At 71.5% G+C, this 56134-nt stretch carries 54 protein-coding genes, 3 tRNA genes and 1 pseudogene (2 of these 58 only partly in view); 23 read left to right on the forward strand and 35 right to left on the reverse strand.

What is annotated here, in order from left to right; all coding sequences use genetic code 11:
- The 6 genes from gyrB to ACGFIR_RS01115 all read left to right on the forward strand — a co-directional run.
- Nucleotides 1-1321: the 3' portion of a DNA topoisomerase (ATP-hydrolyzing) subunit B gene (gyrB, locus tag ACGFIR_RS01090; protein ID WP_393142536.1), read on the forward strand. It extends 626 nt beyond the left edge of the window; 1321 of the gene's 1947 nt are visible here — the last part of the coding sequence; its start codon lies off the left edge, out of view; its stop codon occupies nucleotides 1319-1321.
- A gap of 131 nt (nucleotides 1322-1452) precedes the next feature.
- The gene (gene gyrA, locus ACGFIR_RS01095; protein ID WP_393142538.1) at nucleotides 1453-3972 is read left to right on the forward strand and encodes a DNA gyrase subunit A; all 2520 of its coding nucleotides are present in this window, start codon (nucleotides 1453-1455) and stop codon (nucleotides 3970-3972) included.
- 4 nt (nucleotides 3973-3976) lie between these two features.
- On the forward strand, nucleotides 3977-4891 hold the full coding sequence (locus ACGFIR_RS01100; RefSeq protein WP_393005144.1) for a DUF3566 domain-containing protein: 915 nt from the start codon (nucleotides 3977-3979) through the stop codon (nucleotides 4889-4891).
- Nucleotides 4892-5111: 220 nt separating this feature from the next.
- A tRNA-Ile gene (locus tag ACGFIR_RS01105) sits at nucleotides 5112-5185 on the forward strand.
- Between the two features lie 43 nt (nucleotides 5186-5228).
- Nucleotides 5229-5357, forward strand: a complete 129-nt coding sequence (locus tag ACGFIR_RS01110) for a DLW-39 family protein (protein WP_393005142.1) — start codon at nucleotides 5229-5231, stop codon at nucleotides 5355-5357.
- A 40-nt stretch (nucleotides 5358-5397) separates the two neighbouring features.
- Nucleotides 5398-5473, forward strand: a tRNA-Ala gene (locus tag ACGFIR_RS01115).
- 61 nt (nucleotides 5474-5534) lie between these two features.
- On the opposite strand, the gene ACGFIR_RS01120 is transcribed toward ACGFIR_RS01115, so the two are convergent.
- The 13 genes and pseudogenes from ACGFIR_RS01120 to ACGFIR_RS01180 form a co-directional block, all read right to left on the reverse strand.
- On the reverse strand, nucleotides 5535-6779 hold the full coding sequence (locus ACGFIR_RS01120) for a tyrosine-type recombinase/integrase (RefSeq protein ID WP_393142540.1): 1245 nt from the start codon (nucleotides 6777-6779) through the stop codon (nucleotides 5535-5537).
- A gap of 1 nt (nucleotide 6780) precedes the next feature.
- Nucleotides 6781-6966 (reverse strand): helix-turn-helix transcriptional regulator, encoded by a 186-nt coding sequence (locus ACGFIR_RS01125; protein ID WP_393142542.1) that lies wholly within the window; start codon nucleotides 6964-6966, stop codon nucleotides 6781-6783.
- Nucleotides 6963-8258: a replication initiator gene (locus ACGFIR_RS01130; RefSeq protein ID WP_393143692.1), complete on the reverse strand. Its 1296-nt coding sequence runs from the start codon at nucleotides 8256-8258 to the stop codon at nucleotides 6963-6965. Before ACGFIR_RS01130 ends, ACGFIR_RS01125 begins: the two co-directional genes overlap by 4 nt.
- Nucleotides 8259-8396: 138 nt before the next feature.
- Nucleotides 8397-9092 (reverse strand): GGDEF domain-containing protein, encoded by a 696-nt coding sequence (locus ACGFIR_RS01135; protein WP_393143694.1) that lies wholly within the window; start codon nucleotides 9090-9092, stop codon nucleotides 8397-8399.
- A 104-nt stretch (nucleotides 9093-9196) separates the two neighbouring features.
- Entirely contained in the window at nucleotides 9197-10144 is a 948-nt protein-coding gene (locus tag ACGFIR_RS01140) for a hypothetical protein (RefSeq protein ID WP_393142544.1), read from the reverse strand.
- The gene (locus tag ACGFIR_RS01145) at nucleotides 10141-11226 is read right to left on the reverse strand and encodes an FtsK/SpoIIIE domain-containing protein (protein WP_393143696.1); all 1086 of its coding nucleotides are present in this window, start codon (nucleotides 11224-11226) and stop codon (nucleotides 10141-10143) included. The genes ACGFIR_RS01140 and ACGFIR_RS01145 overlap by 4 nt, the downstream gene beginning before the upstream one ends.
- Before the next feature lie 383 nt (nucleotides 11227-11609).
- Nucleotides 11610-11849 (reverse strand): hypothetical protein, encoded by a 240-nt coding sequence (locus ACGFIR_RS01150; protein WP_393142546.1) that lies wholly within the window; start codon nucleotides 11847-11849, stop codon nucleotides 11610-11612.
- 3 nt (nucleotides 11850-11852) lie between these two features.
- A complete protein-coding gene (locus ACGFIR_RS01155; RefSeq protein ID WP_393142548.1) occupies nucleotides 11853-12128 on the reverse strand; it encodes a hypothetical protein in 276 nt (91 codons plus the stop codon).
- Nucleotides 12129-12541: 413 nt separating this feature from the next.
- Entirely contained in the window at nucleotides 12542-12865 is a 324-nt protein-coding gene (locus ACGFIR_RS01160; RefSeq protein ID WP_358167587.1) for a hypothetical protein, read from the reverse strand.
- A 176-nt stretch (nucleotides 12866-13041) separates the two neighbouring features.
- Complete coding sequence (locus ACGFIR_RS01165) at nucleotides 13042-14289, reverse strand: MFS transporter (RefSeq protein ID WP_393142550.1); 1248 nt, start codon at nucleotides 14287-14289, stop codon at nucleotides 13042-13044.
- 10 nt (nucleotides 14290-14299) lie between these two features.
- The gene (locus ACGFIR_RS01170; protein ID WP_393142552.1) at nucleotides 14300-14500 is read right to left on the reverse strand and encodes a DUF397 domain-containing protein; all 201 of its coding nucleotides are present in this window, start codon (nucleotides 14498-14500) and stop codon (nucleotides 14300-14302) included.
- A 20-nt stretch (nucleotides 14501-14520) separates the two neighbouring features.
- The gene (locus tag ACGFIR_RS01175; RefSeq protein ID WP_393142554.1) at nucleotides 14521-15378 is read right to left on the reverse strand and encodes a helix-turn-helix domain-containing protein; all 858 of its coding nucleotides are present in this window, start codon (nucleotides 15376-15378) and stop codon (nucleotides 14521-14523) included.
- Nucleotides 15379-15972: 594 nt separating this feature from the next.
- Nucleotides 15973-16254, reverse strand: a pseudogene (locus ACGFIR_RS01180) (hypothetical protein); the annotation flags it as partial.
- 202 nt (nucleotides 16255-16456) lie between these two features.
- On the opposite strand from ACGFIR_RS01180, the gene ACGFIR_RS01185 reads away from it, so the two are divergent.
- Nucleotides 16457-16687, forward strand: coding sequence for a GntR family transcriptional regulator (locus ACGFIR_RS01185; protein WP_393142556.1), 231 nt, complete (start codon nucleotides 16457-16459; stop codon nucleotides 16685-16687).
- A gap of 28 nt (nucleotides 16688-16715) precedes the next feature.
- Here the strand turns inward: ACGFIR_RS01185 and ACGFIR_RS01190 are convergent, their stop codons facing one another.
- The gene (locus ACGFIR_RS01190) at nucleotides 16716-17225 is read right to left on the reverse strand and encodes a hypothetical protein (protein WP_393142558.1); all 510 of its coding nucleotides are present in this window, start codon (nucleotides 17223-17225) and stop codon (nucleotides 16716-16718) included.
- A 195-nt stretch (nucleotides 17226-17420) separates the two neighbouring features.
- A complete protein-coding gene (locus ACGFIR_RS01195; protein ID WP_393142560.1) occupies nucleotides 17421-17888 on the reverse strand; it encodes a hypothetical protein in 468 nt (155 codons plus the stop codon).
- Between the two features lie 1116 nt (nucleotides 17889-19004).
- Here ACGFIR_RS01195 and ACGFIR_RS01200 point away from each other — a divergent pair.
- Nucleotides 19005-19082, forward strand: a tRNA-OTHER gene (locus ACGFIR_RS01200).
- Between the two features lie 64 nt (nucleotides 19083-19146).
- Here the strand turns inward: ACGFIR_RS01200 and ACGFIR_RS01205 are convergent.
- Together ACGFIR_RS01205 and ACGFIR_RS01210 are read right to left on the reverse strand one after the other, a co-directional pair.
- Nucleotides 19147-19755: a hypothetical protein gene (locus tag ACGFIR_RS01205; RefSeq protein ID WP_393142562.1), complete on the reverse strand. Its 609-nt coding sequence runs from the start codon at nucleotides 19753-19755 to the stop codon at nucleotides 19147-19149.
- Nucleotides 19756-20260: 505 nt separating this feature from the next.
- Complete coding sequence (locus ACGFIR_RS01210) at nucleotides 20261-20770, reverse strand: O-acetyl-ADP-ribose deacetylase (RefSeq protein ID WP_393005591.1); 510 nt, start codon at nucleotides 20768-20770, stop codon at nucleotides 20261-20263.
- A gap of 144 nt (nucleotides 20771-20914) precedes the next feature.
- Between ACGFIR_RS01210 and ACGFIR_RS01215 the strand changes: the two genes are divergently transcribed.
- Nucleotides 20915-21784, forward strand: a complete 870-nt coding sequence (locus ACGFIR_RS01215) for a GyrI-like domain-containing protein (RefSeq protein ID WP_393142564.1) — start codon at nucleotides 20915-20917, stop codon at nucleotides 21782-21784.
- 140 nt (nucleotides 21785-21924) lie between these two features.
- Here ACGFIR_RS01215 and ACGFIR_RS01220 read toward each other — a convergent pair whose 3' ends face one another.
- The 3 genes from ACGFIR_RS01220 to ACGFIR_RS01230 all read right to left on the reverse strand — a co-directional run bounded on the left by ACGFIR_RS01220 (nucleotide 21925) and on the right by ACGFIR_RS01230 (nucleotide 25027).
- Complete coding sequence (locus ACGFIR_RS01220) at nucleotides 21925-22689, reverse strand: HAD family hydrolase (RefSeq protein ID WP_393142566.1); 765 nt, start codon at nucleotides 22687-22689, stop codon at nucleotides 21925-21927.
- Nucleotides 22690-22784: 95 nt separating this feature from the next.
- Nucleotides 22785-23990 (reverse strand): NAD(P)/FAD-dependent oxidoreductase, encoded by a 1206-nt coding sequence (locus ACGFIR_RS01225; RefSeq protein WP_393142568.1) that lies wholly within the window; start codon nucleotides 23988-23990, stop codon nucleotides 22785-22787.
- 92 nt (nucleotides 23991-24082) lie between these two features.
- Nucleotides 24083-25027, reverse strand: coding sequence for an RNA polymerase sigma-70 factor (locus tag ACGFIR_RS01230; protein WP_393005132.1), 945 nt, complete (start codon nucleotides 25025-25027; stop codon nucleotides 24083-24085).
- Between the two features lie 93 nt (nucleotides 25028-25120).
- Between ACGFIR_RS01230 and ACGFIR_RS01235 the strand changes: the two genes are divergently transcribed.
- Nucleotides 25121-26107, forward strand: a complete 987-nt coding sequence (locus tag ACGFIR_RS01235; protein ID WP_393005130.1) for an L-threonylcarbamoyladenylate synthase — start codon at nucleotides 25121-25123, stop codon at nucleotides 26105-26107.
- 45 nt (nucleotides 26108-26152) lie between these two features.
- On the opposite strand, the gene ACGFIR_RS01240 is transcribed toward ACGFIR_RS01235, so the two are convergent.
- On the reverse strand, nucleotides 26153-26956 hold the full coding sequence (locus ACGFIR_RS01240) for an MBL fold metallo-hydrolase (RefSeq protein WP_393005128.1): 804 nt from the start codon (nucleotides 26954-26956) through the stop codon (nucleotides 26153-26155).
- 21 nt (nucleotides 26957-26977) lie between these two features.
- A complete protein-coding gene (locus ACGFIR_RS01245) occupies nucleotides 26978-31498 on the reverse strand; it encodes an HAD-IC family P-type ATPase (protein ID WP_393142570.1) in 4521 nt (1506 codons plus the stop codon).
- Nucleotides 31499-31824: 326 nt separating this feature from the next.
- Here ACGFIR_RS01245 and ACGFIR_RS01250 point away from each other — a divergent pair, with 326 nt between their 5' ends.
- From ACGFIR_RS01250 to ACGFIR_RS01265, 4 genes are all read left to right on the forward strand, one after another.
- Nucleotides 31825-33267: an MFS transporter gene (locus tag ACGFIR_RS01250; protein ID WP_393142572.1), complete on the forward strand. Its 1443-nt coding sequence runs from the start codon at nucleotides 31825-31827 to the stop codon at nucleotides 33265-33267.
- Between the two features lie 134 nt (nucleotides 33268-33401).
- On the forward strand, nucleotides 33402-34040 hold the full coding sequence (locus tag ACGFIR_RS01255; protein WP_393142574.1) for a GAP family protein: 639 nt from the start codon (nucleotides 33402-33404) through the stop codon (nucleotides 34038-34040).
- 119 nt (nucleotides 34041-34159) lie between these two features.
- A complete protein-coding gene (locus ACGFIR_RS01260) occupies nucleotides 34160-34354 on the forward strand; it encodes a hypothetical protein (RefSeq protein ID WP_393005120.1) in 195 nt (64 codons plus the stop codon).
- A gap of 49 nt (nucleotides 34355-34403) precedes the next feature.
- The gene (locus tag ACGFIR_RS01265) at nucleotides 34404-34952 is read left to right on the forward strand and encodes a YbaK/EbsC family protein (protein WP_393143698.1); all 549 of its coding nucleotides are present in this window, start codon (nucleotides 34404-34406) and stop codon (nucleotides 34950-34952) included.
- A gap of 95 nt (nucleotides 34953-35047) precedes the next feature.
- Here ACGFIR_RS01265 and ACGFIR_RS01270 read toward each other — a convergent pair whose 3' ends face one another.
- The 6 genes from ACGFIR_RS01270 to ACGFIR_RS01295 form a co-directional block, all read right to left on the reverse strand.
- A complete protein-coding gene (locus tag ACGFIR_RS01270; RefSeq protein ID WP_393005118.1) occupies nucleotides 35048-35683 on the reverse strand; it encodes a DsbA family protein in 636 nt (211 codons plus the stop codon).
- 20 nt (nucleotides 35684-35703) lie between these two features.
- On the reverse strand, nucleotides 35704-36132 hold the full coding sequence (locus ACGFIR_RS01275) for a SufE family protein (protein ID WP_393005116.1): 429 nt from the start codon (nucleotides 36130-36132) through the stop codon (nucleotides 35704-35706).
- Between the two features lie 74 nt (nucleotides 36133-36206).
- Nucleotides 36207-36632 (reverse strand): CBS domain-containing protein, encoded by a 426-nt coding sequence (locus tag ACGFIR_RS01280; RefSeq protein WP_393005114.1) that lies wholly within the window; start codon nucleotides 36630-36632, stop codon nucleotides 36207-36209.
- Nucleotides 36633-36688: 56 nt separating this feature from the next.
- Nucleotides 36689-38455, reverse strand: coding sequence for a proline--tRNA ligase (locus tag ACGFIR_RS01285; RefSeq protein WP_393142576.1), 1767 nt, complete (start codon nucleotides 38453-38455; stop codon nucleotides 36689-36691).
- 222 nt (nucleotides 38456-38677) lie between these two features.
- A complete protein-coding gene (locus ACGFIR_RS01290) occupies nucleotides 38678-39181 on the reverse strand; it encodes a roadblock/LC7 domain-containing protein (protein WP_393005110.1) in 504 nt (167 codons plus the stop codon).
- Entirely contained in the window at nucleotides 39178-39549 is a 372-nt protein-coding gene (locus tag ACGFIR_RS01295) for a hypothetical protein (protein ID WP_393005108.1), read from the reverse strand. The genes ACGFIR_RS01290 and ACGFIR_RS01295 overlap by 4 nt, the downstream gene beginning before the upstream one ends.
- A gap of 468 nt (nucleotides 39550-40017) precedes the next feature.
- Between ACGFIR_RS01295 and ACGFIR_RS01300 the strand changes: the two genes are divergently transcribed.
- Both ACGFIR_RS01300 and ACGFIR_RS01305 read left to right on the forward strand, forming a co-directional pair.
- Nucleotides 40018-40785: an SGNH/GDSL hydrolase family protein gene (locus ACGFIR_RS01300; RefSeq protein WP_393005106.1), complete on the forward strand. Its 768-nt coding sequence runs from the start codon at nucleotides 40018-40020 to the stop codon at nucleotides 40783-40785.
- A gap of 3 nt (nucleotides 40786-40788) precedes the next feature.
- Complete coding sequence (locus tag ACGFIR_RS01305) at nucleotides 40789-41235, forward strand: hypothetical protein (protein ID WP_393142578.1); 447 nt, start codon at nucleotides 40789-40791, stop codon at nucleotides 41233-41235.
- 62 nt (nucleotides 41236-41297) lie between these two features.
- Here the strand turns inward: ACGFIR_RS01305 and ACGFIR_RS01310 are convergent, their stop codons facing one another.
- Nucleotides 41298-42560 (reverse strand): hypothetical protein, encoded by a 1263-nt coding sequence (locus tag ACGFIR_RS01310; protein WP_393142580.1) that lies wholly within the window; start codon nucleotides 42558-42560, stop codon nucleotides 41298-41300.
- Entirely contained in the window at nucleotides 42553-43080 is a 528-nt protein-coding gene (locus ACGFIR_RS01315; protein WP_393142582.1) for a SigE family RNA polymerase sigma factor, read from the reverse strand. The genes ACGFIR_RS01310 and ACGFIR_RS01315 overlap by 8 nt, the downstream gene beginning before the upstream one ends.
- A gap of 114 nt (nucleotides 43081-43194) precedes the next feature.
- On the opposite strand from ACGFIR_RS01315, the gene ACGFIR_RS01320 reads away from it, so the two are divergent.
- Complete coding sequence (locus ACGFIR_RS01320) at nucleotides 43195-44097, forward strand: sulfurtransferase (protein WP_393142584.1); 903 nt, start codon at nucleotides 43195-43197, stop codon at nucleotides 44095-44097.
- 81 nt (nucleotides 44098-44178) lie between these two features.
- Here ACGFIR_RS01320 and ACGFIR_RS01325 read toward each other — a convergent pair whose 3' ends face one another.
- Together ACGFIR_RS01325 and ACGFIR_RS01330 are read right to left on the reverse strand one after the other, a co-directional pair.
- Nucleotides 44179-45357: a hypothetical protein gene (locus tag ACGFIR_RS01325; protein WP_393142586.1), complete on the reverse strand. Its 1179-nt coding sequence runs from the start codon at nucleotides 45355-45357 to the stop codon at nucleotides 44179-44181.
- Nucleotides 45354-45899, reverse strand: coding sequence for a SigE family RNA polymerase sigma factor (locus ACGFIR_RS01330; RefSeq protein WP_393142588.1), 546 nt, complete (start codon nucleotides 45897-45899; stop codon nucleotides 45354-45356). The genes ACGFIR_RS01325 and ACGFIR_RS01330 overlap by 4 nt, the downstream gene beginning before the upstream one ends.
- Before the next feature lie 174 nt (nucleotides 45900-46073).
- Here ACGFIR_RS01330 and ACGFIR_RS01335 point away from each other — a divergent pair, with 174 nt between their 5' ends.
- A complete protein-coding gene (locus ACGFIR_RS01335; RefSeq protein ID WP_393142590.1) occupies nucleotides 46074-47258 on the forward strand; it encodes an FAD-dependent oxidoreductase in 1185 nt (394 codons plus the stop codon).
- Here ACGFIR_RS01335 and ACGFIR_RS01340 read toward each other — a convergent pair.
- On the reverse strand, nucleotides 47255-48568 hold the full coding sequence (locus tag ACGFIR_RS01340; protein WP_393142592.1) for an MFS transporter: 1314 nt from the start codon (nucleotides 48566-48568) through the stop codon (nucleotides 47255-47257). The two genes, ACGFIR_RS01335 and ACGFIR_RS01340, sit on opposite strands and share 4 nt — an antisense overlap.
- Before the next feature lie 132 nt (nucleotides 48569-48700).
- On the opposite strand from ACGFIR_RS01340, the gene ACGFIR_RS01345 reads away from it, so the two are divergent.
- Together ACGFIR_RS01345 and ACGFIR_RS01350 are read left to right on the forward strand one after the other, a co-directional pair.
- Nucleotides 48701-49327, forward strand: a complete 627-nt coding sequence (locus tag ACGFIR_RS01345; RefSeq protein WP_393005090.1) for a TetR/AcrR family transcriptional regulator — start codon at nucleotides 48701-48703, stop codon at nucleotides 49325-49327.
- A 138-nt stretch (nucleotides 49328-49465) separates the two neighbouring features.
- On the forward strand, nucleotides 49466-50833 hold the full coding sequence (locus tag ACGFIR_RS01350; protein ID WP_393142594.1) for an acetyl/propionyl/methylcrotonyl-CoA carboxylase subunit alpha: 1368 nt from the start codon (nucleotides 49466-49468) through the stop codon (nucleotides 50831-50833).
- 121 nt (nucleotides 50834-50954) lie between these two features.
- Here the strand turns inward: ACGFIR_RS01350 and ACGFIR_RS01355 are convergent, their stop codons facing one another.
- Complete coding sequence (locus tag ACGFIR_RS01355; RefSeq protein WP_393142596.1) at nucleotides 50955-51479, reverse strand: hypothetical protein; 525 nt, start codon at nucleotides 51477-51479, stop codon at nucleotides 50955-50957.
- A 226-nt stretch (nucleotides 51480-51705) separates the two neighbouring features.
- Here ACGFIR_RS01355 and ACGFIR_RS01360 point away from each other — a divergent pair, with 226 nt between their 5' ends.
- Nucleotides 51706-52617, forward strand: coding sequence for a hydroxymethylglutaryl-CoA lyase (locus tag ACGFIR_RS01360; RefSeq protein WP_393005084.1), 912 nt, complete (start codon nucleotides 51706-51708; stop codon nucleotides 52615-52617).
- A 52-nt stretch (nucleotides 52618-52669) separates the two neighbouring features.
- On the opposite strand, the gene ACGFIR_RS01365 is transcribed toward ACGFIR_RS01360, so the two are convergent.
- Entirely contained in the window at nucleotides 52670-53230 is a 561-nt protein-coding gene (locus ACGFIR_RS01365) for a snapalysin family zinc-dependent metalloprotease (RefSeq protein WP_393142598.1), read from the reverse strand.
- Between the two features lie 240 nt (nucleotides 53231-53470).
- On the opposite strand from ACGFIR_RS01365, the gene ACGFIR_RS01370 reads away from it, so the two are divergent.
- Nucleotides 53471-55003 carry an acyl-CoA carboxylase subunit beta gene (locus ACGFIR_RS01370; RefSeq protein WP_393142600.1) on the forward strand — a complete coding sequence of 511 codons (1533 nt, stop codon included), beginning with the start codon at nucleotides 53471-53473 and terminating at the stop codon, nucleotides 55001-55003.
- 100 nt (nucleotides 55004-55103) lie between these two features.
- Nucleotides 55104-56134: the 5' portion of an acyl-CoA dehydrogenase family protein gene (locus ACGFIR_RS01375; RefSeq protein ID WP_393142602.1), read on the forward strand. It continues 124 nt past the right edge of the window; 1031 of the gene's 1155 nt are visible here — the first part of the coding sequence; it begins with the start codon at nucleotides 55104-55106; the stop codon falls past the right edge of the window.

Genomic DNA, 56134 nt, shown 5'->3' on the forward strand with positions numbered 1-56134 from the left:
GCGGGTCCCGGAGGGCGAGGAGGGCAAGCCGCGCGAGGTCACCTTCTGCTACAAGGGCGGTATCGCCGACTTCGTCCGGCACCTCAACGCCTCGAAGAACCCGATCCACAAGACCGTGGTCGAGTTCGGCTCCGAGGAGGAGGGCATGTCGGTCGAGATCGCCATGCAGTGGAACGAGTCGTACGGCGAGTCGGTCTACACCTTCGCCAACACGATCAACACCCACGAGGGCGGCACCCACGAGGAGGGCTTCCGGGCCGCGCTGACCAGCGTCGTCAACCGCTACGGCACCGACAAGAAGCTGCTCAAGGGCGACGAGAAGCTCTCCGGCGAGGACATCCGCGAGGGCCTGGCCGCGATCATCTCGGTCAAGCTGGCCAACCCGCAGTTCGAGGGCCAGACCAAGACCAAGCTGGGCAACACCCCGGTGAAGAGCTTCGTGCAGCGGGTCTGCAACGAGTGGCTGGTCGACTGGTTCGACCGCAACCCGGCCGAGGCGAAGATCATCATCCAGAAGGCGTCCCAGGCCGCCCGGGCCCGGATCGCCGCGCAGCAGGCGCGCAAGCTGGCCCGGCGCAAGTCGCTGCTCGAGTCCGGTTCGATGCCGGGCAAGTTGGCCGACTGCCAGTCCACCGACCCGCGCGAGTCCGAGGTCTTCATCGTCGAGGGCGACTCGGCCGGCGGCTCGGCCAAGCAGGGCCGCGACCCGCGGGTGCAGGCGATCCTGCCGATCCGGGGCAAGATCCTCAACGTGGAGAAGGCCCGGATCGACCGGGTGCTCAAAAACAACGAGGTCCAGGCCCTGATCACGGCCCTCGGCACCGGGATCCACGACGACTTCGACATCGAGAAGCTGCGCTACCACAAGATCGTGCTGATGGCCGACGCCGACGTCGACGGCCAGCACATCCAGACGCTGCTGCTCACGCTGCTCTTCCGCTTCATGCGCCCGCTGGTCGAGCTGGGGCACGTCTACCTGGCCGCCCCGCCGCTCTACAAGATCAAGTGGAACAAGAAGGGCGACGACGCGCAGTACGCGTACTCGGACCGCGAGCGCGACGGCCTGATCGCGCTGCGCCAGCAGAAGAAGCCGAACGCGAAGCCGGACGACATCCAGCGCTTCAAGGGCCTCGGCGAGATGAACTACCCCGAACTGTGGGAGACCACGATGAACCCGGCGACGCGTACGCTGCGTCAGGTCACGCTCGACGACGCGGCCACCGCCGACGAGTTGTTCAGCGTGCTGATGGGTGAGGACGTCGAGGCGCGCCGCTCGTTCATCCAGCGCAACGCCAAGGACGTCCGGTTCCTGGACATCTGACGGGTCACGGCGGGCCGGCCGGTCGTCCACCGGCCGGCCCGCCGATCCACAGAGTTATCCACAGCGCGGCCGGTATCCACAGCCGTTATCCACAGCACAAAAACGACTCTGAGTCTGATAAGGGTTAACAAGTGACCGATATCCCCGAGTCCACACCCAACGAGCCCGAGGTCCCGGAGACCGTCGCCGCCGTCGTCGCGCACGACCGCATCGAACCGGTCGGGCTCGAGGTGGAGATGCAGCGCTCCTACCTCGACTACGCGATGAGCGTCATCGTCGGGCGGGCGCTGCCGGACGTCCGGGACGGGCTCAAGCCGGTCCACCGCAAGATCCTCTACGCCATGTTCGACTCCGGCTACCGGCCGGACCGGGGCTACGTGAAGTGCTCCCGCGTGGTCGGCGACGTGATGGGTCAGTTCCACCCGCACGGCGACTCGGCGATCTACGACGCGCTGGTCCGCATGGCGCAGCCCTGGTCGCTGCGCTACCCGCTGGTCGACGGCAACGGCAACTTCGGCTCGCCGGGCAACGATCCCGCGGCCGCCATGCGCTACACCGAATGCAAGCTCGACCCGCTGGCCATGGAGATGCTGCGGGACATCGACGAGGACACCGTCGACCTCCAGGACAACTACGACGGCCGGGCCAAGGAGCCCACCATCCTGCCGTCGCGGATCCCGAACCTGCTCGTCAACGGCTCCGAGGGCATCGCGGTCGGCATGGCCACCAAGATCCCGCCGCACAACCTGCGCGAGATCGGCGCGGCCGTGCAGTGGTGCCTGGAGCACCCGGAGGAGGACGAGGCCACCACCCTCGACGCGCTGCTGGAGATCGTCAAGGGGCCGGACTTCCCCACCCACGGTCTGATCGTCGGCACGCAGGCGATCCAGGACGCGTACCGCACCGGGCGCGGGTCGATCCGGATGCGGGCCGTGGTGGAGGTCGAGGAGGACAAGCGGGGTCGCCCCTGCCTGGTCGTCAGCGAGCTGCCCTACCAGGTCAACCCGGACAATCTGGCCGAGCGCATCGCCGAGCTGATCAAGGAGGGCAAGCTCGCCGGCATCGCCGACATCCGCGACGAGTCCTCCGGGCGTACCGGCATGCGGATCGTGCTCGTGCTGAAGCGCGACGCGGTCGCCAAGGTGGTGCTGAACAACCTCTACAAGCACACCCAGCTCCAGGAGACCTTCGGCGCCAACATGCTGGCGCTGGTCGACGGGGTGCCGCGCACGCTCAACCTGGCGCAGTTCATCCGTTACTACGTCGAGCACCAGGTCGAGGTGATCCGCCGGCGTACGGCGTTCCGGCTGCGCAAGGCCGAGGAGCGGGCGCACATCCTGCGCGGTCTGGCCAAGGCGTTGGACGCCCTCGACGAGGTGATCGCCCTGATCCGGCGCTCGCCCACCGTCGAGGACGCCCGGCAGGGCCTGATCCGGCTGCTGGAGATCGACGAGATCCAGGCGACCGCGATCCTCGACATGCAGCTGCGCCGGCTCGCCGCGTTGGAGCGGCAGCGGATCCTCGACGACCTGGCCAAACTGGAGCTGGAGATCGCCGACCTCAAGGACATCCTCGCCAAGCCCGAGCGGCAGCGCAGGATCGTCTCGGAGGAACTGGGCGAGATCATCGCCAAGTGGGGTGACGAGCGGCGTACCAAGATCGTGCCGTTCGAGGGCGAGGTCTCCATGGAGGACCTGATCGCCCGTGAGGACGTGGTGGTCACGATCACCCGTACGGGCTACGCGAAGCGGACCAAGGTCGATCTCTACCGTTCGCAGCGGCGCGGCGGCAAGGGTGTCAGCGGGGCGACCCTCCGACAGGACGACATCGTCAGCCACTTCTTCGTATGCTCGACCCACGACTGGATGCTCTTCTTCACCAACAAGGGGCGCGTCTACCGGGCGAAGGCATACGAACTGCCGGAGGCCAGTAGGGTGGCCAAGGGCCAGCACGTGGCCAACCTGCTCGCCTTCCAGCCCGACGAGCAGATCGCGCAGATCATCGAGATTCCGAACTACCAGGTGGCCCCCTACCTGGTACTTGCCACGAAGAACGGCCTGGTGAAGAAGACTCGACTCGAGGAGTTCGACTCCCCTCGGTCCGGCGGAATCATCGCGATCAACCTGCGCGACGAGGACGAGCTGGTCGGGGCGGCGCTCGTCGCCCCCGAGGAGGATCTGCTGCTGGTCTCGAAGAACGCGCAGGCGATCCGGTTCAACGCGAGCGACGAGGCGCTGCGTCCGATGGGACGGGCCACCTCGGGCGTCATCGGCATGCGCTTCAGCGAGGACGACGTCCTGCTGGCCATGGAGGTGGTCCGCGAAGGGCTGGACGTGCTGGTGGCCACGAACGGGGGATATGCGAAACGCACCCCGATCGAGGAATACCCCGTGCAGGGCCGGGGAGGTAAGGGCGTGCTGACTGCGAAGATCACTGAGCGGCGCGGTGGTCTGGTCGGCGCGGTGGTGATCGACCCGGACGACGAGCTGTTCGCGATCACCAGCAACGGTGGTGTCATCCGGACTCCGGTGAAGCCTGTACGCCGTACGCGTGACCGGAACACAATGGGGGTCAAGCTGATGGACCTTCCGGATGGCGTGACTATCGTGGCGATTGCTCGCAATGCCGACGAGCCTGACGAACAGGACTAGTTGAATGACGGAGACACAGGCGAAGTCGGGGAACACGGGGACCTCGGCCACCCCGGTCGACGAGGAGGCCGCGAAGAGCGGCACACAGGCGACCGGCCGCGCGGCCGTGGGTCGGGCCACCGTCCCCGCCGACGCGCCTGCCCCGAAATTCACCCGGGCTCCCGGAATGACACCGCCTCCGGACAAGCCCTCCGACGACGGGGACGCGGCGGACCGGACCGAAGCGGTGGCGGGCGACAAGCCGGCCGCCACCGCCAAGCCGGCGCCCGCCGCCGCACCGACGACGACACAGCCGTTGAAGCTCGGTGCCGCCCAGTCGGCGGGCACGACCGGGACACAGCCGCGGATCACGGGCGCCACCGGCACCCAGCCCCGCGTCACAGGCACCGCGAAGCCGCAGCCGGACGGCGCCCGCCCGACCGGCGTCGGTCGCCCCGCGAACGGGGGCGGCCTGCCGCCGGGGGTCGGCGGCGCAGCGGCCGTCGGGGCGGCGCGCGTGGGTGATGCGGTACGCGCCGCGCGTACGTCGGTCAGCTCGGCCGCGTCGCGCGGGCCGCGCCGGGCCCGGCTGAACCTCAAGCGGATCGACCCCTGGTCCGTCATGAAGTTCGCGTTCGCGGTCTCGGTGGTGCTCTTCATCGTCGTGGTGGTGGCCACCTCGGTGCTCTACCTGGCCCTCGACGCGATGGGCGTGTTCACCAGCGTCAACGACAGCCTGACCGACCTGGTCAGCGCCGGCGGCGGCCAGAGCACCAGCGGCTTCCAGATCACCGCCAAGGGCGTGATCCTCAGCTCGGCGCTGATCGGCCTGGTCAACGTCGTGCTGTTCACGGCGCTCGCCACTCTGGGGGCGTTCGTCTACAACGTCTGCGCGGACCTGGTCGGCGGCATCGAGCTGACCCTCGCCGAGCGCGACTGAACCACACCGGAAGCCGGGGCACCGCCGAGCGCGGCGCCCCGGCTTCCGCGTATTTCGAGGCACGTCACCGGCTTCGGCGGGGCCGCGCCGGGCAGCGTAATCGGCTGGGCCGGGCGGGACGCCTCCGGTAGGTTCGGAGGCGACGGGTTCGCCCGGCCGGCGCGCAGGCCCCGATTTGGGGCCGGACGGACGGATGGGTTAACCTTGCTCGTCGCCATGCGGGGCTATAGCTCAGTCGGTTAGAGCGCAGAGCTGATAACTCTGAGGTCGCTGGTTCGATTCCAGCTAGCCCCACCGCACATCGTCCGACGACAGTCGAGCACGAGGGGTAGGCCCCATGTTCAAGAAGCTTCTGATCCTGGCCGGCGTCATCGGTGTGGCAGCCGTGGTGGCCAGGAAGGTCAAGGCTTCCAACGACGAGCGCGCCCTGTGGCACGAGGCGACCACCGCGCCCGACCTGCGCTGACCCGCTGGCATCGCCAGCACCGGCGGCACCGCCCGCCGTGGGGGCCCTAGCTCAACTGGCAGAGCACTGCCTTTGCAAGGCAGGGGTTAGGGGTTCGAGTCCCCTGGGCTCCACCAACATCGCCTCTGACCAGGCGATCCCTTCTCGCAAGATCAACGGGCACAAGCCGGGCACATGTCAGTCATGATCTTGCGGCCGAGCGGTCGCCTTGTTGGCACGCTCCGCCGCTGAACTCAGAACCGAGCCGACGACGCCGCTGGGCCGGTCTCGCTTCGGCATCCAGTGCACGTACGTCTCCAACGTGATGCGCAGCGTCCTGTGCCGAAGTAGACGCTGCACCTCCTGTGGCTCGACGTGGTTGGTGATCAGCGTCGTGGCGAAGAAGTGCCGCAGTGCGTGAAACCCGCCGTGCTTCTTGGGCCAACCAGCGGCATCACGCCATCCGGCCCACTCTCGGGACCACGTGCGATCAGTGAAGGCGTTGCCCCGGGTGGTGGTGAACAGCAACGGCACGGTTCGCCGCACGGGCTCACCGGAGGTGATGTCGACCATCTCCACCGGCTCGGGCGGAAAGTCCCGGACGTGATCGGCCAGCACTTGACCCACGAACGGGTCGAGATCGATGGTTCCCGACGATCCGGACTTCGGTTCGCACAGGTAGACGCCGCCGTACTCCTGCGGTGCATAGCGCAACTGCTGAATGACGTGCAGCTCCCCGCGCCCCCGGTCGACACACCGGGTGCCCGCCTCCATCCCCAACATCTCACCGAACCGGCAACCCTGGCCGGCACCCAGCCATACGGCCGCTCGGTACCGCGCCGGCACAGCTTCCAACAGCGCAAGCACTTCGCCCTCAGTCGGAACCCACTTCGGGACCCGAGACATGCCCCGCAGCACCTGAGAAAGCCGCACCCCATCGCACGGATTGTCAGCAATGATCTTGTCGGTGACAGCGGCGTTGAGCACCGCATCCAGCAGCTCGAAGTACAGCTTCAGCGACGACTTCGGCGTGCCGTCATCCAGCCGCCGAGTCAACCACTCCAGCACGCCGGTTAGCCGAATCAACCGAAGCGGACGGTCACCAAACACCGGATACAGGTGACGGCTCAGGTTCGACTTGACCCGGTCTCGGGTCTCCAAGGCCCAGCCGATCTCACGCGAGAGCCGCCACCGCTCGCCATACTCACGGAAGGTGACCTGTCGTTCCGCCTGATCGATCTTGACTTCATCCGCGACGCCGACACGGGCCTTCAGGTCGAAGGCTTCCGCGTCGGTCTTGCGCTCGAACAGCTTCTCTCGGGGGTCACCAGCGGCGTCGGCGTAGCGCACTCGCCACCGCTTGCCCCTGCCGTGCCGCTTGGAGGGGAGCCGCTTCTTGTCTGGCCCGCGCTTGGTCAGGTACCAGAGGTCATCGATGGGCATGTCAGGCCGCCTTGTCGTTGAACCAGGCCCGCACGTCGGCGGGGTCGTATCGGAGGTGGCGGCCGACGCGGGACGCGCGGGGGCCGATTCGGCGGTGGCGCCATTGGTAGAGGGTGCCGACGGGGATGCCGAGGAACGTCGACACGTCGGTGACGCTCCACAGGCGTTCGGTGGTGGGGGTGGTCATCGGGGTTCCTTTCTGGCTTGCTGTCGTGCCGTTCGGATGCGGTCACCGATCGCGGTGGCGAGTTCGAGTTGTTCGGGCGAGTCGTAGCCGATGCCGAGGATCTGCCAGTCGTTGACGACCAGGACGTCAGTGTTTTCGGGCAGGCCGGCTTCGGTGAGCGCGGTGTGGATCTGGTGGGTTCGGCGTTCCGCGCGAAGGTTCTTGAAGGTCGTGGAGTAGATCCGCGACTTGGTGAGGAAGTGACCTCGGAAGCCGAGCATGTGCGCCCAGTGACGCAGTTTGAGATCGGCGTACTGGTCGAGTCCGCCGAGGTCCCACGCGGTTTGGATCATCGCCCTGTGGTGGGCGGACACCCGAAGCCGGTCGATGTGCGCCTGTGAGCGGATACGACGGTCGCCGGTCTCTGTGGCGCCGGTGCCCTTGGTGGCGTACTTGGCGATGTAGCCGGCAAGTCGGGTGTCGGCCACGGCCTGGTCCCCGTCGTCGTCTGCGTCGTCGATGTCGACATCGGTGGCGGTGATGTCCTTGACGTCGACCTGTGCGCCCCACCCGAGGGGCAGCGCGGTCCCGTCCGGTCGGGCGGTGTCCAGCTCGACGGAGGAAGCCGCGGAACGCACCGCGTCAGCCAGGACGTCGGCGGTGAGCCACGCCGGGGGCGACGAGTCCGGCCCGGAGGGGCCATCGGCGCGGATGACGGCGTGGAAGTGGACCAGGCCGCGCCGCTGGTATTCGGCGACCTTGGCGTAGGAGATCCGCAGGTGTGCCCCGGATGCGCGGACGGTGAGGCCACCAGCGGCAGCGACCGCGCGGCGTAGGGCGATGGTGAAGCGGTGCCAGAGTTGGCCGCTGTGTGCCTGCCACAGCACGGCCCCGGCGTAGTCGTACGTTGCCGGGTCGACCGGGCTACCCAGGAGCGGATGACCCTCGGGGTGCCAGCGTCCGCAGGAGCAGGGCCGCTTGCCGGGCCGGTTGTGCACCGCACCGAACGACGGGGCGGTCAGGGTGACGAACAACCGCGTCGACCGGGCCACGGTGTCGGGGACGCCCTTGCCGCCGGACATGCCCGAGTGGATCAGGTGCCAGGCGTCAGCGGCGTATCGGTCGGCGCAGGACGGGCATACGGCCGATCGGCGGGTACCGCACGGCGCCCACACCTTGCCCTGTCGAGAGGCGATGAGGTCACCGCTGCCGGTGTGCCGGACCTCGAACTTGCCGAGCAGCCGAACCGGTTGCAGGCAGCCTTTGACGCTCTCGACGCCGGCCCGCCATTCCTTGTAGGCGGGGGTGCGCATCCACCGGGACAGGGCTGCCTCAGCGTCATACGCGGTGGTAGGTGGTAGTGCCATGGGGGCTCTCCTTTCGGAGACGGGCCTGCCGTGCTCCAGGACGTGAAGCACGGCAGGGCCAGAGCGAGGGGGAAGGCTCGGAAGTCAGTGGGCGTAGCTGGTGACCGCAGCGCCGCTGAGGTCACGAACCCGCACGACCGGCCGAGCGGTGGCGGCCGGGGTGGTGTGGTCATCGCGGCGAGGGTCGAACGTCGCGACTCCGGCGCGGGTGGTCTTGGCCCGGTACATCGCGGCGTCAGCAGCGGCGAGAGCGGCGGGCAGGTCACCTACGGCGGGGGCGAGGCCGACGCTGGCCGTTACCGCGACCGTGACGCCGGTGGGTAGATCGACCGGGGCGGCGATCACCTGGGCGAGTCGGTTAGCGACGGCAGCCGGGTCGAGTCCGTCGATGAGGGCGGCGAACTCGTCTCCACCGAGCCGCGCGGCTACTGCGTTGATCGTGCGGAGGCGGCCGGCGATGGTGGTGAGCACGATGTCGCCGGCGGCGTGGCCGTGGGTGTCGTTGACGGCTTTGAAGCCGTCGAGGTCGATCACCGCCACGTACGGCCGGGCCGGCGCGAGGTGCGTCCACGCCTGGGTGAGGCCGGCGCGGTTGGCCAAGCCGGTCAGTGGGTCACGTAGGACGGCCCGCCGCAGGGCGGCCAGCTCGTAGCGGAGCACGGTCAGCCGATACCGGTTCCAGCACACCAGGACGACAGCGGCGACCAGGAGCAGACCGGTAACGACGGTGAAGCTAATCGGGGCTCCACTGTGGACGGCGAACGACGACAGGTAGGGCAGCGAACGGGACACGGGGTGCCTCCTCGGGAGGGAAAGACAGGGGCCGTGGGGGCCCGCCGCGCTCGCAGCGATGGAGCGCGGCAGGCCCGAGAGGGTGCAGGGGGTTAGTGCGTGTAGCCGTTGGCCGTGGCCGGGGTGAACCGGTCAGCGACCTTCGAGGCGATTGACGCCGGTAGCCGGGTGGCCTGTTGGATGTCGACGGCGGTTACCGGGCGGTCCAGGTCCGCGACGAGTCGCCGGATCTGGGCTTGCATCACGGCCGGGATGCCCAAGCCGTCCAGGGCCGGAGGCTCCGCAACGGCGTCACTGGTCGGCTCCACCCGGGGGACCGGGATCGAGGCTGGAACCTGCACCGGAGCGGGCGCCGCAGCCGGGACCGGTGCCGGGGTGGCGGGTTCCGCGACGGCGGCCGGCACGGTCACCGGAGCCGGAGCCGGAGCCGGAGCCGGGACGGAAGCAGGGGCCGGGGCGGGGGTCGGGGTGGTCGTGAGGTTGATGGCCCGTCGTGCTTGGGTGCAGCGTGCCTGCACGATCGGCATGACCTCGGCCAGGAAGAACACCAGGATCGGCACCATGAGGTGCGCGGCCAGCATTCCGGCGCTGACGCCGCCTTCCCGGGGCCACAGCGCGGGCACGACGTTCATGACGAGCGTGGAGCCGAGCAGGAACCGTTTCAGCCAGTCGACCGCCTTGGAGTCGATGTCGATCTCTCGGGCGATCATCGCGGCTTCCCAGCGCAAGACCGTGATGAGGATGCCGACAAGGCAGGGCTCGACTCCCCAGCAGCCCCACCACACCGGATCGGTCGGGGTGAGGTGACCGGCGAGGAAGTCCTGAACGCCGGTGGTGGTGAACACCGACCCGATGGCCAGGAACAGCCACAAGGACCGGGTCACGCTCACCCTCAGCCGCTCGATCTCGACGATGTCCAGCGCGGAATCCTGCTCCAGCTCGTGAAGCTGCCGGGCAACGTCGAGACGCTTGCTCAGCTTGCGAACCGGGCGGGGCTGCTTCGCGGGCTTGTCGGTATCGGGGTTGTCCACCACGATCACCGACCCGCCGCAGCGAGTTCAGTGTGGGGCCAGCCAGCGACCCGCACCAGCTCGCGGATGTCGGAGTCATCGCAGTACGCCGCCCGCACCCGCAGAGGGGTCCGCGACCGTTGCTTGACCACGAACCCGATACCGGCCGTGCTCGGGTGGTTCGGGATCTCGTCGGCCAGCGCGCCCCGGCGTCGCATGTCGTCCCCGAGCACCATGTCGACGTGTCCGGCCGACGTGGTCCGCAGGCACACCCGCAGGGAGAACAGGTCCCGCTGAGGAATCACGTCCTTGGTGGGCTCTTGAAGCGCGCCGATGACGCTGCCGCCCAGGGCGCGAGCCTGCGACAGGATCAGCGGCAACACCGCCTGCACGCCCTTGGTCAGCGACCGGTCGCCGTAGCCGGTCACCGCCCCCAGCTCATCGATCACCAGCAGATCCAGCGGGGTTTCCCGGGACAGCTCGAACGTCCGCCGGCCCTGCTCCGCCAACACCTTTTTGCGGGCCTGCATGGTGGCCCAGTACTCCTGGACGACCTCCACGATGTCGCCGTCAGTCTCGGCGTAGCGGTGCGACACCGGCCGCAGGGCGTTGAGTTCCGTGCCCTTGGGATTGACCACGTGCACCCGCACCAGGCCGTCACGGATCAGCGGCGCGCACGCCCGCATCGCCATCCACGTCACCGAGTTCTTGCCCGACCCCGTACCACCGTTGACCAGCCAGTGCTGGCCGATCAGCGGAGCGATCCAGTCGGTACCGTGCTCGGTCTCGCCCAGGTACACATTCGCCAGGCTCACCGCGTCAGCGTCGCCAGGCAGGTCCGGCGGAACGATGACCTGAGTAAACGGCTCGGACCGCTGCACGATCAGCGCGATCACCTGCGCGCGAACCCGCTCGATACCGACCCGCTCCGCGTTCAGAGCGACCGCCAGGGCGTCGGCTGCCTCTTCCCACTGCTTGGGGGTCTGGCCCAGGAGCAGCCGCACGTACACCGTCTCCGTCGACGGCGAGTGCGACCGGATGCGCATGATGCGGGGAACGTTGACCGCCCCGGTGACCCGGTGCACCGTCACCAGGTTGCACGCCTCCGTCACCCGACCCCACCACGGCCCGAGATACGCCCGCGACAGCCACCGCCGACGCACCGCCCGCAACCTCGGGGCCGCCAGCGTCGACCAGGAGTCCGGGTGACCCCGGTACCAGCCCACACCCGCCGCCAGCACACCCGCCGCGACACCACCCGCAGTCACCGGACCGAGCTGCGCCACACCAGCAGCCACCGCCGCCGGAGCAGCCACAAAGCCCGGGTGCCGCAGCGCCCACCCCGCGACCTTCCATTCCAACCCCTGAGTACGCTTACCCATCTCCCGCACCTACCTTCATCAGCTTTTACGCAACTAGTCGAATCTGTTTCTGGGTAAAAGAAAGGCCCGGATCGGATTACCAACCCGGGCCTTTCCGATGAAACTGTTTGCTGTCAGCGCACCGCCGCGAGCATCTTCTTCGCGAGGTTCGTGGACTGCTTCGCCTTCTCCGTCTCGTCCATCCACGGCGCGGCCTCTTCGAGCAGAATCAGCAGCACCGCGACCGACCGACGAAGATCGTCGTAGTGCCGCATGTACCGATGCCGCTCCGGCATTCCCTTCATTGACGACCGCATCAGCCGCATGGCCTGATCGATAGCGTCATAGGTGTCACTAACCCGGTACGAGGCCATCGATCAGCCCACCTTCCACGGCTTGGCAACCAAGTCCGCCTCGAACGTCTTCACCCGCGTGTGGAACGCCCGCAGCGCTTCTACCGCCTGCTTCTGCGCGTCCTCCAGGTCTTCCACCCGGGCCGCGAACTGGTACAACGTCCCCGGCGGCGGCTCACACGCACTGATCAGGCTCTTAGCGCCGTCCAACAGTATCGACAGCCCCTGCACGTTGCCCATCAGCGCCTCATACCGAGACCTACCAGTCCACGACTTCACAAGCTCCGGCACCAAATCCATACACCGCTCCTTCCGGTCTAGGCACCACCATCGGTGGGCACCACCCGCCCCCGGAGCGCACACCCCAAGGGACGGATAGAAGCCACCGACCGGCGACTACCATCGGCCGGAAATGCGCCAGACCCGCCGCCACCGACGCATCTCACGGCGAATAAGACCAACGTTCAGAGAAACCGATAGCAACAGTAGGCCGATAAGAATTAACTCAAAGTCCGACACGGCAACCTCCCTTCCGAAACATCAATATTCGAATAGCGGCATTGGGCCTGTTTTAGACAAGGCTGTAGTCACTGTGGAATTCTCAAAGAACGATCAGTCAAGGATGAAGCCCAGCACGCAGACCGCATTACCTTGACAAAGTGCCCCGACCCGACTCGAACGGGTCACCCACCAGAAGGGGCGGGGCCGAAACCTCAGGCCGCCTTGAGGGCCTGCGCCTTCCACGTCAGGCCGCTACGCCCGTCCCGCTCCCAGTGCGACACCGTGGCCCCGATCAGCTCCACTAGGTCGCCTTCCTCGATCCCCTCCGGGTTGATCGAGAGAGTGATCTTCAGTTCCTCACCCTTGCCCCGGTAGCCGTCATCAGTGGCAAGGGGCTTGGCGAACACCGCCACCGTGTACAGCGGATCGTCGGAGCCGTACGCCGTCAGCACCCGCCCCTCCTGATCCATCTTGATCGACGGCTCCTCCACCACCCGCAGCTTGAAGCCAGCCAGGTTCACCGGAATGTTTCGCATGCTGCCTCGTTCTCCTTGCCGTCGTGTTTGTGTCGTTTACGCCAGATAGTGCGCTTTGCCGCGTGGCCCATCTGCTCTTAGCGAGATGCGGCACATCTTGCATATGCACGATGCTAGTCCGTGACTATGCACGATGCAACCCATCGACCCCTGGAGAACTCAGATGGCGCGGGAGGTTACAAACGTCGGAAAAGGGGCACCGATAGGGCTGCTACCGCCCCGACGGTGACAGCGGCGGCGGCGATCATCGGGGCGCGTAGGCCAGCTCCCGCAGCCACCAGGCCGCCGATCAGGGAGCCGATCGGTGCAACGCCGTTGCCGATGAGCCGGAAGGCCGAGACGACCCGTCCAAGTAGATGGTCAGGAACGAGCTGCTGTCGGGCCGAGACCACGGCAACGGTGACGAGGGTCGACGTCGCGCCGAGCGCTACGAAGCCCAGGGCTGCGAACCACGGCGAAGAGGTTGCGGCGATTCCGAGCCAGGCTGCCCCCTGGCAGATGCAGGCGAGTACGACCGCGCCGCGCATCGTGAGTACACGGACGAGCGGAGCCGAGACCCAGCCGGCAACGACGGCCCCAGCCGCGCTGACGGCGAGAAGCAGCCCGAAGCCCAGGTCGTTTACACCGAGCGCTTCAGTAGCGAACAGAACCAGGGTGGCTGCGGCAACGTTGTACGTCAGGTTGTAGACGGCCAGGCACAACGACAGCACGAGAAGCAGGCGGTCACGGAGGAGATAGGAGAAGCCCTCTCTGATCGCGGCCCCGATGCTCTGGCCGGTGTCGCGTGGTGGTGGGGGAGCGGGCGGGACCTTGGCAACCAGGGCAGCGGATGCCACAAAGGACGCTGAGTCAAGCGCGAACGGCACCCAGGGGGCGATCGAGAACGTCAGTCCGCCGATCGGTGGCCCGACCAGAGACTTTCCTACGGTTTCGCCAGCGAAGATCCGGCCGTTTGCTTGGGTCAGACGTTCCTGATCGCGCCCAACCACGTGGGGAAGCATGGCCTGTGCTGCCGGATCCGAGAAGCACTGCCCGGTAACCACCAGAAACGATGTGATCGCAAGCAGGGGAATGGTCGCCATGTCGAGCAGGACCAGGACGACGAGGAGTCCGAGGCCCAACGCCCTCACGAGTTCAGAGACCACCATGACCAGGCGGCGAGAGAACCGGTCGACGATGGCACCCGACCAGAAGCTCACCAGGAACCAGGGAGCAGCGGCAGCAGCGCTGACGGCGGCGACGCCGAGCGGGTCACGGGTAAGGAAGGCGGCCAGGAGGGGAGCGGCGGCGATGTATGCCCCGTCGCCAACGCTGGACACGGCAGCAGAGCCCCACAGCGCGCCGAAGCCCCGCGAGGGTTTCGGCTGATCGTGCTTCGGCTCTGCCATCGTTTCCGTCATCCGCTCGCCCTCCAGGCCCTTCACGCGGTGTCTACTAGGACTCGAAGCTTCCGGTCTTGAGGCCGTCGAGGAAGCTTCCCCAGGCGGCGGGGAAGAAGGTCAGCACCGGCCCGGCACTGTCCTTGCTGTCTCGTACGCCGATCTCGGTGCCGGCCAGTTCGGCAACCTCGACGCAGTTGCCGTCGCCGCTGTGGTTGCTCTTTCGCCAGTGCACATGGGTTGGGTTCTCTGCCATGCCATCTCCTTGATGAGGGGTTACGAGGCGTCCGCGAAGGTATCGATGACCTTGCGAAGCAGGGCTAGTGAATCATCAAGTGACAGTGCGGAGGAAGTCAGTTGCTCAAAGTTACGTAGGAGCTGCGCGGTTGGGCCGGTCTCGGTGATGTGGTGATCCTGGGTGGTCGTCTCGACCAACGCCTTGAGAGTGTCGGGCGAGGTGTAGCGGAAGACCATCAGCGGATGCTGCATGAACGACGACTGCTTTCGGTCGAGGCTGATAATGCGCAGCTCAACATTCGGCAGGGCGGCATACTCGGCCAGCTTCCGTAGTTGCTCGGCCATCTGATCGACTGGAACGGGACGCCAACGAAGCACGGCTTCAGGCAGCGTCACCCGGTACTGGGGACCGTCCCCCCGGAGCATCGTCGACCTACGGGCCATCCGGTGTTCGACCGCTCGTTCCTCGTTGGCGGCCCCAGCCATCCTGATGACGCTCCGGGCGTATTCCTCCGTCTGCATGTAGCCGGGCAGAATTACCGGGTTGTAGTGGTAGATCTCGGCGGCCGAAGCTTCCAGTGCCACGAAGTCCTGTTGCCTGCGGGTCAGTCCGACCCCGGTGGAGTTTCGCCAACTGCCGGAGGTCGCAACCGTTGCCAACTCCAGCAGTCGAGCACTCGTCGACTCGGACGCCCTGAGTCCGGCCAACGCCGTACGGACATCATCAAGCGACGGCAGGGTCCTCGCCTGCTCGATCCGGCTTACCTTCGACTGGGACCAGCCCAGCAGATCCGCCAAGCCCTGCCCGGACAGCCCAGCCTGTTCCCGAAGCTGTCGCAGCTTCGCGCCAAGCTCATGACGCGCGGCGACCTGTTCGGGCTCTGCGAAGCCTGCCACCGCAACTCCGATCGTCCGTGTATATGCACGATGCTACCGGTTGACCTGCGTAAACTCCAGTCAGGCACCCGACATTGCGAGCCCCGACGGAAGCAGCGCTATCGCGAACCGTGTAGCCGAAGCGTGGTGTGTTCAGACTTTCTTTACTTGGTCAAGGGCGGGCCTGCGGCCCGCCGCCGTGTTCGCGCCGGGGCGCGCGTGCGGCCTGGCGGCCGGTCACGCCCCGGCGCACGGCCTATCAGGGGGAGCCCTTGGCAGCCGCAGTGCAGCCCCCGGTCGACCGGGCTAACCCTCGGTGTACCCCGGCGTCAGAACGGGCCGCCGCCGGGGACTGAGCGCCGAGAATGACCCGCAGGGCAGGACCGGCAAGCCCCAAGCATGGGGGCGGCGTCCGCGGTGCCGAGCACATGACCCCCCGTGCCAGCTACGACCGAGTCGGGGTCAGGTCAAAACCATCGCCTGGAGGGGGGTGGGTAGCCGCCGGGGTCAAGGTGATCGGCCAGGAGCCGACTCCGCTGCCGGTCCCGGTTTAGGTCAAGAGCGCCGCTGTGGCGGTGTCCGCCGGGTGCCGGACCGTGACACGAAAGCCGACTCCGACCCCAGGCGCCCATCAGATCCACGGGCAGAGCGCAGGCCGGCAAGCCTGACGAAGATCTCCCGCTTGTCGACAGCGTTGCCCCGCTCATCGAGCTGGTAGCCCGTCAGCCACACCCAGCCCGGATAGGTCGGCTTCGGGCACACCGAGATCACCCGGAACAGGAATCGCGGCTGTCGTGCGAACTGCACCGACGCTTCCCGGTCGATCCACAGCTCATCACCGGGCTCAGGCGGGCGCTGCGGCCTGGTCCACGTGCGGCCCTGCTGTTCGGCAGGCATCAAGGCCCTCCCTGCTCGAAGGTTGCCCTGCCCGGCCGAGTCGGAGGAACCCCAGCCGGGCAGGGATGCCGCCGCACCGAGGCGAGTTCGGATCCTCCACGACCAGCACAGCGGGTAGTCGCACCATAGCCCAGCCGGTCTATGGTGGTCCATGGTCTACCAAGCCTGACCAGTGCCGTTCCTGCACACCTACTGTCGAGCCGTGATCGACCCCGAAGGGCCGGTTCCGGTCTACCAGCAGTTGGCGACGATCCTGCGCGAGCGGATCGAGCGCGGAGACCTGCCGCCCAACCGGCCGATTCCTAGCGTGGCCCGGCTCCAACAGGAGTACGGCCTGGCGCGCGGCACCATCCTGCACACGGTTCGGGTGTTGGTCGCTGAGGACCTGGTCTACGTCGTGCCCGGGAAGGGCACGTTCGTCAAGCCGCGGTGAGCAGAGCGCAGGCCGCCGACGTCAGCCGTCAGCACCGGTCGGGCCGGATGTAGGCGCCACACCAAGCCGGAGCCTTGACCGACCAGACCCGCCAACCGCCCCGATCTTCTCGGACCTCGAAGCGCCAGGAATGCCGACTGCCTGTCTGTGACACCTGGTCGAGCCACCAAACCGCGTAGACCTCGGTGACCACCAGGGCGACGCCGTCGCGGACGTGGTCGACCTGCAACGGACCCGATTCCAGCTTGCTGGGCGGCATGGCGGACCCCGACATCTGCGCCCGGTAAGCGCGCCACTGACGCACCAGCTCGTCACGGCGATCGCCGGCAAGCACCCGACGCAGCCCGCCGTCATCCCCGCTACTCAGCCGCAGCAGGTAGACAGCCACCGCCGCATCGGGGGCGCGCTCTCCCTGTTCCGCCTCAACCTGGGCTTTCACCGCCCACGCCGCAGGAACGGCCAGCGCACCTGTGCCCGCCATGACGACGAAGGACAGGACAACCCAGGGCCACCGCCTGGAGAGGGCTTCCCGCTTCACGTCAGGCACTCTAGTGATCTTGAGTTGGCTTGATCAAGTTTACCGAGATCAATGCAAATGCAAGATCATCGGGCACAGATCCGGCACAACTGAGATCGAAAACGGGTGTAAAACGTCGAGAGGCGCTGAGGGGTTCCGCCCTGCTCAGGGGCCAGATCTGCCCGTTTCCGGGTGATGTCCACTTGGCTTGTCACATTAGTACCTGTAGTCCGCAGTGAAGTTAACGCTCCAAGTTGCAGCGTCCCAGGCAACCCGGCAGTTGCGCCAAGCCTTCGCACCGGTCACAGGGTAGCTCTGGCAGCCGGAAATCCCCATAGGCGAGGCTTCGCCCGTGGTCTCGGAAGGGATCTCGATCGTGCTGACGTTGACGGAGCCGTCCTCGTAGCGGTAAATGGTCCGCTCGGCCCCATCAATCTGATCTACCTCGGTGGCGACAGGCGCTGCGCCACTCTCTGAGTCCCACCTCTCGCCCTTAACGAAGGCCTTAAGTAGCACCTTCTGGGTCTTCTCGGGTACGTCGTACTTGGTGAGGGCAGTGCGAACGTACTCGATGTCAGCCTTCGACGCCTGTGCGTCGGCCGACGCCGGAGCGCTACTGAGGAAGGTGCCACTGAGCGACCCTGCCAATACCAGCGTGGCCGCCATGATGGTTTTCCGGAACACGTTGCTCCCTGATTCTCGGGGTCAGGGGTAGTCTAGGCTAATTGCGCCCATTCCGCCCTGCCTTGAATGCCTTGACAACCCGAGCAATGAGGAAACCCAAAGCGATAATGCCTACCACTAACACAATATGCCATGGCTTTACGTTCACGACTCTCTCCCTCCGTGCCTTTGGCGAGGATTTGCCGCTTCGGTATTTGATGCCTCAATGCCCGTGGAAACGACATTAGACATCAAGTACAGATAGGTCAACCCCGATATGTTGTTACAAATGCGAAAAAAAAACGACTGATGCGTGGGGTCGGTAAATGCGCTCTTTCTGATATCCTCACGTTGGGCAAGATCCAGTTTTCTGACTGCTGGTCAAGCTTATGTCTCAGTCGAGGGCGGGTACACCCGGCCCCGTCTGCGGCCGCCGTGGCTCGAGAAGACGTGTGGCAGCGCGCCCCTGTCGCCTTGGCCTTGGTCGCCGGTCAGCATCGGTCTAACCGGATGTAACTACAACACCAGGCTGGAGCCTGAACCGTCCAGGCCCTCCACCCACCACGGCCTCCTCAAATCTCGAAGCGCCATGCATGTCTGCTCCCGTGAGTAAGCCCTGGTTGTGCCACCAGATCGCATGAACCTCGGTGACGACCAGGGCTACGCCGCCTCGGACGTGGCTGACCTGTAGCGGACCTGCTTCTAGCTTGCTCGGAAGGCTTCCCGAACTCGACATGTCTGCCCGATGTGTGCGCCACTGGCCAATGAGATCATCGCGGCGATTGAAGGCAAGCACTCGACGCAGCCCGACATCGTCCCCGCTGCGCAGCCGCAGCGGGTAGGCAGTCACCGCGGCATCGGGAGCCTGCTCACCCTGTTCGGCTAAACCTGCGGACCCTCACCGCCCAAGCCGCAGGAACGGCTAACGCACCTGGGCACGCGATGACGGCGAGGGGCAGGAGAGCCCAGGGCCAATGTTTCGCGAGGGCTTCCCGCTTCACGTCAGGCACTCTAGTGATCATGAGGTGCATCGATTAACTACGATTCTCCCATGATCATCGGGCACAGATCCGGCACAACCGAGACCGAAAACGCGTGTAAAGCGTCGAGAAGCGCTGAGGGTTCCAGCCCTGCTCAGGGGCCAGATCTGCCCGATTGCGGATGATCTCTAGTCTGCCCGAGGGGTTAGGGGTTCGAGTCCCCTGGGCTCCACCAGCACTTTCCTTTGTTGTGGCACCAGAACCGAACGACAGATGTAGTTCGGTGTTGAAGTGCCTGGTCAGCCGGGTTCGTTGATCTGGTCGACGACCTGTGGGTTGATGGCCTGCCACTCGCTACTTGTCAGAGCGCGGGTTCGTTCAGCCAACCGGCGCAGGGCTGCCACCGCTTCTTCGGTTAACTGCCGGCCGCTGTAGCCGACGTAGGCCACGATTCCCGGTGCCGGCTCCCAGGCGAGGGTGCCGTTGCCGCCGAGCCCGACCGATACGACGGCCTGTCTCCCGTGGACCGGCCCGGCGTCTTCGGTTCGCTCGGCGTAGAGCTGGTCTTCGAATCCGCCGCCGCTGGTCACCGCTGTGAAGGTCAGGCCGCTGCCGAGCGCTTCCTGTTCTCCCAGGCTGGCGCTGCCGTAGCGGATCTGATGGATGGCCGGCGGCCGGTAGGGACCCGTGGACACCACCACGTAGCCGGCCGGGCGTACGACCGGGCGGCCGGCCACGATCGTGGTGCGGGCCGCGATCGCGATCAGCTCGGCCTCGCTCAGGTCACCCCGGATCCGCGCGTACGTCCCGGCGATCGACCACGTGACCATCCGGTCTTCCGCCCTGCCGATCACCGCGCCCACACCGACAGCACGGCCGGCTTCCGGCGCGTCGACCGGGAACGTCACCACCGCTCCGTTCCTGCCGAGAGAGCCGTCCGACCGACGCACCACCACGGTCCACGGGCCATTCCCCGCCGTACGGTCACATTGCTCCACAGCCGCACCGGGTCCGGCCGAGACTGGGGCGATCAGCAACCCGGCCACCGGGTCCACCGCCGCAGGATTCTGGTCCGCACCGACCAGCGCGCACGGCGGAACCGCAGAGGTCGCGGTCACCGCCGGCACCACCGGGCCCGGACTCGGACTCGGACTTACCCGTGTCTCCCGCCGCACCCCGTGATCACCGGAGAGAACGACGGTCGCAGCAGCGACGACAGCGGCCGACAACCCGACCACGATCAACCACCGCGGTGGCCGCCACCGGGGATCTTCGGAGCCGAAAGTGACGACGTCCACACAGCCATCATCGATGGCGCACCTGTCGGCGTCCACTGCTTGGCACGACCGCGCTCCGTACCCGTGGCCGGCGGCTGCGATCCGGTAGGCGCGGTCGGCGGCAGGCCCGGACGGGTCAGCCCGCGGCTGCCATCGCGGCTTGCAGGTGCTTCCGGGTGTCCTCGTCGAATGCGACGAGTCGTACCCGTTGAACGTCCGTCGGCGTGGACCTGATCGTCGCGACGGCGATCCGGGCGGCCTGGTCGGGAGGGAAGCCGTAGACGCCGGTCGCGATCGCGGGGAAGGCGACGGTCCGGGCGCCGAGTTCGTCGGCGACCTGGAGGCTCCTGCGGTAGCAGGAGGCCAGGACTTCGGCCTCACCGTGGCCGCCGCCTTCCCAGACGGGCCCGACGGTGTGGATGACGTGCCGTACGGGTGGGTCGAGGTCGAACGCCGGGGTCGGCATGGCGTCGCCCGGCTCGCAGGGACCGATCGCACCCCCGGCCTGGGCCAGGCGAGGCCCGGCAGCGCGGTGGATCGCTCCATCGACACCGCCGCCGCCCAGCAGGGACTCGTTCGCGGCGGTGACGATGGCGTCCACGTTGTCGCGCGTGATGTCACCCATGACGACCTCGATCACTGCCACAGCAGAATCCTGGCACAGGCACCCGGTCGGCGGCACGCGCGTGTGTTCAGCGCCGCGCCGCGCCGCGCATGATCGGATCGGATCTCTACGGTCGGGTGCGGTCGGGGGCTCCTCGGCCAGGCTTGACGTCGAAGGGAGGCCCTCGTGATCGTGGCACTCAACCGGCTTGTCGACCTGGTCGAAGAGCACCTCACCGAGGAGCTCGACGTCAACGGATTGGCCAGGGCGCTCGGCACGACCGAATACCACCTGCGCCGGATGTTCTCGTCGTTGGCCGGCATGCCGTTGTCGGAGTACGTGCGCCGGCGCCGGATGACCGTCGCCGCTGCCGACGTCGTACGGGGCGAGGACGATCTGCTGAGCATCGCCGTCCGGCACGGGTACGGCTCAACCGAGGCGTTCGGTCGCGCGTTCCGGGCGGTGCACGGCGCCAACCCCGGTGACGTTCGCCGCGACGGAGGTCCCCTTCGCACACAACCGCAGCTCAGGTTCCGCCTGACCGTCGAAGGGAGCATCCCCATGGACACCCGCATCGTAGAGCGCCCCGCGTTCCGGCTCGTCGGACACGCAGCCCGGGTCCCGCTCATCCACCGGGGCATCAACCCGCACATCCAGCAGCACATCGCCGCGCTCCCGCCGCAGGAGCATCTCCGGCTGAAGTCCCTCAGCGACATCGACCCGGCCGGGCTGCTGCAGGTCTCCGACGACCTCGACCCCGACGCCACCGAGGGCAGCGAACTGACCTATCTGCACGGGGTCGCCGTGTCCCGGGACACGCAGGCCCCGGACGACCTCGACGCCATCGAGGTGCCGGCCGGCATGTGGGCGATCTTCCGCACCTCCGGACCTCATCCGAAGGCATTGCAGGACACCTGGGCCGCCACCGCGACCGAGTGGTTCCCCTCCAATCCGTGGCGGCTGCGGCCGGGGCCCTCGATCGTGGCGATCCTCGATCGCGCGGACGACTTCAGCACCGCCACCTGCGAGCTGTGGCTGCCCGTCGAGCCGACGTGACGGACCTGCGGGAGCAGTAGACAGCAAGGATCCGGCCCGGCCACCCGCCGTCACGCGGTCGGGGGCCGGGCCGGTGATCCCGCAGCAGGCGTGCGGCCGGGGCAGGACCGTGGACCACTGGGGCGGTTCAGCCCGGGCGTCTACCGGGTCTGGCCCACCCCGCTGCTCGACAGCAGCTCCAGCAGCCCGTGGCCGTCCTCGATCCGCGCGTCCGGCTCGACATCCAGCAGCGCCGCCTCGCGGTCGGTGCGGGGCGACCGCATCAGGATCGCCGCCCCGGCGCCGGCGCGGCGGGCGCAGACGATGTCGCGGTGCACGCTGTCGCCGACGAACCAGCAGTCGCCGATCGGCACCGCGATGGCGCCGGCCGCCAGCAGCGCCAGTTCCGGGTTCGGCTTCCGGGGCCCGGCCTCGTCGCTGTAGAACTCGGCCCGGAACAGCCCGGAGAGCCCCGCGGCGGCGAGGAAGTCCCGGTGGGCGGCGCCGCAGAGCGTGTTGCTGACGACCGCCATCGGCAGGCCGGCGTCGGCAGCGTGGCGCAACGCCTCGGGGATGCCGGGCCGCACCGCCCACCCCTCCCGCCAGGTCCAGGCGTACGCCAGCGGGGTCGCCTCCCGCTCGACGGCGTCGCGGGCCCCGCGCGGCCAGGAACGGGTTACGAAGTCGGCCCACATCCGGGCGTGTGTCAGCTCGACGGGCTCGCTTGTGCGGCCCACGTCGTCGCGCCACAGGGCGTACGCGCGGGCGCCCTCGCCGAGGTCCCGGACGATCTGCTCGTCCGGGACCTCGCCGTCGACGAGTTCGGCCAGCCGCCGCACCAGCCCGGGGGTGGCCGGTGGTTGAGTTGGCGCGTCGGCCAGGACGCCGCCGAAGTCCAGCAGGAGAGCCCGAGGGGTACGAAGCATGCCGCCATCCTCGCGCACCGGAGGGCGATTGAGACGGGCCGTGGTCCGTCGGGGCGGACCCGGGACCGGCCAGGGCGCTGCTGGCGGGCGATGCGCTACGCCGGCGCGTCGATGGTCGAGCCCGCCGTCGTGGGCTTCCGCGTGACGCGGTGGCGTCGGACGGGCAGGCCGAACGTCGGGTTGGCGACGCCCCAGGCGGCACCCTTGGTGACCGCCTCCTTGTAGCTGGCCGCGAGGCGCCCGGTCAGGGCCGCCCGTACGGCGCGGTCGTCGGCGGTGACGTACTGGATGAGGCCCTCCCGGCGGCCGAGCGAGACGCACTGGTTGAAGTAGCGGATCTGCCGGGTCGGCAGGCTCCTCCCGGTCAGGCGCGCGGCGATCGCGTCGGCGGCCTGCCAGGCGGCCGGAACTCCCGAGGCGCACGACATCCGCAGCGGCTTGCCCCCGGGGCCCTTGGCCATGGCCGCGTCGCCGACGGCGTACACGTCGGGGTGTGAGACCGACCGCATGGTCTCGTCGACGACGATCTGGCCGGAGCCGGCGACCTCCAGGTCGGTCGCCTTCGCGATCGGGTGGACCGCGAAGCCGGTGGTCCACACGGTGACGGCCGCCGGGACGGCCCCGCCGTCGGCGGTGACGACGCGGTCGGCTTCGACGCCGGTGACGGTGGTGTGCTCGTACGCGGTGACGCCGAGCTTGTCGACGACCTTCCGGAGGTGCTTGCGGCCCTTCGGGGAGAGCCAGTCGCCGAGGCTGCCGCGGGTGACGATGGCGACGTCGAGGTCAGGGCGCGACTCGGCGAGCTCCGTGACCGCCTCCAGGCCGGTGAGTCCGCCGCCGACGACGACCACGCTCTGCCCGGCGTCGAGGCGGGCCAGGCGCTCGCGTAGCCGGAGCGCTCCGGGACGGCTGGAGATCTCGTGGGCGTGTTCGGCGGTCCCCGGGACGCCCTGCGGGTCCCAGCCGCTGCCGAGGGCGTAGACGAGCGTGTCGTACACGAGGTCCTCGGTGCCGTTCGCGTCGACGACGGCGACGGTCCTGCGCTCGACGTCGACGCCGGTGACCTTCGCGACCCTCAACCCGACGCCGGTGCCGGCGAACATCTTCCGCAGCGGCCGGGGCCTGAGCTCCTGACCGGCCGCCAGTTGGTGCATGCGGACGCGCTCGACGAAGTCGGACTCCGTGTCGACGACGGTGATGGCCACGTCCTCCCGGTGGAGCCGCCGGGCGAGGCGGCCGGCGGCGATGGCTCCGGTGTATCCGGCTCCGAGGACGACGATGCGGTGCTGCGTGTGCTGCATGTGCATGCTCCTGTCTCGCGCGGGTTGCCACCTGAACCGGGTGGCCCGCCGTTTCCTGACAGGAACCGCACGTGAAGCAGGTCACATGGCGGTCAGAAGGCGTGGAAGAGTGGTTCGCCGTGGTCGGTGGCGGCCCACTGGGCGGTGGCCCGTACGAGCTTGTCCGGGTTGCCCTGGGCGCGGAGCGCGGCGATGCCGTCGGCGGTGACCTCCAGGCACATGATCCCGATGACCCGGCCGTCGACGACGGCCACCACGGCGGGGTCGCCGTTGGCCGTCCAGGCGTAGATCTCGGGCGTGCCGCCGACCAGGTCGCGCTTCGCCTTGCCGGGCTTGAACAGGCCCCACAGGAACTTCGCGACCGCGACCGCGCCCTCGAACGCCTTGGCGCGGGCCGGAACCTTGCCGCCGCCGTCGCCGACCGCGACGGCGTCCTCGGTGAGCAGCCGTACGAGCGACTCCATCCGGCCGCTGGTGGCGGCGGCCAGGAACTCCTCCGCGATCCGCCGGGCGGCGGCCTCGTCGACTTCCACCCGGGGCTTACCGTCGGCGACGTGCCTCTTGGCGCGGTGGAGGATCTGTTGGCTCGCGGCCTCGGTGATGTCGAGGATCCCGGCGATCTCGCGGTGCGGGTAGCCGAAGGCCTCCCGCAGCACGTACACCGCCCGCTCGTGCGGCGACAGCCGCTCCAGGAGGGTGAGGACCGCGTACGAGACCGATTCGCGCTGCTCGGCGGCTTCGGCCGGGCCGAGGATCGGGTCCCCGCCGAGCAGCGGCTCGGGAAGCCACTGGCCCACGTAGGTCTCGCGGCGCGCCCGCGCCGAGGTGAGCTGGTTGAGGCACAGGTTGGTGAGAACCTTCGTGAGCCAGGCCTCGGGGACCTCGATGCGTACGACGTCGGCGGCCTGCCAGCGCAGGAACGTCTCCTGCACGGCGTCCTCGGCCTCGGCTGCGGAGCCGAGGAGACGGTAGGCGATGGCCTCCAGGCGGGGCCTGGTGGCCTCGAACCGCTCGACGTCGCGCCCGGTGAGGGACATGCTTCGATCCTAGGCACGGCGGCGCGACACCTGAGGGGCACACCCGCACGGCCGCCCACGGGCCGCCCGCCCCGGCAGGTTAGCGTCGCAGGTGTGACCACCGGATCCCCGCGCGTACTCCCGGCCGACAGCGGCATCGCCGAGGCCGCCTCCGTCCTGCGTACGGGCGGGTTGGTGGCCTTTCCCACCGAGACCGTCTACGGGCTCGGGGCGAACGCGCTGGACGCGCGCGCCGCCGCCCGGATCTTCGAGGCGAAGGCACGGCCCAGTTTCGATCCGCTGATCACGCACCTCGCCGACGCGGCCGAGCTGGAGAAGCTGGTCGGGGCGGTGCCGCCGACGGTGGCGGCGCTCGCCGGGCGGTTCTGGCCGGGACCGCTGACGCTGATCGTGGACCGGCCGGCGGCCATCCCGCCGATCGTCACCTCCGGGCTGGCGACGATGGCGGTCCGGGTGCCGGACAACGCGTACGCGCGGGCGCTGATCGCCGCGGCCGGGGTGCCCGTGGCGGCGCCGAGCGCGAACCGGTTCGGCCAGCTCAGCCCGACCCGGGCCGAGCACGTGGTACGCGGACTGGGCGCCGCCGTGGACGTGGTGCTCGACGGTGGGCCGACGCGGTGCGGCATCGAGTCGACGATCGTGGACGCCCGGGCCGGCCGGCCGGTCGTGCTGCGCCTCGGCGCGTTGCCGCTGGAGGCGCTGGAGGAGGCCGCCGGCCCGCTGACCGTACGCCCGGGCAGTTCCGGGCAGCCCGTCGCGCCCGGCACGCTGGCGGCGCACTACGCCCCGCGTACGCCGCTGCGGCTGGCGACGGGCGGGGAGCCGCCGGCGGCCGACGGGGTCCGGCGCGGCTTCCTGGCCTTCCGGGAGCCGCCGGCGGGCGACTGGGCGGCGGTCGAGGTGCTCTCCGCCGCCGGTGACCTGACCGAGGCCGCCGCACGACTCTTCGAGGCGCTGCACGAGCTGGACGCCACCGGGGTCGGTGAGATCGTGGTCGAGCCGGTTCCCGAGACGGGTGTCGGCCGCGCGATCAACGACCGGCTGCGTCGCGCCGCGGCGACCTGGCAGCCCGCGGGGTGATGCCGGCGCGGGGCGCCGCGAGCCCGCGCGGCTGCGTACGCGGGTTCAGTCAGGCGGGGTGAGCGGGACGGTCTCGCCCCGGGCGATGGTGCGGACGCTCCCGGCGAAGCCGCGCTGGCGGGCCTGCGCCACGAAGTGGCCCAGCGGCGAGCGGAACACCGGGTAGTCGTCGTAGTGGATCGGCACGGTGAGCTTCGGCCGGACCAGCTCGACCAGGTCGGCGCCCTGCCGCGCGTCCATGGTGAGCAGGATGCCGGCGATCCGGGTGCCGCCGAGGTGGATCAGCATGGCGTCGATGTCCGGGTACCGCCGGGGGACGTCGGCCAGCATCGGCCGGTTCAGCGTGTCCCCGGTGACGTAGAGGCGGAACGCGCGGGATCCGTCGCGTTCCAGGTCGATCATCGTGCCCATGACGTCGGGCAGCAGCAGGTCCAGCGGGCCCGGCCCGTGCCTGCCCGGCATCGAGGTCAGCCGCAGCGTCTCGGCGTCCCGGCGCAGCTCACGGGAACGCCAGGTGGGCAGGCCCTCGGCGGCCCGGAAGCCCCAGCGGCGCAGCTTGCGCTCGGCGGCGGGCGTGGTGACGATCGGCAGTTCCCGGTCGAGTTCCCGGCGGGCGACCCGGTCGAAGTGGTCGCCGTGCAGGTGGGACAGGACCACCGCGTCGAGCGACGGCAGTTGGGCGATCCGCAGCGCGGGGTCGGTACGCCGCCGCGACCAGAGCCCCTTGCCCAGGTACGCGCGCTGCCCTCGGTGCAGGAAGTTCGGGTCGGTCAGCAGGGTGAACCGGCCGATCCGCAGCACCGTCGTGGCGGTGCCGATGAACGTGACCTCGGGCTGCGTCGTCGACATGCTCAACCTCCACCGCTAGCCCTACCCGTGATCGGCGTCCCCATGTCGATCGGCCGTGTCCCCGTCGTCGGCCGGGGAGCGATCGGCGGCGTTCCCGTCGTCGTCGGCCGGGGAGGGCTCGGTGGCGTCGGGCCGATCGGGCTCCGACCGGGGCAGGTGTGCGACCAGGCGGGTGAGCGCGCCGTTGGCGAAGGTGGCGCCGAGCGCGGAGCCCGTCGCGATCGTCCAGCCGACCGGCCCGAGCGGCGTGCAACCGAAGAACTGACTGAGCCCCGGCGTCTGCACGACGGCCACCAGCACCCCCGCCGACGCGGCGGTGGAGGCGAGCACGGCGGGACTGGTGCCGCCGGCCAGCACCGTCTGCCCGAGCTGGGTGCCGACGAGCGAGACCAGCGCGACGGTGCCCGCCCGCCGGCGTCGCCCGGTGTAGCGGGCCAGCGTCCAACCGGCCGTGGCGCCGAGCGTCGTGGCGGCGGCGCGCAGCCCGATCTCCCGGGTCATCGTTTCGCCCAGCGAGGTGTCGGGGCCCTCCTGGAGCAGGCCGTCGGCGTGGTCCGCGTCGGGTGGCCGGACCGCGATCGCCAACGCCGGTGCCAGGTCGGTGAGCAGGTTGACCAGGAGCAGTTGCCGGCCGGTGAGCGCCGAGCGGCCGGTGGCGGCGGCGGTCAGCACGCTGAACGCGATCTCGCCGAGGTTCCCGCCGACGAGGATGCTGAGCGCGTGGCGTACCGAGGACCACATCGCCCGGCCCTCGACCAGGGTGGCGATGATCGTCTCCAGCCGGTCGTCGGTGACCACCAGGTCGGCCGCCGCGCGGGCCGCCGGGGTGCCCCGCTGACCGAGGGCGATGCCCACGTCGGCCAGCCGGATCGCCGCGGCGTCGTTGGCGCCGTCGCCGGTCATCGCCACCGTACGCCCGCACCTCTGCAACGCCTGGATGATCCGGACCTTGTGCGCGGGGGTGCACCGGGCCACCACGTCCGTGGCGGCGAGCCGCGCGCCGAGAGCCTCGTCGTCGAGCCGGTCGAGTTCCGTCGCGGTGACGACCCGCTGGTGCTCGTGGTCGCTGATGGTGGACGCGATCGCCTCGGCGGTCGCCGGATGGTCACCGGTGATCATGATGGTGTGCACGCCGGCCTGACGGATGCGGCGTACGGCGGGGGCGGCGCTCTCGCGTACCCCGTCGGCGAGGGCCAGGAAGCCGACGAAGGTCAGCTCGTGCACCTGCTCGTCGGTGACGCTCGGCGAGTGGATCCGGCACTCGGCCACGGCGAGGATCCGGTGCCCCGCCCCCGCCCGGTCGGCCAGCATGGCGTGCAGCCCCGCGCGCCCGTCGTCGTCGAGCGGCTCGTCACGTCCCTCCGGCGTACGCCGGCCCGAGCAGCGGGGCAGCACCGACTCCGGGGCCCCCTTCACGCTGAGCAGCAGCCGGTCGCCGGAGCGGCCGACGGTGGCGTGGTAGCCACGGGACGGCTCGAACGGCAGCGCGTCGACCGGCTCCCACCCCTCGGCGCCGGTCCGCTCGGTCACGCCCGCCGCCTGGGCGCCGGAGCGGACCGCGCGGTCGGTCTGCTGGGCCAGGTCGTGGGGGTCGTCGGCGCCCGGGGTGGCGCGCAGCGCCGCCGCGAGGGTGTCCCGCAGGGCGTCGTCGAGCCGGTCGACCGGCGCGTACCGGCCGTCGTCGCCGACCCCGGCGAGCAGGAGCTGCCCCTCGGTGAGGGTGCCGGTCTTGTCGAAGCAGAGCACATCGACCCGGCCGAGCGCCTCGATGGTGCGCGGGTTGCGGACCAGCGCGCCGTGCTCCGCCAGCCGCCGTGCGGCGGCCAGCTGCGCGGCGCTGACCAGGAAGGGCAGCCCTTCCGGCACGGACGCGACGGCCAGGTTCGCGGCGGTCGCGGCGGTCTGGGCCAGGGGTACGCCCCGCAGCAGGCCCGCGCCGGCCACCGCCACCGCCGAGCCGGCGGCCAGCGGGATCGCCGCCCGGGTCAACCGGCCCAGCCGCGCCTCCACGCCGCTCGACGGCGGAGCCTGCCGGGCCATCGCCAGGCTCCGTCCCGCCTCGGTTTCCGCGCCCGTCGCGACCACCACCGCCGTTCCGTGACCGGCGGCGACGCTGGTGCCCTCGTAGAGCATCGACCGGCGGTCGGCGACGGCGGCGGCGACCACCGGCTGTTCGGTCTTGCCGACCGGCAGCGACTCGCCGGTGAGGGACGACTCGTCCATCTCCAGCCCGGCCGACTCCAGCACCCGGCAGTCGGCCGGTACGGCGTCCCCCGATTCGAGCAGGACGACGTCCCCGGGCACCAGCTCCTCGGCCGCCACCGTCCGTTCCGCGCCGTCCCGGCGTACGCGGGCGGTGACCGACGAGCGGGACAGCAGCTCGGCCAGCGACCGCTCGGTGCGGTGCTGGTGCACGGCCCCGAGCAGCGCGGACCCGCCGACCACGCCGCCGACCAGGGCGGCGTCGACGGGCGAGCCGAAGGCTGCCGAGAGCACCGCCCCGGCGGCCAGTACGGGAGTGAGCGGGTTGGCCAGCTCGTCGACGAAGGCGCGCAGCAGCCCCGTCGGCCCGTCGGGGCGTACGCCGTGGTCGTCCCGGCGGCGCTCGGCCTCGGCGGTGGTGAGTCCGTCCGGGCCGCTGCCGAGCTGGTCGAGCACGGTCGCGGACGGCATCAGGTGCCACGCGGTGACGGCCGGGGTCGGGCCGTCCGTCCGGTCGGGCAGCCGGTGCGCCCGTAGGACGCCGTGCGCGAAGGCCAGCGCTGCCGCCCCGTTCACGGGCACGACGGCGCGTCCGGGCAGCCGCGCACGGGGGGCCGTGAGCGCACCCAGCGCGCCGAGGCCGGTGCCGGCCATGGCCAGGCCGATGTTCTGCCGGGCCATCCGACGGGCCACCCCCGCCGCCTCGACCACCAGTGCCGCCACCCGCAGGTCGGCGCCGAGCAGCAGGTGCGCGCCCCAGGGCGGCAGCTCCTCGGGGCCGCTGAGCCCCAGGCCGCAGTCGGCGACGCCCAGTGCGGCGCGGTCGGCGGAGACCACCATCACCATGGCCCCGGCGCGTTGCAGGTTCCGCACCGACTCGGCCAGCCGGTCGTGGCCCGGCAGGTGGGCGTCGGCGAAGCCGTACCGCCGCTCGTCGTCGCCGGCCACGATCAGCCGCAGGCCGGCCTGGCGGGCGGCGGCCGACAGGGCGTCAACGCCCGGCGCCGGTTCCGGTTCGACCCGCAGCACGGCGGCGAGGGTGCCGCCGTCGGCGAGGCCGAGCAGGAGTCCGCCCGCGTCGCGCAGCCGCCGACTGTCGGTGGTGTCTCCGGGGTTCTCGACGTCCAGCGCCTCCAGCGGCCCGAGCCGCCAGCCGTCGGCGTCCCGCGGCTGGCGGGGCGCGGCGGGGTCGAAGAGGGCGAACGCGCGCGCGGCCACCTGCCCGGTGTCCGCCCCGGCCAGCGGCGCCAGATCGGCCAGCACGCCCCGGTCGGAGCCGAGCACGGCGGCGTCCAGCACCAGGGTGTCGATCCGGTCCAGTTCGCGCAGCACGCTGCGGTCCATCGCGATCACGCCACGCCGGGCGAGGATCCGGCCGAGCTGCGCGGCGTACCCCTCGCGTCCGCTGCCAGGAGCCTTGGGCAGCGTGGAGAGACCCAGCGCGGCGGCCCGCTTCGGGCCGACGACCGGCATCGTGGCGACTGCGGCGGCGCCCGCGTCGAGCATCCGGCTGATGTACTTCTCGACGGGGCCGTCGGGCTTCGGCAGGGGGCGCTCGATCTTCGGTACGGCGGCGGCGGCCCGTTCCGGATGCCCGGTCAGCCGATGTTCGGCCTGCGCCCACGCGCGGAGCTGGGCCCGCGCCTCGCCCCACTGCACCACCCGTTGCGCGCCGTCGAGCACGAGCCCGGCCCAGCCGCCCGTCAGGCCCAGCGCCACCGCCTCGGCCAGCGGGAACAGCAGATCGGCGCGGGGGTCGGCGCGTAGCCCCTGGTCCGCCAGCGCGTGCAGCTTGGGGTGCAGGTCGACCGCCACGAGCAGCCCGGCGACCTCCCCGGGCACCGGCGTGAACGGCAGGATCCGGGTGGCGGCGGCGAGGGTCAGGCCCAGGGCGTCGGAGGCCAGCGCGCCGAGGGTGCGGGGTGTGCGCGGCCCCTCCTCGGGCGGGTGCGGCGGCGGGATCTCCGGGTCCGGCTCGTGGGGGCAGGTGCGTTCGGTGCGGGCGACCGTCGCGATGAGGTCCCGCAGGGCGGGCTCCGGCGTACCGACGGCGACGACCACCCGCCCGGACGGGGCGTTGACCCGGGCCCACTCGACGCCGGGCATCCGCTCCAGCGCCGCCTCGACCTGACGCGCGAGGACGTCACCGCCGTCCTGGCAGACCCCGATCACCTCGATGTGGTGCCGGCCGGGGCGGGACCAGACCCGGCGCCGGCTCAGCCCGGCCACCCGCGCCAGCCGGGCCGCGACGGCACCGACGTTCCGGGACGCCTCGCCGACGACCGGCGGCACCAGGACCGGCGGAAGGAGCCGACCGGCGGCGCGGCCCACGGAGATCATCGAGGCGTACGACCGGACAGGCGCCGGTCAGGCCCCTCGCTGCCGTTGCGTCCGCCGTACGCCATCTCGCCTCCCACTTGCGCGCTTCCGGCGGCCTGGCTTCCCGGCGGGACGTCCGTTATGCCCTCGGAGCAGCGGAAGTTCCTGCCGCGTGGCGGGCGAGGGCTGCCGCGCCGGGGTGTCCGCCGGCTCTCGGGCGGCCGGGGAGAGCTGGGTCACCCTTGACCTCAATCCGGGTTGAGGTCGGAGGCTGACGGCGTGCTGATCGAACTGCTTCGCTCCGAGGCGGGTCCGGGCGATTCCCGGGCCCGCTCCGGTGGACCGCTGTGGCTGCCGCGTCCGGCGAGCCGGAGGTGACCGACACGGCGGCGCCCGCCGCCCCGGAGCGGGAGGTCGGTGCTCGTCCCACCGGCGGGGCCGGCCTCTTCGCGCCCCGGCTACGGGCGATGACGGTGGGCAGCGTCGCGCTCATCTCGCTGCTCGCCTTCGAGGCGCTGGCGGTGGGCACCGCCATGCCGACCGTCGCGCGCAGCCTCGACGGGCTTGCCCTCTACGGCATCGCCTTCGGGGGACCGTTCGCCGCCGGCGTGCTCGCCATGGTCGCCTCCGGCATCTGGTGCGACTCGCGGGGTCCCCGGGCGCCGATGTGGCACGGGCTCGTCTGGTTCGTGCTGGGGCTGCTGCTCGCCGGGAGCGCCACCACCATGGGCGTCCTGGTCGCCGGCCGGATCGTGCAGGGCTTCGGCTCCGGCCTGCTCTCGGTGGCGCTGTACGTGATCGTGGCGCAGGCGTACCCGGAGGCGTTGCACCGGCGGATCTTCGCGGCGTTCGCCGCCGCGTGGGTCGTACCGTCGCTGGTCGGCCCGGCGCTGGCCGGCCTGATCGTGGAGCACCTCGGGTGGCGTTGGGTCTTCCTGGCGGTGCCGGCGGTGGCGGTGCCGGCGGTGCTGCTGATCCACCCCGGCCTGCGGGCGATCGGCGCGGGCACGGTCACCGGGCTGCCGTCCGGCGCGGCGGCCCGGATCGGCTGGGCCTGCGGGGCGGGGGTGAGCGCCGCACTGTTGCACATCGGGGGCCAGCAGCGCGGCGTCGCCGCCGTCGGGCTGGTGGCCGTGGCGTTGGCCGGACTGCTGGTCTGCGCGCCCCGGCTGCTGCCGGCCGGGTTCCTGCGCGCCGGCAGGGGCCTGCCCACGGTGATCGGGCTGCGCGGTCTCGCCTCGGCCGCGTTCGTCGGCGCGGAGGTGGTGATCCCGCTGATGCTCTCCCGGGAACGCGGGCTGTCGCCGACCGCCGCCGGCCTGGTCCTGACCACGGGGGCGCTCGCCTGGTCGGCAGGCTCCTGGGCGCAGGGGCGGATGCGCGCGCCGCGCTCCCGGGCCACCCTGCCGAGGGCGGGCCTGACCTGCATCGCCGCTGGGACGGCCGTGGTCACGCTCGCCGTCGCGCCGGCGGTGCCGGTGTGGGTCGGCGTGCTCGGCTGGGCCGGCGCGGGCCTCGGCATGGGGCTGCTCTACCCCTCGTTGTCGGTGCTCACGCTGGAGCTGTCCGCCCCGGGCGAGGAGGGCCGCAACAGTTCCTCGCTGCAACTGGGCGACTCGCTGTTCGCGGCGACCGTGCTGGCGCTGACCGGCGCGGTGCTCGCCGCGGGGGCGGCCCCGGGGCCGGCCAGCTACGCCGGCACGCTCGCGGTGGCCTCCGGGCTGGCCCTGCTGGGCGTCGTGCTCGCCGGCCGCGTGGTGCCCGGCGCACCCGGGGTCCGCGCCGGCTGACCGCCCCCGACGCCGTCGTTGTCCTCGGTGTCGACGAACCGCGCGCTGACGATCGTCGCGGCGGGCCGGACGACGGCGATGATGTGCCGGTTCGGTCCGGCGGCGCCCGCCCGGCCCGGGAGGATGGACGGGCGATGAACTTCCTGACCATCCTGCCGATGGCCGTGGTGATGGTCGCCGGGACGCAACTTGTCGCGGCGGTCTTCCTCGCCTCGGCGGAGCGACCGCGTGCCGCGTCGCTGGGCTACCTGGCCGGGGCCGCACTGGTGGTGGTGGGCGGCGTCACGGCGAGCTGGCTCGTCACCCGGGTGGTGCGGGTCGACGTCGGTGCCGGGGTCGGCGGGCGCGCCGTCGAGCGCCGGATCGACCAGGCGCTGCTGGTGCTGCTGGCCGTCCTGACGCTGATCGTCTTCCTGCGCCGGCACACCACCGGCCCGGCGAGGTGGATGGGCGGCCTCCAGCGGGCGAGCCCGGCGTATGCGCTGCGGCTCGGCGTGCTGCTCTTCCTGGCCATGCCGACGGACGATCTGACCATGCTCGCCGTGGGGGCGAGCGCCGCGCGGCACGCCCTGTCCTGGTGGCACCTGCTGCCGTTCGTCCTGCTCACCCTGGCGTTGCTGGCCCTGCCGCTGCTGGCGTTGCTGCTGCTCGGCCGCCGGGCGGAGGTGGTGCTGCCCCGGATGCGGGACTGGACGGGGCGGCACTCCTGGGTGGTCAGCGAGATCGTCATCGGCTTCTTCGTGGTGCTGACGACGGCCGACCTGCTCCGGTGAGCCGAGCTGCTCCCTACGGGCCGACGCGCTCCGGGCGGGTGACCACCTCGTTGACACGTACGAGGGAACCGCCGCGACATGAACGGCTCCCGCGTTCATGTCCGACCTAACGTGACGCCATGTTCACCATGGTTGCCACCGTCATCCTGTACGTCGCCGGATTCGTCTTCCTCTACGGCGTGATCCGGCTCGCCGTTCGGCACTCCCTGGAGGAGATGGAGGTCCGTCGGGTCCAAGCCGAGCGGGCGGAGGAACTCGCGGTCGCCCGGGACCGCACGCTGCTGCGCGAGAACGGCTTCCTCACCGGCAACTGACGGCGTGCCGGGAGCCAGGGCCTGGTCGGATGCGAAGATCGCAGGCGTGATGGGGACGCTGAAGACCGAACCTGCCCGCAGCCGACTCGACCTGCTCGCTCCGCCGGTCGCCGCCGTCGTCGAGCGGTGGCCCGCAGAGGCGCCGGTGGACGTCGACGACGTGCTGGTGGCGCCGATCGACGGAGAGCTCGCCGACACCGCCGCCTTCTGTGCCGCGTACGAGGTGGGGCTGGACGAGTCGGCCAACTGCGTGGTGGTGGCCGGCAAGCGCGAGGGGGTCGTACGCTACGCGGCCTGCGTCGTGCTCGCCACCACCCGGGTCGACGTCAACGGGGTGGCCCGGCGCGCGCTCGACGTGCGTAAGGCGAGCTTCGCGCCGATGGCCGACGCGGTGGAGCTGACCGGCATGGAGTACGGCGGCATCACCCCGATCGGCCTGCCGGAGCAGTGGCCGATCCTGGTCGACCCGCGGGTGATCGCCACCCCGCACGTGATCATCGGATCGGGCGTACGGCACAGCAAGATCGCGCTGCCCGGGCCGGCACTCGGCGCCCTGCCCGGGGCGCAGGTGGTGGAGGGCCTGGCCAGGCCGGTCTGAACGGTCACGAGCATCGATACCGTTGCACGTGAAACATCATGTGCGTCGATGTCCGTGGCCGGCGGTCGACCCGCGTCGTTCGCCTGTGGTCCGGGTCAGCCGGCCTCGGTCTCGCGGCGGTCCACCTCGGCGAGGGCGGCGAGGAGCGTCTCCGGCTCTTGGGCGCCGGTGACCGCGTACCGGCCGGCCAGGACGAAGGTGGGCACGCTGGTCACCCCGATCTGCCGGGCGGTGGCCAGCTCGTCGGAGAGTTCCGCCGTCCGCTCGTCGGAGTCGAGGAAGCGGCGGGCCTCGGCCGCGTCCAGGCCGACCTCGGCGGCGAGCGCGGCGAGCGCGTCGCGGGAGCCCACGTCGACACCGTCGGTGAAGTAGGCGCGGTAGAGCGCGTCGACCAGCTCGGCGGCGCGTCCGTGCTCCGTCGCCCAGGCGACCAGGCGGTGCGCGTCGAAGGTGTTCGCGGCGACCGCGCGGTCGAAGTCGAGCTTCAGACCCACCTGGGCCGCCACCTCCGTCACCTGACCGAACATCTGCCGGACCCGGTCCGGCCCGCCGAACTTCGCCGCCATCGCGTCGACCAGCGGACGCGGCTCCGGCACCGGTGACGGGTCGAGCTGGAAGGGCCGGTAGCGGACGGTCACCTCGCCGTCGTACGACTCCAGGGCCTGCTCCAGCCGGCGCTTGCCGATGTAGCACCAGGGGCAGACGACGTCGGCGTAGATCTCGATCTCCATGTCGGGTGACAACCCTCCGTCTAGCTGGTCTGTTCCCGGACCTGCCGCTTGAGCCGGGCCAGGATGGCGGTGCCGCCACGCACCCGCAGCGGGCTGATCGCCTGGGCCAGCCCCATCCGCTGGTAGAGGTCGTCGGGCACGGCGAGCACCTCGTCCGCGCTCGCGCCGGCCAGCCCTTCAGCGAGGATGCCGGCGAACGCGCGGGTGGTGGGCGCCTCCGGCGGGCAGTCGAAGACGGTCTCGACCATCTTCCCGGGGGTCACCCGGGCGCGCAGGAAGAACGCCGTCTGACACTCCGGTACCTGCTCCATGCCCTCCCGCTCGGCGGAACCGGCGGGCAGCGGCGGGATGACGTCGGCGTACTCCAGCAGCATCTCGAGCACCACGTCCCGGGGCGCGGCGGCGAACTCGTCGACGATCTCGGACAGCCTGGCCGGCATGGATGACATGCCCCGAGGCTACCGCCGCCGGGAAGGGGCCCCTCCGCTACCGGGGGACCTGGGGAAGGGCCCTTCCGTGCACGTCAGACGGTGGGGGCCTGCTCGCTGATGTCGCTCAGCGCCGATTGGGGGTCGAGCTGCATCGCGAGGTCGCCGAGGGAGACGATGCCGACCAGCTTGCGTTCGCTGTCGCAGACCAGCACCCGCCGGATGCCCCGCTCCCGCATCAGGGCGGCAGCCTCGGCCGCGGTCGAGTGCTGCTCGATCATGACCACCTCACGGGTGATGATCGAGCCGATCGTGGTGGTGGCCGGGTCGCTGCGCTCGGCCACCGCCCGTACGACGATGTCCCGGTCGGTGAGCATGCCGGCCAGGGTGGCGCCGTCGGTGACCACGACGTCGCCGATGTCCGCCTCCTTCATCACCCGGGCCGCTTCGTCCAGGGTGGTCTCGGCGGGCAGGTAGATGACCTGCTTCGTCATGACGTCGCTGACCCGGTAACCGGTCATGAGAGCCTCCAGAACGCTTTCAGTCGATCGGACTGCGGTACCCCGTGGCACGTCCGCTACACCACGTTCCCGCGCTCCCGGTGTACCCGCTCGACGAGTCGGTCCGCCACCCCGTCCACCGGCAGTTCGACGCGCTCGCCGGAAGCCCGGTCGCGCAGTTCCACGTACCCCTCGGCGAGACGGCGGCCGACCACGACGGCGCGGGGGATGCCGATCAGCTCGGCGTCGGTGAACTTCACCCCGGCGGAGACGTGCGTCCGGTCGTCGACGAGCACCCGCAGGCCGGCGTCGGCGAGCCGCCCGCCGAGCTCCAGCGCCGCGTCGAGCGGCCCCTTTCCGGCGGCCACCACGTGTACGTCGCACGGCGCGACCGCCTCCGGCCAGACGAGCCCCCGCTCGTCGTGGTGCTGTTCGGCGATCGCCGCGACCGCGCGGGACACCCCGATGCCGTAGCAGCCCATGGTGGGACGGACGGGCTTGCCGGCGGGGCCGAGCACGTCGACGGCGAAGGCGTCGGTGTAGCGGCGACCGAGCTGGAAGATGTGCCCGATCTCGATGCCCCGCCGCATGGTCAGCTCGCCCGTGCCGCAGGCCGGGCAGGGATCACCGGGACGGACCTCGGCCGCCTCGATGGTGCCGTCCGGCACGAAGTCCCGGCCGCAGACCACGCCCGTCGCGTGCCGGCCCGGCTCGTTCGCGCCGGTCAGCCACGCGCTGCCCGGCACCACCCGGGGGTCGACCAGGTAGCGGATGCCGAACTTCGCCATGACCTGCGGGCCGATGTAGCCACGGACCAACTCGGGACGGGCGTCCCAGCCGTCGAAGACGTCCACGGTGGCCGGGGCGACCGCCGCGCCGAGCCGCTTCAGGTCGACCTCCCGGTCGCCGGGCAGCCCGACCACCAGCAGCTCGGCCTCCTCGACGCCGGGCCGGCGCAGGGCGAGCACCACGTTCTTCAGGGTGTCTGCGGCGGTCCAGTCGTCCCGCCCGTCCAGGCGCCGGGCGTTGGCCAGCCCGACCAGGCTGGCGATGGTCGGGGTCTCGGGGGTGTCGTGCACCCGTGCCGCCGGCTGGGCGTACGGGTCGGTGGCGGGCGGGGCGGGCGTGGTCACCGCCTCCGTGTTTGCCGCGTAGTCGCAGGCCGTGCAGCCGACGAAGGTATCCTCGCCGACGGGCGTCGCGGCCAGGAACTCCTCCGACGCCGAACCGCCCATCGCCCCCGACGTCGCGCGCACGATCGTGTGCTCCAGCCCGAGCCGGTCGAAGATCCGCCGGTACGCGCCCCGGTGCCGGTCGTACGCCGCCGCGAGGCCCGCCTCGTCGAGGTCGAACGAGTAGGCGTCCTTCATCAGGAACTCGCGTCCACGCAGCAGGCCGGCGCGGGGCCGGGCCTCGTCCCGGAACTTCGTCTGGACCTGGAAGAGCGTCACGGGGAAGTCCCGGTACGAGGTGAACAGGTCCTTCACGAGCAGCGCGGCCAACTCCTCGTGGGTGGGCGCCAGCAGGTGCTCCGCGCCGCGCCGGTCGGCGAGGGTGAAGATGTCGTCGCCGTACTCCGTCCACCTGCCACTGGTCCGGTACGGCTCGGCCGGCAGCAGCGCCGGGAAGTGCACCTCCTGGTCGCCGATCGCCGTCATCTCCTGCCGGACCACCTCGGTGACTCGGTCCAGCACCAGCTTGCCCAGCGGCAGCCAGGTGTAGCCGCCCGGTGCGGCGCGACGGATGTAGCCGGCGCGCAGCAGGAGCCGGTGGCTCGGCACCTCCGCGTCCGCCGGGTCCTCGCGCAGGGTCCGGAGCAGCAGGGTCGACATGCGCAGCAGCATTGGCGCAGCGTACGGCGGCCGGCTGCGACAGGACGATCCATTTCGGGTACGCCGGTCAGGACGGCTCTCGCGTCGGGCGGTGGACGACGCCTGCTCGCGCCCCGTCCACCGCCCGATTCGAAGCCCCCGACTTCGGGTGGCCGTCTCGACCACCGACCTCGGGTGGGCGTCTCGCCGCAGACCCGAAAACCCGTTCCGCCCGGCCTGAAGCCGTGCGCGCCGTCAGCCGCCGTGGCCGGCCGGAGCGGACTCGTCCAGCAGGGTGGCGAGCCGCCTCGCCACCGGCGGGGCGTGCAGGTGCAACCGGGCCACGTTGATGCTGTCCTCGCCGACCACCGCGAGCAGCGCCTGCGAGCTGACCGCGTAGACGCTCAGGTAGCCGCCGGCGTTGCGGACGGTGGACTGCTGGAAGTCGCCCTGACCCAGCCGGAGCCCGACCTGCCGGCCCAGCCCGTACGTGGTGGCGGCGAGGGCCGCCAGGTCGCTCGGGTCGACGTCGGTCTGCAGGTTGTGGGTGATGAGCAGGCCGTCCACGCCGCCGAGGACGCAGCCGTGGACCCCGGGGATCTGCAGGCGCAGCTCAGAGAGCTCGTGTCCGATCGCCGCGTACGGCAGCGACGCGTTCCCGGCCAGCGACGGTGGCAGCGGGCGCGGCGGCGGCAGGGTGCCCGTGCCCCGTGCCGTACGGCGGGGTAGGGCCGTCTCGGTGTCGTCGATTCCGCTCACAGCTCCAGGCTCTCCTCGATGGTGCGCAACTGGTGGCGGGCCATGGCCAGGTTGGCGCGGCTCTTGCTCACCATCAGGTACAGGAAGAGGCCCTTGCCGGTGCGGCTGGTCACCGGGCGGATCAGGTGGTACTGGGTGCCGAGCGTGATGAGGATGTCCTCGATCTCGTCGTTCAGGTTGAGCATCTCGATCGTCCGCAGCTTGGCGCGGACGACATCGGTGTTGCCGGCGGCGGCGACGGTCAGGTCGATCTCGCCGGTGCCGCCGGCCACGCCGAGTGTCATGCCGCTGTTGTAGTCGACGAGTGCGGCGCCGATCGCGCCGTCGATGCTCATCGCGGTCTTCAGTGCCAGGTCGAGGTTGGGCACGATGTTCTCCCAGGACTTACGGGCGGCGTCGCCGTCTGCTGTGCAGCGGGTGATCCGGCGGTGACAAGTGGTGTGACCTTGTGAAAGGGTTTGGACGAGGCTTGCACACCGGGGGCCTCCGCGCACCCGGTGGCGCCGCCATCCACCTGACTGGACGGTGCGCGACGGCCGGCGGTCCCGCAAATGGGACGTTCCGAGGGTTGCCGACCGCGTCACCGAACTTCTCGTATCGACGCAGGCGGTTATCGTGCCCCGGCCCCGGCCCCGGCCCCGGCCCCGGTCCCAGCCCCGGCCCCAGCCCCGGCCCCGGTCCCGGATCACGGTCCCGCTGTCCACGATGACCTCCGCCACGTTTGTCCGTCGGTCACCCCGCGGCCGGCCCTTCTGGTGAAGACTGTCCCGCGTCGGGAAGGGACCCTTCCTCCACCGGAAGCGCCCTATCCTGCCGTACGTCGGAGGGATGAACGGGTGCGCTGGCGCAGTTTCGTGGCGGTCGGGGACAGCTTCACCGAGGGCATGGACGACGCGTACCCGGACGGCAGCTACCGGGGCTGGGCGGACCTGGTGGCGACCCGGCTGGCCGCCGAGACCGGCCCCGACTTCCGGTACGCGAACCTGGCCATCCGGGGCCGGCTCTTCCCGAGCGTGGTGGCCGAGCAGGTGCCCGCCGCGCTCGCCATGAAGCCCGACCTGATCAGCTTCGCCGCCGGCGGCAACGACGTGCTCCGCCGTACCTTCGACCCGGAAGCCCTGGTCACCCGCTTCGACGACGTGGTGCGGAGGCTGCGCTCGGGCGGCGCCGACGTGGTCCTCTTCCGGTTCGCCGACGTGATGGCCCGGCTGCCCGGCCAGCGGCTCGTCGCGCCCCGGGCGCAGTTGCTCAACCGGACCGTCGGGGAGACCGCCGAGCGGCACGGCGCGATCCTGGTCGACCTGTACGCCGACGACACCTACCTGAACCCGATGCTCTGGAGCACCGACCGGCTGCACCTGTCGGAGACCGGGCACCGGCGGGTCGCCGCGCAGGTGCTCACCGCGCTGGGGGTCGGCTGCGACGAGGAGTGGCTCATGGTGCCGCCGCACCCGGCACCCACGCCCTGGCTGGCCGCCCGCGCCGCCGACCTGCGCTGGGCCGGGCAGCACCTGGCGCCGTGGATCAAGCGCCGGCTGACCGGCCGTTCCTCCGGCGACACCGTCACCGCCAAGCGCCCGTCCCTCGGCCCGATCGTCGACTGAGACGTGCTCACCCTGCACGCCGCGCCGCTGCTGCGGACCGCGCCCGACGCCCCACCCGTCGCCGGGGCCGCCGTCGCGGTCCGGGCCGACCGGATCGTCGCGGTCGGCCCGCTGGCCGAGCTGACCGGGGCGTACGCCGAAGCCCGGATCCGCCGCTGGCCGGGCACGCTCGGGCCGGGACTGCTGCACGACGGGCCACTGCCGGCCGCCGACACCCCCCGCGAGCGGGTGCACGCGCTGCTGCGCCGCGGGGTGACCGCCGTGCTGGCCGGCCACCTGACCGATCCGGCGCTGCGGGCCGCCGTGGAGCGCGGCGACCTGCTGGTGCTGCCGGCCGCCGTACCGCCGGCACTGGCGCCCGGCGGGCGCGCGGACCTGGCCGTCCTCGACGCCGACGGCGCCTGCCTGGTGACCGTGGTCGCCGGCCGGATCGCCCACCGCCGCGCCTGACGCCCTGCCCCGCGCCGCCGACGGACCTACCGGCGTCGGTCGGGCCCGACGGCGGTACGTCGTCAGGAGAACCGGGTCCACGTGCGGGTGACGCCGGACCCGACGCCGACGATCTGGGCGGAACCCGTGGTCACGACGACCGTGCCGTCGCGCAACACCTCGACGGACGGGCTGCCGTCGGCGCCGATCCGCAGCGCGGCGGTCACCGCGGGCACGTCGACGTAGCGTCCGTCGGCCCAGAAGCCGACGGTGCCGTACGCCCCGGTGACGGCGAGGACCCCGCCGTTCGTCGCGGCGACGTCGGAGGTGCCGTCGGGTAGGCCCGGTCGTTGCTCCCACCGACCCCCGACCAACCGCCACACCTCCGTCGCCGCCGTCACGCTGAACTCGCTCTCGCTGACGGTCACCAACCAGGCGTCGGCACCGTCGGGAGAGACGAGGAGCCGTCCGGCCCCCGCCCGCGTAGCGGTTGGCAACTTCCGCCAGGTCGCCGCCGCGTCATCGCTGACCAGGACGGTCAGCCGACCCTTGTCGCGTACGGTCAGCCAGAGCCGCCCGTCGCCGCCCTCGATGACCCGGTGGTCGGTCTCGCCGGTCAGGAGCACCGGGGGTTGCGGCCGGACGGGGCCGGAGCCGATCCGTACCAACTCCCCGCGGGGGCACTGCATGCCCCTCGCTCCCAGTCCGTCTCTCCCGGGGCAGCGGACGAGGAACCCGCTGCGGGTGGCGCTGCCCGCCTGCGTGGCCGGCGGCGGGGAGCCGAACGGGTGCCGGGACCAGGCCGCGCCGCCGTCGGTGGTCACGAGGTACCCGTCGCCGACCGTCAGCGTGAGACTCCGCTCGTCGACCGGCAAGAGCCTTCCCGAGCCCTTCGCGTCGGGGAGCGGGGCCGTCGGTCGCCAGGTCACTCCGCCGTCGGCGGTCCGCCCGACGGTCCGGCGGCAGTCTTCCGCGCCCGGATCGGGCGTGTCGCAGGTGTCGAAGAGCGCCCAGCCGTTCCGGGCGTCGACGAATCGCAGTTCGGTCAGCCGACCGGACACGTCGGGCAGGATGACCTTCCGATCGAGAAGCTCGTCGGTGGGTGGCGGCGACATCGTGGGGGTCGGTGTCGGGACCGGCGGGCCGGGGTCGACACCCCGCCCGGCGGCGAACGCCCCGGCCGGTCCGGCCAGGAGGAGCACGCCCACGCCCGCCAGCAGCCGCCCGCGACGCCGTCGCCGGTCGCGCACCCGGCGCTCGACCGCCGGAACGCCCGGCGGCCGGAAGCTGGTCATCGCGTCGGCCTCGAACTCGGCGAACATGTCGTCCAGGTCGTTCTCACGCACCGTGGGTCTCCTGCCGCTCGGTGAAGTAGGTGGCCAGCGCCGCCCGCCCCCGGGACAGCCAGGAGCGGACGGTGCCCTCGGGGGCGTCCAGCTGGTCGGCGATCTCCGCGATGCTCAGGTGCGCCAGGTGGTGCAGCACGACGGCCCGGCGCTGACTTGTGGGCAGACAGGCCAGGGCGCGGCTCAGCGCCACCCGGTCCGGTTCCGGGCCGGGAACGTGTTCCTCCCGCTGCCTGGCCAGGTGCCGGACGACGGTGCGGACCCGGCGTAACCGGCTGGTGGCCAGGTTCCAGGCGACCCGGCGGACCCACGCGGAGGGGTCGTCGTACGTGCTGATCCGGCTCCAACGCTCCAGCACCCGGCAGAACGCCTCCTGGGTGAGGTCCTGCGCCTCGGCGTGGTCTCCCAGATACGCGTAGAGCTGCACCGCCAGGCGGTGGAAGTGAGCCTGGTAGAAGTCGGTGAAGTCCACCGGTGACGCGGTCGCCCGGGGCGGTCCGGTTCGGTGCCGTACGGTCATGGCGATCCTCGTTGGTCGGCGGGTCTCGCCACTGTCACGCGCGACGCGTCGGATTCGCTGCACCGATTTCCGATGGCGGGTCGCCGGCCCGGGATGCGGCGTACCTTGGGGATCATGTCTGTGCCGAGCGATCCCGATCCCCGACTCCAGTCGTACGCGGACCCGCAGCGGCTGGTCACCACCGGCTGGCTGGCCGAGCACCTGGGCGACGAGGGGCTCGTCGTCATCGAGTGCGACGAGGACGTGCTGCTCTACGACACCGGCCACATCCCGGGTGCCGTGAAGGTGGACTGGCACACCGAGCTGAACGACCAGGTGACCCGGGACTACCTGGACGCCGAGCGCTTCGCCGAGCTGTGTGCCGCGAAGGGCATCGGCCGGGGCGACACGGTCGTCTTCTACGGCGACAACTTCAACTGGTGGGCCGCGTACGCCCTGTGGGTGTTCAGCCTCTTCGGGCACCCGGACGTGCGGCTGCTCGACGGCGGCCGGCAGAAGTGGGTCGCCGAGGGCCGCGAGCTGACCCGGGACAAGCCGGCCCGGCCCCGCGCCGAGTATCCGGTGCCGCAACGCAACGACGCGCCGGTGCGGGCGTACCGCGAGCAGGTGATGGCGCACGTGGCGGCGGGCCGCCCGCTGGTCGACGTCCGGTCGCCGGGCGAGTACACCGGCGAGATGCTGCACATGCCGGACTATCCGCAGGAGGGCGCGCTGCGCGGCGGGCACATCCCGGGTGCGGTCAGCAAGCCGTGGAAGTCCGCCGCCAACGACGACGGCACGTTCAGGTCGGCCGACGAACTGCGCGCGATCTACGCCGACCAGCTCGGCCTCAGCCCGGGCGATGACATCGTGGCGTACTGCCGGATCGGTGAGCGGTCGAGCCACACCTGGTTCGTGCTGCGGCACCTGCTGGGCTACCCGCAGGTGCGCAACTACGACGGCTCGTGGACCGAGTGGGGCAACCTGGTCCGGGCTCCCGTCGTGAAGGGCGACCAGCCCGGCGGCCTGGCGGGCTGACGCGCCGGTCGGCCCCCGCGCGCCCGTCGCGGTCGCGCGGGGACCGGCCCCTTCGGTGGTACGACGGCAGAAGCGACCCGCTCAACCGGCGGCGAGCGAGACCGTCCCGGGCAGGTTCCGGGTCACGCCCGTGACCTCGCCCGTCTCCGGCCGCCAGCGCAGCAGCCCACCGGGGTCGTGGCGCAGCAGCACCGCGCCGTCGCGGTCCCAGCCGAGCACCTCGCAGCAGCCCTTCCAACGGTCCCGGCCCAGGTCGAGCAGGTGGGTCACCACGCGCGTCCGGGCGTTCAGCAGCGCGACGCCCTCCAGCCCGCCCATCGTGTCCGTGGTGATCCAGCCGGCGCGAGCCACCCGGTCTCCGCGCTGCCAGCCCCGTCCGTAGAACTCGTCGACCCGGTGACCGGGTGGTAGCGCGCGGAAGTCGACCGCGCCGATGGTGCGGTGCGTCTCGTCGTCGGTCCACCGGATCTCCGTCAGGTTCGGCGGCGTGCCGCCCAGTTCGAGCGGGACGTTCGGCGGGGCCGCCGGGTCGGGCGTGACCGCGTCCCAGGGGGACAGGGGCAGCTTCCGGGCGGCGCCCGTGGCCCGGTCCAGCTCGTACGTGGTGTCGTTGTCGCCGACGAGCAGCCGGTCGCCGGACCAGAGGACGTGTTCCAGGTACCCCTTGAGCGGGTGGCGGCGTACGGCGGCGGTGGTCAGGTCGACCACGATCACCCCGTCGGTCTGGGCGAAGGCGGCAGTCCGCCCGTCCGGGGAGAGGCTTCCGCTCTTCAGCGGCACGGCCTCGTTGCCCTCGGCGTCGCGGGTCGGGGCGGGGGTGACCACGTCGAGGTCGCGTACGACGCCGTCGTCGCCGAGCACCCGGATCCGGCCTGCGACGCCGGTCTGCGGGTCGACCGGCTGGTGCAGCGCCAGAGCCCGGCGTACCGGCCGGTCGGAGAGCGTCGCGCCGACCGGGTCGCCGAGGCGGCCCAGGGGGTGCCCGGGGTAGGCCAGCTCGACCGGGGGCGTCTGTACGGGCACGGGGTGCGGCGTCGGGCTCCGGTGCGGTGTCGCGACGGCGGCCGGCGGCGGCTGGGTGGGGCGCAGGGCCAGTGCCGTACCGCCGGTGAGCAGGGCGACCGCGAGTGCGGTGGCGCCGACGGCGCGGCGGGCGCGACGCACCCGGCGGGCCCGTTCCCAGCCGGTCGCCGCCGGGTGTGCCGGTCGGACGTCCTCGGCGGCGACGGTGAGCAGCCGGTGCAGTTCCTCTTCCCTCACGGGTTTACCTCCATCCCGGGTACCAGGTCGTCGCCGGAGCGCCCCTCGTCGCGGCCGAGTTCCGGCGCGACCTCACGGAGCCGGCGTAGCGCCGCGTGGCACTGGCTCTTGACGGTGCCGACGGTGACGCCGAGCGCCTCGGCGGTGGCCGCCTCGGTGAGATCCTCGAAGTAGCGCAGCACCAGCACGGCCCGTTGCCGGGGTGGCAGGTGGCCGAGGGCGTCGCGCAGCGCGAGCCGCAGTGCCCCGTCGCCCTCGGTTGTGGCCCGCTCCGGCGGGTACGCGCTGAGCCACTCCCGGCGTCGTCGACGCCACCAGGAGACGGCGTCCCGGTAGAGGATCGTCCGCACGTACGCGGCCGGGTCGCCGTGCCGCACCGCGGGCCAGCGCAGGGCGAGCTTGAGCAGCGCGTCCTGGAGCAGGTCCTCGGCCTGGTGGCGGTTGCCGCAGACCAGGTAGGCCGCGCGCAGCAGCCGGTGCTGGTGGCACTCGACGAAGGTGACGTAGCCGTCCCGCCCGTCGTCGGTCGTCGGCGGTCCCATCCGCGCTCCCTCCGGCCTTCGCGCGTTCCGCGTCACCAGTCAGACGCACCGGGCCCGGAAAAGGTTGGGCGGTCCCATCAGCCCGTCGGGCCGGGACCGCTCGACGACAGGGGACAGCGCGGGGCCGGGCGGCTGGCTAGCGTTGCCGACAACCGGTCGCCAACATCCGTTGGCATGGACGGATGGAGGCCGATCATGCTGCCCGCGAACACGGACGTCCTGGTGGTGGGTGCCGGCCCGACCGGGCTGACCGCCGCGTTGACCCTGGCCCGGCGCGGTGTCGGGGTGACCGTGGTCGACCGGCTGGACCAGCCGCCGCGGACCTCGCGGGCGGCGGTGGTGCACGCGTACACCCTGGAGGAGCTGGACCGGATCGGCGCCGGCGCCCCGCTGGTGGCGCGCGGGCTGCTGTCGCGGGGGTTCACCGTCCGCGACCGCGACCGGACGTTGCTCGCCGTGCCGTTCGACGGGCTGCCGTCCCGGCACGCGTACGCGCTGATGGTGTCCCAGTCGGTCACCGAGGAGGTGCTCGCCGGGCAGCTCGCCACCGTCGGCGTCCCGGTGCTGCGGCCGTACGAGATGACGGGGCTGGACCACGACGCGGCCGGTGTGGTCGCCACCTTCGCCGACGGCGCGACGGTCCGGGCCCGCTACCTGGTCGGCGCCGACGGGATGCACAGCGCGGTGCGGGAACGGGCCGGGATCGGCTTCTCCGGGCCGGCCGGCGGCGCGGAGTCGTTCGCCCTCGCCGACGTGCGCGTGGAGAGCGCGCTGCCCCGCGACCGGGTCTCCTTCTTCCTGGCCGGCTCCGGGCCACTGGTCTGGGCACCACTGCCCGACGGGATCGTCCGGCTGGTCGCCGCCGTGGCCGAGGCACCCGTCACCCCCGACCGTGCCTACTTCCAGGCGCTCCTCGACGAACGTGGGCCGGCCCGTCGCCCGGACCGGGTGGTCGAGGTGCTCTGGGGCTCCCGGTTCCGCATCCACCACCGGGTCGCCGACACGTTCCGCAACGGGCGGGTCCTGCTCGCCGGCGACGCCGGGCACGTGCACAGCCCCGCCGGCGGCCAAGGGATGAACCTGGGCATCGTGGACGCGGTCGATGTCGGCGACACCCTCGCGGACGTGCTGGCCGGCGGCCCCGACGGGTTGCTCGACGAGTACGCGGCCCGCCGCCGGCCGATGGCCGAGGAGGTGGTCACCTTCGCCGCCCGGCTGACCCGGCTCGCCACCCTGCCGCCGGCCGCCCGGCCGGCCCGTAACCTGCTGCTCCGCCTGGCCGACGCCGTTCCGCCAGCCCGCCGCGGCCTCGCGATGCGCCTCTCCGGCCTCAACCGCCGCGACGGCTCGCGCGGCTAGGCTGCTGTCGGTGGCCCGGATCGGCCCGTGTCGGCGGGCTGCTCCTGCCCGGGGTGGCCGGCCGGTCGCAGCACCCGCCACGCCGCGAGGGTGACCAGCACGAAGACCCCGGCCACCGCCCCCGCCACCGGCCCCACCCCGTACGCCGCGCCGCCCAGCCCGGCGAGCGTGGCCCCGATCGGTGCGGCGAGCAGGCCGACCAGCCGTTGGGCGGCAGCCACCCGACCGAGCAGGGTGGCCGGTACGTGGCGCTGCCCGTACGAGGCCCACAGGCTGTTCCACACCGTCGTACCGGCCGCGAACACGGCCAGCGCCAGCCCGCCGGTCACGGGGTGCCTGGACAGCGCCAGCCCGGTCAGCGCGACTGCCTGGCCGGCGAGTACGAAGCGCAGCGCGGGCACCGTGCCGAGCCGGGCGGCCAGCCGGCCCGCCCCGAGTCCGCCCGCGAGCCCGCCGAGGACCGCCCCCGCCGCGAACAGTCCGTATCCGGCCGGCGGCACCCGTAGCACGTCGAGCGCGTAGAGCACCAGCACCGCCATCAGCCCGCTGATCGCCAGGTTGCTCCCGGCGGTCGCCACGGTCAGCCGCCACAGCATCGCGTCGCCGCGTACCCACCGCACCCCTTCGACGGCCTCCCGCCACACCGTCCGCGCCCGCCCGCACTCCGGGCCTCTCTCCGGGTGACGGGGCCGCGTCTCCGGGCAGCGGGACCGCGTCTCCGGGCGGCAGGACTGCCGCGAGGTCGGGCGCAGGGCGAGGGTCAGCAGGGCGGCGCAGAGGAAGGTGAGCGCGTCGACGGCGAACGGCAGCGGCGCGGCGAGGGCGAACAGCACACCGGCGGCCGGGGCACCGAGGAAACCGCCCGCCACCGCTGAGCCGGCCTGGAGGCGGCCGTTGGCGCGGGGCAGCGCGGCCGGCGGCACCACCGACGGCAGCAGCGCGAACGAGGCGGCGTCGAAGAGGGTGCCGAGCGCGGCGAGCAGGAACGCCACCGCCACCAGTACGGCGACGCCCGCCCGGTCGAGGGCGACCGCGACGGCGAGCCCGCCGACCACCGAGGCGCGCAGCCCGTCCACCACCGCCATCGTCCGGCGGCGATCCCAGCGGTCCGCGTACACGCCGCCGAGCAGGCCGAACAGCAGCGGCGGGAGCTGCCCGGCCACGGTCACCGCCGCGATCACCCGAGGATCGCGGGTCAGTGTCGCGGCCAGTAGCGCCAGTGCCGGCGTACGCAGAGCGTCGCCGAGGCGCGAGGACACGGCGGCGGACCAGAGCAGCCGGTAGTCGCGGCCGAGCGGGGGTGCGGTCATGCCGGCGACCATGGTGGTTCGACCGGGTCGAGGGTCAAGGGCCCTGACGTGGTGCTCACCGGCGGCGGACGTGAGCCATCCGACGGGAAACGGAGGCTCCACGTGGGGCCGGTCGAGGTCTACGCTTGCCCGGTGACGGTCGAGCAGCAGGCACGGGGCAGGGCGAACGGTGCCGCGGGGTCGGCCCGGCGCCGGTCCCGCAAGGACGAGATCCTGGAGATCGCGGTCGGCCTCTTCGCCTCCCGGGGCTACCACGGCGTCTCGATGGACGACATCGGCGCGGCTGCCGGGGTCACCGGCCCGGCGCTCTACCACCACTTCGCCGGCAAGGAGGCCATGCTGGTCGCCGCGCTGATCCCGGTCAGCGAGGAGCTGCTGACCGGCGGCCAGGAGCGCTCCGCCGGTCATCCCGACGATCCGCGCGGCGCGCTGGAGTCGCTGATCGACTTCCACGTCGACTTCGCGCTGGCCAACCCGGCGGTGATCGCCCTGCACCTGCACGAGCTGGACCGCCTTCCCGACGAGCCCCGCCGCCGGATCCGCCGGCTCCAGCGGCTCTACGTCGAGCAGTGGGTGACGGTGCTGACCACGCTGCATCCCGGCATGCCCGACGGCGAGGCACGGGTGCTGGCCCACGCCGCGTTCGGCCTGATGAACTCGACGCCGTTCCTCGGCGGGGAGGTGGACCGGCGCCGCCGGGCCGAGCTGCTCCGCACCGCCACCCTGGCCGCTCTCGTGGCCCACCCGGGCGCGGGGTAGCGTCCGCCCGGGTGCCGTTTCGGACGGACGCTACCGCGTCCTGCGGGCCGTGACGGCGAGCGAGGCTGTTCCGCCCGACTCGTCAGCACGGCCCCGGATCCCCTGGTACCCGTCCTGACCCCGGACGCTGGAGGAAACATGATCGAGTCGCTGTTGGTCGCCAATCGGGGCGAGATCGCCCGCCGGATCATCCGGACCGCCAGGCGGCTCGGCATCCGCGCGATCGCGGTGCACTCGGAGGCCGACGCCGGCCTGCCCTTCGTGACGGAGGCCGACGAGGCGGTGTGCGTGGGACCGGCGAACCCGGCCCAGAGCTACCGCAACGTCGAGGCCGTTCTCGCCGCCGCCAAGTCGACCGGCGCGCAGGCCATCCACCCCGGCTACGGCTTCCTGTCGGAGAACGCCGACTTCGCCCGTACCGTCGAGGCGAGCGGGCTGATCTGGATCGGGCCCGGCGCGGACGCGATCACCGCGATGGGCGACAAGATCAACGCCCGGAACCTGATGGCGGCGGCCGGCGTGCCGGTCGCGCCCGGCACCACCGACCCGGCGGCCGACCTCGACGCGGCGGTCGCGGCGGCGGCGGAGATCGGCTACCCGGTGATGGTCAAGGCCGCGGCCGGTGGCGGCGGCATGGGCATGGGCGTGGCGACCGACGAGGCCGCGCTGCGCACCGAGTACGACAAGGTGCGCTCCTTCGCCGAGCGGATGTTCGGCGACGGCTCGGTGCTGATCGAGCGGTACTTCCCCCGGGTACGTCACGTCGAGGTGCAGATCCTCGGCCTCGCCGACGGCCGGGTGGTGGCCCTCGGCGAGCGTGAGTGCTCGGTGCAGCGACGCAACCAGAAGCTGGTCGAGGAGTCGCCGTCGCCGGCGGTCACCCCGGAGCTGCGCGAGCGCTTCCTGGCGGCGGCCGTGCGCGCCGGCGAGGCGGTGAACTACCGCAACGCGGGTACGGTCGAGTGCCTGCTGGTCCCGCGTCAGCGGGACGCCAAGGGCGACGGCCCCGACTCCGAAGACTTCTTCTTCCTGGAGATGAACACGCGGCTCCAGGTGGAGCACCCGGTCACCGAGCTGGTCTACGGCGTGGACCTCGTCGAGGAGCAGCTGCGGGTGGCCGCCGGCCTGGCGCCGACCTTCGACCCGGACGCGCTCGCCCCGCGCGGGCACGCCATCGAGCTGCGGATCAACGCCGAGGACCCGAAGCGCTTCCTGCCCGGCCCGGGCGTGATCAGCACCTGGGTGGAGCCGACCGGCGAGGGCGTCCGGATGGACTCGGGCTACGTGGAGGGCAACACCGTCACGCCGTTCTACGACAGCCTGATGGCCAAGCTGATCGTCAGCGGCGCGACCCGGGCCGAGGCGATCGAGCGCGCGAAGACGGCGGTGGCCGCCTTCGAGCTGGCCGGCCCGAAGAACAACCTGCCCTTCTTCGCCGAGCTGCTGGAGAACGAGGAGTTCCTCTCCGGCGACTACGACACCGGCATCGTCGGCCGCATGCGCTGACCACCCCGGTCCGTGGCCCGGGCGCCACCACCACGTCAGCGGGGTCTGGGCCACCCGGCCCGGATCCCGCAGGCGGGCGATCGGCTGGAACGCGCGGACGCGACGGTGCGGCGCGCGCAGCTCAGGGGCGGATCTTCCCGCGGCGCTCGGCGACCCAGAAGTCGCGCCCCTGCTCGGTGCCGAGCACCACGAACGCGAGCGCTGCCCCGGCGGCGTACACCCAGGCGCCCGGCCCCGCGTCCCACCCGTCCCCGGAGGGGACGATCGCGAGCAGCCCGGCACCGGCAGCCGAGAGCAGCACGAGCCAGCCGACGACGACCCCGAGCCGCTCCCCGGTGCGACCCGCCGACTGCTTGCCGATCAGCGCGAGGAAGAGCAGCGTCGCGCCCGCGACCACGAGGAGAGGGAGGAACGTCACGGCGAAGAACGCGTCGGCCGCGCCGGCGGTGAACCCGATCGTCAGCATGCTCTCGTCGTACAGTTCGTCCTGCTCGTCGAAGGCCGCGTACGGAAGCAGCAGCCCGACGACGACCAGGGCGGCGGCGATCAGTGACACGAGGCGCAGCAGAGCATTCTCGAGCCGGTCGACCCGCTCGCGCACCCGGCGCAGTTCACGCATCGAGTCGTCATCCACCACGGCGTCCACGGCGCGGAGACTAGCAGCCCGGCGGGAGTCCGACGATCCCGTGGCCGCAGCGGGGTTGGCGGCTTTCGGCCGGTGACGGGGCCACCCTGGCGGTCGGCGCCGGCGTTCTGGTTCCCTGGGGGGACCAGCGGCCGGTCGGCGTCGCCGCCGGCCACCTCCACGAGAGGCGGCGCGGCGAGGCGGTATCCCGGCGGCCCGACGTCACAGCGAGGTGACCATGAGTCAGATGCCAGCAGCGGTGTCGATCCGGGAGGTCGGGCCGCGCGACGGGCTCCAGAACGAGGAGCCGATCCCGACCGAGGCCAAGGTGCGGCTGCTCGACGCGCTCTCGGCCACCGGGGTGAAGCGGATCGAGGCCGTCTCCTTCGTGCACCCGAAGGCGATCCCGCAGATGGCCGACGCCGACGAGGTGTGGCAGCGGGCCGCGAAGGCCGACGGCGTGCGCTACTCGGCGCTGGTGCCGAACACCCGGGGCGCGCAGCGGGCCCTGGCCGCCGGGTTCACCGAGATCGAGGTGGTGGTCTCGGCCAGCGACACGCACAACCGGCGCAACGTCAACCGCTCCACGGAGGAGTCGCTGGAGGACATCGCCGAGCTGATCGACCTGCTGCACGGCGCCGGCGCGCAGGCCGAGGTGATCGTGGCGACCAGCTTCGGCTGCCCGTACGAGGGGGACGTCGACCCGGCCCGGGTGGCCGCCATCGTGGACCGGGTGGTCCGCGACGGCGCCGACCGGGTGGCCTTCGGCGACACCACCGGCATGGGTACGCCCCGGCGGGTCCGCGAGCTGCTGACGGCGGTACGCGACCGCAACGCGCACATTCCCGTGCTGCTGCACTTCCACAACACCCGGGGCACGGCGCTGGCCAACATGCTGACCGCGTTGGAGCTGGGGGTGACCGAGTTCGACGCCAGCGTGGGGGGCCTGGGCGGCTGCCCGTACGCGCCGGGGGCCAGCGGGAACCTGGCCACGGAGGAGGCGGTGCACATGCTGCACGACATGGGCGTCGACACCGGCATCGACCTGTCCGCCCTCGTCGAGGCGGCCGAGCTGGCCGAGCGGCTGGTCGGCAGGCAGCTCCCGTCCGGGGTGCTGCGCGCGGGCCCGCGTACCCGGCTGACGCCGCTGCCGGGCTGACCACAGGCGGGAGGGGCCGGCGTCGTGCCGGCCCCTCCGTCGTACCGGTCGGTCAGCCCACGGTGGTGAGCATGCTCGGCCAGCTGTCGCTGAAGATCTGCGACTCGGTGCGGTTGGCGCTGAGGGTGCCGGCGAAGAGGCTGGTCACCCGGTTCGCCTCGGTGGTGCTCGGGTACGGGTTGGTGCAGCTGGTGCCGGCGCTGCCGCCCGACATCAGGAGCGCGCAGTTGCCGTTGTAGTTGTCGGGCAGGCCGAGGATGTGCCCGATCTCGTGGGTCATGATCCGCAGCGGGCTGTACTGCTGGGCCTGCTGGGTGTCGATGTAGACCCGCCCGTTGCCGAGGCTGGTCCGCACGGCGTACGAGCCGCCGCCGGTGATCTGGTAGATCCGCAGGTTCGAGCCGCAGTTCGCCGTGAGCGTCAGGTTCGACGTGGCGTTGTTCCAGATCGAGGCGGCCTGGTTGGCGGTGCTGGCGAAGCTGCCCGCCTGGCTGGTGTTGTAGCAGATGGTCATGGCGGCGGACGCGGGCGCCGGGTTGGCGACCGTGACGCCGAGGGTGGCTAGCGCCGTCGCGGCGAACGCGGCCGCGAGCCGGTTGAGTCGTGAGGTCATCGCTGACTCCGATCCGGGAGGAGGGGGTGTCAGGAGCCTAGCCATAAAGATTCATGATTTTCAATGCCCTTGAGCGGCGGGACCGGGTGACGCCCCCTGGGCCGCCCCGGGGCGGTGGCGCGGACCCGGTCGGTCGCCGCCGTGGGTCGCCGGGCGTCGCGCGGATGCGCTAGCCTAACGATCGTTCAGGTCAGTCGGTCCGCCCGCGCGGTGACCGGCTCAGGTGGCGAGGGAGTCGGCGTGACGCTCGACGGTGAGGCACTGGAGCAGCTGCGCAAGCGGGCCCGGGCCGGCGGTGCGGACAAGTACCACGCGGCGAACGCCGCCAAGGGCAAGCTCTTCGCCCGGGAGCGGGTCGCGCTCCTGGTGGACGAGGGCTCCTTCGTCGAGGACGGCCTCTACGCCAACGCGATGACCGAGGGGCTTCCGGCCGACGGCGTGGTGACCGGCACCGCCACCATCGACGGCCGCCCGGTCTGCCTGATGGCGAACGACTCCACCGTCAAGGCCGGCAGCTGGGGCGCCCGCACCGTCGAGAAGATCATCCGGATCATCGAGCGGGCCTACTCGACCAGCGTGCCGATGGTCTACCTGGTCGACTCGGCCGGCGCCCGGATCACCGACCAGGTCGACCTCTTCCCCGGCCGCCGTGGCGCCGGCAAGATTTTCTGGAACCAGGTTCGCGCCTCCGGCGCCATCCCGCAGGTCTGCGCGCTGTTCGGGCCGAGCGCGGCCGGCGGGGCGTACATCCCGGCGTTCTGCGACGTGGTCGCCATGGTCGACGGCAACGCCAGCATGTACCTCGGCTCCGACCGGATGGTCGAGATGGTCACCGGCGAGAAGACCACCCTGGAGGCCATGGGCGGCGCCAAGGTGCACTGCGCCGAGTCGGGCGTCGGGCACTTCCTCTGCAAGACCGAGGCCGACGCCCTCGACGTGGTGAAGCGCTACCTGTCCTACCTGCCGACCAACTGGACGCAGGCGCCGCCGGCCGCGCCCGCCGTCGCGGCGCCCGAGAAGGCCGACCTGGCCGCGCTGGTGCCGGCGAGCGAGCGGCAGGCGTTCGACATGCGGCGGTACGTCAAGGGCCTGCTCGACGACGGCTCCTTCTTCGAGATCCAGGCGCTCTGGGCCAAGGAGCTGACCATCGGCTTCGGCCGGCTGAACGGCGAGGTCGTCGGCGTGGTCGGCAACAACTCGATGTTCAAGGGCGGCGTGCTCTTCGTCGACTCGGCCGACAAGGCGACCCGCTTCGTGCAGCTCTGCGACGCGTTCAACGTGCCGCTGCTCTTCCTCTCCGACGTGCCCGGGTTCATGGTCGGCAGCGCGGTGGAGAAGCAGGGCATCATCCGACACGGCGCCAAGATGATCACCGCGATCTCGGAGGCGACCGTACCCAAGATCTGTGTGGTGGTCCGCAAGGCGTACGGCGCCGGCCTCTACGCGATGGCCGGGCCGGGCTTCGAGCCGGACGCCACGATCGCGCTGCCCACCGCCAAGATCGCGGTGATGGGCGCCGAGGCGGCGGTCAACGCGGTCTACGCCAACAAGATCGCGGCGATCGGGGACGAGACCGAGCGGGCCGCGTTCGTGGCCGCGAAGCGCGAGGAGTACGAGCGCGACATCGACGTGGTCCGGCTCGCCAGCGAACTGGTGGTCGACGCGATCGTCGAGCCGCACGAGCTGCGCGCCGAGCTGGTCCGCCGGTTCGCCGCCGCCCGCACCAAGGAGCGGCACTTCTCCCGGCGCCGGCACGGCGTCACCCCGGTCTGATCCCGTCGCCGGCCCACGCGGCCGGCGCGGGCCCGCACCAGCGACCCGCCCGTTCCCGGCGTCACGAGCGCCCGGCGGCCCATCCACACAGGAGGATTCCATGGACTTCCGGCTCACCGAGGAGCAAGAGGCGCTGCGGGAGAGCGTGCGGGAATTCGCGCGCGAGGTGGTCGCCCCGGTCATCGCGGAGCACTACGAGAAGCACACCTTCCCGTACGAGGTGATCCGGCAGATGGGCAAGATGGGCCTGTTCGGCCTGCCCTTCGGCGAGGAGCACGGCGGCATGGGCGGCGACTACTTCGCGCTCTGCCTCGCGCTGGAGGAGCTGGCCCGGGTCGATTCGAGCGTCGCGATCACCCTGGAGGCGGCGGTCTCGCTGGGCGCGATGCCGATCTACCGCTTCGGCACCGACGAGCAGAAGGCGCAGTGGCTGCCGAAGCTGCTCAGCGGCGAGGCGCTGGCCGGCTTCGGGCTGACCGAGCCGGGCACCGGCTCGGACGCCGGTGGCACCCAGACCCGCGCGGTGCTCGACGAGTCCACCGACGAGTGGGTGATCAACGGCTCCAAGGCGTTCATCACCAACTCGGGCACCGACATCACGGCGCTGGTGACCGTCACCGCGGTCACCGGCACCCGCCCGGACGGCGCCAAGGAGCTGTCCACCATCATCGTGCCCTCCGGGACGCCGGGCTTCACCGTCGCGCCGGGCTACTCGAAGGTCGGCTGGAACGCCTCCGACACCCACGAGCTGACCTTCGACGACTGCCGGGTGCCGGCGGCGAACCTGCTCGGCGAGCGCGGCCGGGGCTTCGCCCAGTTCCTGCGCATCCTCGACGAGGGGCGGATCGCCATCGCCGCCCTGGCCGTCGGCCTCGCCCAGGGCTGCGTCGACGAGTCGGTCCGGTACGCGAAGGAGCGCCAGGCGTTCGGCCAGCCCATCGGCAACTACCAGGCGATCCAGTTCAAGATCGCCGACATGGAGATGAAGGCGCACACCGCCCGGCTGGCCTACTACGACGCGGCGGCGCGGATGCTCGCCGGCGAGCCGTTCAAGCGGCAGGCCGCGATCGCCAAGCTGCACGCCAGCACCATCGCGGTGGACAACGCCCGCGAGGCCACCCAGATCCACGG

Source organism: Micromonospora sp. NPDC049051 (assembly GCF_043197575.1).
Taxonomy (GTDB): domain Bacteria; phylum Actinomycetota; class Actinomycetes; order Mycobacteriales; family Micromonosporaceae; genus Micromonospora.

Coding starts and splice junctions, on each gene's coding strand:
- ACGFIR_RS01100 (WP_393005144.1), top strand. CDS start 3,977: ATGACGGAGACACAGGCGAAGTCGGGGAACACGGGGACCTCGGCCACC.
- ACGFIR_RS01110 (WP_393005142.1), top strand. CDS start 5,229: ATGTTCAAGAAGCTTCTGATCCTGGCCGGCGTCATCGGTGTGGCAGCC.
- ACGFIR_RS01120 (WP_393142540.1), bottom strand. CDS start 6,779: ATGCCCATCGATGACCTCTGGTACCTGACCAAGCGCGGGCCAGACAAG.
- ACGFIR_RS01125 (WP_393142542.1), bottom strand. CDS start 6,966: ATGACCACCCCCACCACCGAACGCCTGTGGAGCGTCACCGACGTGTCG.
- ACGFIR_RS01130 (WP_393143692.1), bottom strand. CDS start 8,258: ATGCGCACCCCCGCCTACAAGGAATGGCGGGCCGGCGTCGAGAGCGTC.
- ACGFIR_RS01150 (WP_393142546.1), bottom strand. CDS start 11,849: ATGGCCTCGTACCGGGTTAGTGACACCTATGACGCTATCGATCAGGCC.
- ACGFIR_RS01155 (WP_393142548.1), bottom strand. CDS start 12,128: ATGGATTTGGTGCCGGAGCTTGTGAAGTCGTGGACTGGTAGGTCTCGG.
- ACGFIR_RS01160 (WP_358167587.1), bottom strand. CDS start 12,865: ATGCGAAACATTCCGGTGAACCTGGCTGGCTTCAAGCTGCGGGTGGTG.
- ACGFIR_RS01170 (WP_393142552.1), bottom strand. CDS start 14,500: ATGGCAGAGAACCCAACCCATGTGCACTGGCGAAAGAGCAACCACAGC.
- ACGFIR_RS01220 (WP_393142566.1), bottom strand. CDS start 22,689: ATGCTTCGTACCCCTCGGGCTCTCCTGCTGGACTTCGGCGGCGTCCTG.
- ACGFIR_RS01225 (WP_393142568.1), bottom strand. CDS start 23,990: ATGCAGCACACGCAGCACCGCATCGTCGTCCTCGGAGCCGGATACACC.
- ACGFIR_RS01230 (WP_393005132.1), bottom strand. CDS start 25,027: ATGTCCCTCACCGGGCGCGACGTCGAGCGGTTCGAGGCCACCAGGCCC.
- ACGFIR_RS01240 (WP_393005128.1), bottom strand. CDS start 26,956: ATGTCGACGACGCAGCCCGAGGTCACGTTCATCGGCACCGCCACGACG.
- ACGFIR_RS01245 (WP_393142570.1), bottom strand. CDS start 31,498: ATGATCTCCGTGGGCCGCGCCGCCGGTCGGCTCCTTCCGCCGGTCCTG.
- ACGFIR_RS01255 (WP_393142574.1), top strand. CDS start 33,402: ATGAACTTCCTGACCATCCTGCCGATGGCCGTGGTGATGGTCGCCGGG.
- ACGFIR_RS01260 (WP_393005120.1), top strand. CDS start 34,160: ATGTTCACCATGGTTGCCACCGTCATCCTGTACGTCGCCGGATTCGTC.
- ACGFIR_RS01265 (WP_393143698.1), top strand. CDS start 34,404: ATGGGGACGCTGAAGACCGAACCTGCCCGCAGCCGACTCGACCTGCTC.
- ACGFIR_RS01270 (WP_393005118.1), bottom strand. CDS start 35,683: ATGGAGATCGAGATCTACGCCGACGTCGTCTGCCCCTGGTGCTACATC.
- ACGFIR_RS01275 (WP_393005116.1), bottom strand. CDS start 36,132: ATGTCATCCATGCCGGCCAGGCTGTCCGAGATCGTCGACGAGTTCGCC.
- ACGFIR_RS01280 (WP_393005114.1), bottom strand. CDS start 36,632: ATGACCGGTTACCGGGTCAGCGACGTCATGACGAAGCAGGTCATCTAC.
- ACGFIR_RS01285 (WP_393142576.1), bottom strand. CDS start 38,455: ATGCTGCTGCGCATGTCGACCCTGCTGCTCCGGACCCTGCGCGAGGAC.
- ACGFIR_RS01315 (WP_393142582.1), bottom strand. CDS start 43,080: ATGACCGTACGGCACCGAACCGGACCGCCCCGGGCGACCGCGTCACCG.
- ACGFIR_RS01320 (WP_393142584.1), top strand. CDS start 43,195: ATGTCTGTGCCGAGCGATCCCGATCCCCGACTCCAGTCGTACGCGGAC.
- ACGFIR_RS01330 (WP_393142588.1), bottom strand. CDS start 45,899: ATGGGACCGCCGACGACCGACGACGGGCGGGACGGCTACGTCACCTTC.
- ACGFIR_RS01335 (WP_393142590.1), top strand. CDS start 46,074: ATGGACGGATGGAGGCCGATCATGCTGCCCGCGAACACGGACGTCCTG.
- ACGFIR_RS01340 (WP_393142592.1), bottom strand. CDS start 48,568: ATGACCGCACCCCCGCTCGGCCGCGACTACCGGCTGCTCTGGTCCGCC.
- ACGFIR_RS01350 (WP_393142594.1), top strand. CDS start 49,466: ATGATCGAGTCGCTGTTGGTCGCCAATCGGGGCGAGATCGCCCGCCGG.
- ACGFIR_RS01360 (WP_393005084.1), top strand. CDS start 51,706: ATGCCAGCAGCGGTGTCGATCCGGGAGGTCGGGCCGCGCGACGGGCTC.
- ACGFIR_RS01365 (WP_393142598.1), bottom strand. CDS start 53,230: ATGACCTCACGACTCAACCGGCTCGCGGCCGCGTTCGCCGCGACGGCG.